Below are 57,671 nucleotides of genomic sequence, written 5' to 3'. Positions count from 1 at the left end.
TGGACGCCTGCGGGGGTCGGCAAATCGGAGGTGGTCACCAAGGTGACATCCGCACCGCGTCGCGCGGCCGCCGCAGCCAGCGCGTGGCCCTGCTTGCCGGACGAGCGATTGCCGAGGAAACGGACTGGGTCGAGCGGTTCACGGGTTCCGCCGGCGGTGACGACGACCCGTCGACCCACAAGATCGCCGGTCTGGGCGCAGGCAGCAAAGGCTGCATCACGAATTTGGACCGGTTCCGGCAACCGCCCGGGACCGGTGTCGGCGCCAGTGAGCCGTCCTGCGGCCGGGTCGATGACCGTGACGCCGCGTTCGCGCAGTGTGGCGACGTTGGCGACCGTGGCGGGGTGAAGCCACATCTCGGTGTGCATCGCGGGAGCGAACACGACCGGACAGCGCGCGGTGAGCAGGGTGTTGGTCAGCAGGTCGTCGGCCAAGCCGTGAGCGGCCTTCGCGAGCAGGTCAGCGGTCGCCGGGGCGACCACGACCAGGTCGGCCTGCTGGCCGAGACGAACGTGGGGAACCTCGTGAACCGAGGTCCATACGTCGGTCTGCACCGGCTTGCCGGACAGCGCCGACCAGGTGGGTGCGCCGACGAAGTTCAGCGCCGAGGCGGTGGGGACGACCGTGACGTCGTGGCCGGCCTCGGTGAACAGGCGCAGCAGCGAGCAGGCCTTATAGGCCGCAATCCCGCCGCCGACGCCTAGGACGATGCGCATCGGCGCAGGTGGCCTCAGGCCTCGACCTTGTCGAGGTTCAGCAGGCCGTCGTTGATCTCACGCAGCGCGATGGAGAGCGGCTTGTCGTTGATCTGCGAGTCGACCAACGGGCCGACGTATTCGAGCAGACCCTCGGACAACTGCGAGTAGTAAGCGTTGATCTGGCGGGCGCGCTTCGCACTCAGCACGACCAGCGCGTACTTGGAATCGGCGACCTGCAACAGGTCGTCGATCGGCGGGTTGGTGATGCCCTCAGGGGCAGCCTTGGTGCCAGACACGAAGATGCTCTCGTTTCGTTTCGCGGGTGTTCTAGTCAGCGGCAGAAGAATGCCGCTCCATCAAGTCTACGAGTTCCTGCGCCGCAACCCCAACATCCTCGTTCACGATGGTCGCGTCGAACTCGGTCTGCGCGGCCAATTCACGACGCGCGGTTTCGAGCCGAACCTCCTGCTCAGCGGCACTTTCGGTGCCGCGACCGACAAGCCGGTGGACCAGTTCGTCCCAGCTTGGCGGGGCCAAAAACACGAAGTAGGCGTCCGGCATCCGCTCGCGGACCTGTCGAGCGCCCTGCAAGTCGATCTCCAGCAGCGGCAACCGGCCGGCCGCAATCGCCTCGAGAACGGGGCCACGCGGGGTGCCATAACTCGCCCGACCGTGCACGACCGCGTATTCGAGCAACTCCCCGGCCGCGGCCATCTGGTCGAACTGCGCTTGGGTGACGAAGTGGTAGTGGACGCCGTCGATCTCCCCCGGACGAGCCGGACGGGTGGTCGCCGACACCGACAGCCAGACCTTCGGATAGTTCTCGCGGATATGGGCCGCGACGGTGCCTTTGCCGACCGCAGTCGGTCCAGCGAGTACGAACAGGTTGGACATCAGTCGGCGAATCGCTCCAGCAGCGCGGCGATCTGGTGAGCTCCCAGACCGCGGACCCGGCGGGTCTCGGCGATGCCGATTTCCTCCATGATCTGGCGGGCGCGAACGCGACCGACGCCCGGCATCGACTCCAGCAGGGCCGACACCTTCATCTTCGCGACGACCTCGTTCTTCTTGCCGGCGTCGATCACCTCACGCAGGGACCCCTGCGAGTTCTTCAACCGATTTTTGATCGCGGCGCGCTCGCGGCGCGCTGCAGCGGCCTTCTCCAGCGCCTCCGCCCGCTGCTGCGGGGTCAACTCGGGAAGTGCCACCTGTCGTCTCCTTGATGCAGCTGCTGTCACGGTCGGCGCGCCGGAGGTCGGCTTGCGCGGTCCCGACCCTAGCCCCTCGCGGCGAGGTCGTGTGCGGGACCCGGCCCGGTCACGAGGGTCAGCCGGCGGTCAGCGCTTTGCGCGCGTTGTCCCGCTCCCGTACGACGGTTGCCCGCAGGGCGGCGACGTCCGGACCGGCCGCGAGCACGGCCCGCGACGACGACGGAAGGACCTGCCCAGCGGCGACGCCGAAACCGCGCGCCACGTCGTCATAGGTCGCGCCCTGCGCTCCGACGCCCGGCGCGAGCAACGGCCCGCGGCAGTCGGCCAACGCCTGCGCGAGGCCGAGATCGGCGATGTCCTTGCCGACGGTCGCGCCGACAACCAGCCCGAAATCGGCGACCACCTGGTCGGCCGGCACCTGCCCGTTCCAGTCCTGCACCGTCTCGATCACTTGCTGCGCGATCGTCCGACCGTCCTCGCCCCTCGCGTGTTGGACCTGCGCGCCCTCGGGGTTGCTGGTCAGCCCGAGAACGAACAGTCCCGCCCCTGCCGCGCGCGCCCGCTGCACTGCCGGCAGCAGGCTGCCTGTGCCGAGGTAGGGACTCACCGTGATGGCGTCGGCGCGGATCGGTGCCGACTCGCCGAGGTGGGTCGCGGCGTAGGCGTCCATGGTCGAACCGACGTCACCCCGCTTGACGTCCAGCAACGTGAGGGTGCCGGCCGCCCGCAGTCCGTCGAGGGTCTCCTCCAGCACCGCGACGCCGGCGGACCCGAACCGCTCGAAGAAGGCGCTCTGCGGCTTGACCATCGCGACCTCTCCCCCGAACGCCTCAACACAGCGCCGGGCGAACTCACGCAGACCCGCCACGTCACGGCTCAGACCCCAGGCGTCGAGCAACGCGTCGTGTGGGTCGATCCCGACGCAGAGCGGGCCGTGTTCTGCCATCGCCGCACTCAACCGTTGTCCGAAGCCCATCCCGATCACCTTTCGTGGGCTAGACCGACAAGGTCCAGCACGCTGTCAATTCCGCGCTCTTGCAAGTGTTCTCGCACCCCGGCCACAATCCGTCCCGCGCTACCCGGGTCGTGCAGCAGGGCGGTGCCCAGTTGGACCGCGGTCGCGCCGACGTCAAACGCCGCGAGGGCGGCACGGGGCGAGTCGATGCCACCGACCGCGATCAGATGCACCGGGGCCATGCGCCCGCTGCGTACGCCGGCCCGTAGGTCCCAGATCGCGCGCAGCGTGATCGGCAGGATCGCCGGACCGCTCAACCCGCCCGACGGCGCGCCGACATCAATCCGACCGCCCGGGGTCATCGGCAGGCCGATCGCCCGTAGCGGACTGCCGACGACGATCGCCGAGGCACCCGACTTCACGCAGCCGCGCGCGATCTCGACGATGTCGGTGACATCGGCGCTGATCTTGGCGAAGATCGGCACGTGGCGCGGGAGCTCCTCGCGCACCCGACCCACGACCTTGGTGGCCTGGAACTCGTCATGGGAGAACGGTCGGCCGGAGTTCTTGTGGTCGGGGCAAGCGAGATTGATCTCGACCCCAACCACCTTGCGCATCAACGAGTTCCGGCGCAGGAGGTTGGCCACCTCGGCGTAATCACCGCCGCTGTTGCCGGCGATCGAAACGACGGTGGGCGGCAGGTCTTCGGCGTCCCAGGGCAGCGCGGTCGGCCTCAACCGGTCGACGCCCAGCGAGGGTCGTTCGGTGGGAGCGAGCAGTCCACTGGGTGACTCGCGAACCACGCCGCGGTGGGCTGCTGCGCGGGTCGTGGTCGTGAAGGAAGGGGTGACGATCGCGCCGAGGTCACCCTCGACCGACAGCCGCACGAGCTCCCGGCCGAACGCGACACACCCCGACGCGCCCATCACCGGCAGGGCAAGCTTCAGCCCACCGACGTCGACGGCAAGGTCAGCGCTCATCGTCGCCCCCACCGGGCCGCGCGCTCTGCTCTGCTCATGCGAGGTCCCGCAGGTAAAGCGGCCAGCGCACCCGGTCGGCGCGCACCACCGCACCCTCGGTGCAGCAACGAATCGTGTGGCGCTCCCCCGACCGGGTCACCACCGGAACCTCACAACTGCCGCACAGCCCTGTGCCACAAGGCATTTCCTCGTCGATGCAGCATTGCACCACGACGCCGAAGGGGCTCGCCGCGGCCGCGACGGCCGCCAGTTCGCGGGCTCTTCCGGCGGCATAGACCACCGAGATCTCGCGCGCCCGCAACTGACGGCGTACGACGGTGGAAAGGCCCTCGATCAGGTCGGCTTCGGCGGTCGGCAGAACTACCGCGACATTGCCGACGACGCGGCGGGCCTCGACCACACCCACGAGGTGTCGGTCATCGACCCCACCCAGAACAAGGTCGACCCGGCAGCCGCGGTCCCGCAACGCCCCGGACAACCAGGTCACCGCCGCTGCCGACGCACCCACGCCGACGACCAGGGCGTCGACTGCCCCGGTCGGCAGTGGAAACGGTCGCCCCAGCGGGCCGATCAGTTCGATCTCGTCGTGCGTGCGCCGCTCGGCCAACCACTGCATGCCGGCGTCACCGTCGGTGTCGACAACGATTTCGACCGTGCCGCCGTACGTTCCGCTCGGCGACGCCGCGGCGATCGGCACGGTACGTCGCCCGAGCAGCGCCGAGGCCGGCCCGCCGACCGCGACGGAGACCAGTTGGCCGACCCGTGCACCGTCGGCGATGTCGGGGGCAACCAGCGTCAACTGCCGGAATGCCCCCGTTCGCCGGGTTGCGATGACCTCAGCTGCTGTGCGGAGCATTCCCGTACAGATTCAGGTCGCGCGCGTGTTCCTGCAACGGCTTCACCTCGAACGGTCCGGCCTGCTGCGCCTCGATCCCTTGCACCGCCGCCGCCAACTGCTGCACGGTGGTGATGATCGGGCGGTCCATGCTGGTGGTGGCCGCCCGGATGGCATAGCCGTCGGCGCGGGCGCCACTGCCCGAGGGGCTGTTGAAGACCAGGTCAACCTCGCCCGCAAGGATCTGATCGACGATCGTCGGCTCATCATCCGGCCCGCGACCGTCGCTGTGCTTTCGCACGACTGTGCTCGCAATCCCGTTGCGGCGCAACACGTCTGCTGTTCCGGCGGTGGCCAGGACGGTGAACCCGAGATCGGCCATCCGCTTGACCGGGAAGATCATTGCGCGCTTGTCACGATTGGCCGCCGAGATGAAGATCGTGCCCTCGGTGGGCAGCCCGCTGGTCGAGCCGAGCTGCGATTTGGCGAACGCCGATCCAAAGGTGGTGTCAATGCCCATCACCTCGCCGGTCGAGCGCATCTCCGGCCCGAGCAGGCTGTCGACCACGTCGCCATCTCGAGTGCGGAAGCGCTTGAACGGCAACACAGCTTCCTTGACCGAGATCGGTGCGTGCGCCGGGAGCGCGGAACCGTCACCATTCGGCGGCAGCATCCCTTCCTCGCGCAACTGCGCGATCGAGGCACCAAGCATCACTCGGGCCGCGGCCTTCGCCAGTGGCACTCCGGTCGCCTTAGCGACGAAGGGCACCGTACGGCTGGCACGCGGGTTCGCCTCCAAGACATACAAGATGTCCTGGGCGAGCGCGAACTGCACGTTCATCAGACCGCGTACGCCGATGCCCTCGGCCAGGCGGCGAGTCGAGACTCGCACCCGCTCCAGTTCCTCGACGCCGAGGGTGACCGGCGGCAGCGCACACGCCGAGTCGCCGGAGTGAATGCCGGCCTCCTCGATGTGTTCCATGATCCCGCCGAGATACATGTCGGTGCCGTCGAAGAGCGCGTCGACGTCGATCTCGATCGCATCGTCCAGGAAGCGGTCGACCAGCACCGGGTGTTCTGGCGACGCAGCGGTCGCGCGGTCGACGTATTCCACCAGCGTGGCGTCGTCGTAGACGATCTCCATGCCGCGCCCACCCAGAACGTACGAGGGCCGGACCAGCACCGGATAACCGATGCCGCGCGCGACCTCGAGGGCTTCGGCGCTGCTGTAAGCCAGGCCGTGCTTGGGCGCGGGCAGGTCGGCCTCAGCCAGCACTCGACCGAACGCACCGCGGTCTTCGGCGAGGTCGATCGCTTCCGGCGAGGTGCCGACGATCGGGACCCCTTCGGCTTTGAGCGCCTTGGCCAGGCCAAGCGGAGTCTGGCCGCCCAACTGCACGATCACACCGGCGATCGGGCCGGCCTGCCTCTCGGCGTGGACGACCTCGAGCACGTCTTCCAGGGTCAGCGGCTCGAAGTAGAGCCGGCTGGAGGTGTCGTAGTCGGTCGACACGGTTTCCGGGTTGCAGTTGACCATCACGGTGTCGAAGCCGGCGTCGCGCAGGGCGAACGAGGCGTGCACGCAGGAGTAGTCGAATTCGACGCCCTGACCGATCCGGTTCGGGCCGGACCCGAGGATGATCACCGCCGGCTTCTCGCGCGGTAGAACTTCGGTCTCAGTGTCGTAGCTGGAGTAGTAGTAGGGCGTGCTGGCGGCGAACTCCGCGGCGCAGGTGTCGACGGTCTTGTAGATCGGCCGGACCCCCAGCGCATGCCGAACACCGCGTACGACCGCTTCCGGGTTTCCGGTCAGCTGGGAAATCTGCGCATCGGAGAAGCCATGCTTCTTCGCCAGACGCAGCAGTTCCGGGCTGAGCCGGTCGGCGTCTTCCACCAGCTGGGCGACCTGGTTGATCAGCTCGATCTGGTCCAGGAACCAAGGGTCGATCTTGGTGGCCTCGTGAACCTCCTCCACCGACAGCCCGGCGCGCAGTGCTTGCTGCACCAACACAATGCGGCCGTCGGTCGGGATCTTCGCCTGCTCCAGCAGGGCACGTCCCGCCTCCGGGGTCGGCGCAATGTCCTTGCGCCAATGGAAGGTCGACTCCTTGCGCTCCATGGAACGCAGCGCCTTCTGCAGCGCCTCGGTGAAGTTGCGACCCAAAGCCATCGCCTCGCCGACCGACTTCATCGTCGTCGTCAACGTCGGGTCGGCCGCCGGGAACTTCTCGAAGGCGAACCGCGGCACCTTGACCACGACGTAGTCAAGGCTCGGCTCGAAGCTGGCCGGGGTCTCGCGGGTGATGTCGTTCGGCACCTCGTCGAGGGTGTAACCGATCGCCATCTTGGCCGCGATCTTCGCGATCGGGAAGCCGGTCGCCTTCGAAGCGAGCGCCGACGAGCGCGAGACGCGCGGGTTCATCTCGATGACGATCATCCGACCATCAGCCGGGTTGATCGCGAACTGGATGTTGCAGCCGCCGGTGTCGACGCCGACCTCGCGGATGACGGCGATTCCGACGTCGCGCATCCGCTGGTATTCGCGGTCGGTGAGGGTCAGGGCGGGGGCGACGGTGATCGAGTCGCCAGTGTGGACACCCATCGGGTCGAAGTTCTCGATCGAGCACACCACCACGACGTTGTCGGCGTGGTCGCGCATGACCTCGAGCTCGTATTCCTTCCACCCTTGGATGGACTCCTCCAGGAGCACCTCGGTGGTCGGGCTGTATTGCAATCCGGCGCCGGCGATGCGGCGCAGGTCGGCCTCGTTGTAGGCGAAACCGGAGCCGAGGCCACCCATCGTGAACGACGGACGGACGACTACCGGATAGCCGAGTTCGGTTGCCGCGGAGAGACATTCGTCCATCGAGTGGCAGATCGTCGACTTGGCCGACTCGGCGCCGCAGCGCTCGACGACGCCCTTGAACCGCTCCCGGTCCTCACCGAGCTCAATTGCCTCGACGTTCGCTCCGATCAGGGGGCAGTCGTACTTTTCCAGCACCCCACGCTCATGCAGCGCGATCGCGGTGTTCAGCGCGGTCTGGCCACCCAAGGTCGCCAGCACCGCATCGGGACGTTCCTTGGCGATGATCGCCTCGACCACCTCGGGGGTGATCGGCTCGACGTAGGTTGCGTCGGCGAATTCCGGGTCCGTCATGATCGTCGCCGGGTTGGAGTTGACCAGGATGACCCGCAGGCCCTCCTCGCGCAGCACCCGACACGCCTGGGTGCCGGAGTAGTCGAACTCGCAGGCCTGACCGATGACGATCGGACCGGATCCGATCACCAGGACGGACTTCAGGTCCGGGTTGCGCGGCATCAGTTGGTCTCCTCGTTGGTTGAGCCGGGCGACGAAGGAGTCTGTGTCGCAACCCCGTCCATCAACGCCACAAATCGGTCGAACAGGTAGCCGGCGTCATGCGGGCCGGCAGCGGCCTCCGGGTGATATTGCACAGAGAAGGCCGGCAGGTCGAGGCATTCCAGCCCCTCGACAACGTCGTCGTTCAGACAGACATGCGACACCCGTACGCGGCCGAACTCGGCGCCCGCAGGCGCCTGAGTCTCCCCGTCCAGGGGTGCGTCAACCGCGAAGCCGTGGTTGTGTGCGGTGATCTCGACCTTGCCTGTTCCGCGGTCCATCACCGGCTGATTGATGCCGCGGTGGCCGTACTTCAGTTTGTACGTTCCAAAGCCGAGGGCTCGCCCGAGCAACTGGTTGCCGAAGCAGATCCCGAAGAACGGGGTTCGGTCGCGCAGCACCTGCTGCAAGACCTCGACCTGCGGAGCCGTGGCCGGGTCGCCGGGGCCGTTGGAGAAGAACACACCGTCGGGCGCGATGGCGCGGATGTCGTCGACCGAACTCGTGGCCGGCATGACGTGGACCTCGATCCCGTGGCGGGCCATCAGCTCAGGAGTCATGGCCTTGATGCCAAGGTCGATCGCGGCCACCGTGAACCGCTTGTCCCCCTGCGCCGGGACCACGTAGGTGGCCTCGGTCGAAACCTGCGAGGCGAGCTCGGCGCCGGCCATGGCGGGTTGATCTGCGACGACCGCGACCAGGTCGGATCGCGCGGCGTCGGCGCCGGAGAATATGCCGACACGCATCGCGCCGCGCTCACGAAGATGGCGGGTCAGGGCCCGGGTGTCGATCCCGCAAATGCCGACCACCTGCTGGTCGCGCAGGTCGTCCTCCAAACTGCGCTGGCTGCGCCAGTTCGACGGGCGCAGCGCCGGGTCGCGCACCACATAGCCACTGACCCAGATGCGATCGGACTCGCGGTCCTCATCGTTCATGCCGGTGTTCCCGACGTGCGGAGCAGTCATCACGACCACCTGGCGGTGGTAGCTGGGGTCGGTCAGGGTCTCCTGGTAGCCGGTCATCCCGGTGGAGAACACCGCCTCGCCGAAGGTGCTGCCGATCGCGCCGTAGGCCTCGCCATGCATCGTGGTGCCGTCTTCCAGCACCAACACCGCCGGCTCACGGGTCGCAAGCAGTGGATTAACCGAGTTCACAGTTGAACCTTTCCGTCGAGCACGCTGGCCCGACCACGCAGGAAGGTGGCGACGACGGCCCCGCGGAGCGTACGGCCGTGCCAGGGGTTGTTCCGCGACAGCGACTGCGACGCAGCGCCATCAACCGTGACCCGGGCGGCCGGGTCGAAGAGGGTCAGGTTGGCTGGGGCGCCCGCGGCGAGTGCCTGCCCTTGCCCGGTGAGGCCCGCAACGCGAGCCGGAGCGATGGACATGCGGTCGGCAACCCCGGCCCAGTCCAACAGGCCGGGTTCGACCATCACGGTGTGGACGACCTGCAGGGCCTGCTCCAGTCCGAGCATCCCGAAGGCCGCCTCGGCGAACGCGTGTTCCTTGTCGTGGCGGGCGTGGGGCGCGTGGTCCGTGGCGACCGCGTCGATGGTGCCGTCAGCGAGGGCCGCGCGCAGCGCTTCGACGTGAGCGTCCGGCCGCAGCGGCGGGTTCACCTTGAAGGTCGGGTCATAGCCAGCCAGCAGATCCGTCGTCAGCAGCAGGTGATGCGGCGTGACCTCTGCCGTCACTCGTACGCCGTCGGCCTTTGCTTGACGGATCAGCGCGACGGATCCGGCGGTGGAGACGTGGGCGACGTGAACCCGGGAGCCGGTGTGGCGGGCCAGCGCGATGTCGCGGGCCACGATGACTTCCTCGGCCACGGTCGGCCACCCGGGCAGTCCGAGCCGACCGGACAATTCACCCTCATGGCAACACGCCTGGCCGTCGGCCAGTCGCGGGTCCTGGGAGTGCTGGGAGATCACGCCGTCGAAGCTGCGGACGTATTCCAGTGCACGGCGCATCAGGCGGGCGTCGTGAACACACTTGCCGTCATCGGAGAACACCCGAACCCTGGCTCGGCTGCGCGCCATCAACCCGAGTTCGGCCAATTCCTCCCCGCCGAGACCCTTGGTGACCGCCCCCACCGGCTGCACGTCGACCAGTCCGGCTCGCTCGCCGAGTTCCAGAATGTGCAGCGCTGCTTCGGCGGTGTCGGTGACCGGGTTGGTGTTCGCCATCGCCAGCACCGCGGTGAACCCGCCCGCCGCGGCCGCCGCTGAGCCGGTGGCAACCGTCTCGGCGTCTTCGCGGCCGGGCTCACGCAGGTGGGTGTGCAGGTCGACCAGTCCGGGCAACGCGACCAGTCCATCGCCGTCGACAACGGTCGCCCCGGCGGCGTCGAGACCGGCACCGATCTGGTCGATCACCCCGTCGCGCAGCAGCAGGTCGGTCGGGCCGTCGCCGACCAGATCGGCACCCTTGATCAGCACCGATTCAGTCATTGCTGCCTCCCAGCAGGTGGTAGAGAACACTCATCCGGACCGCGACACCGGCGGAGACCTGGTCGAGAATCGCCGAGCGAGCCTCGTCGGCCGCGTCGGCGGTGATTTCCAGGCCGCGGTTCATCGGCCCGGGGTGGCAGATCACGGCATGGGCCGGAAGCAGCTTCAGCCGGTCGCGGGTCAGGCCGTAGTGCACCGTGTATTCGCGTGCCGTCGGGAAGAAGCCGCCGCTCATCCGCTCCTTCTGGACTCGCAGCATCATCGCCGCGTCGACCTGCGGCAGAACCTCGTCCAGGTCGTACGACGTCGCGAAACCTTCGGCTGCGGCCCAGTCGCCGATGCCGCTGGGCATCAAGGTCGGCGGGGCGACGAGCGTCACCGAGGCGCCGAGGGTCTTCAGCAGGATCAGGTTGCTGCGCACGACGCGGGAGTGGGTCAGGTCCCCGACGATTGCGACATGTTTGCCGGCGAGATCACCCAACCGCTGGGTCATCGTGTAAGCGTCGAGCAGAGCCTGGGTCGGGTGTTCATGGGTGCCGTCACCGGCGTTGATCACCCCGGCGTCGATCCATTGTGTGGTCTGCGCCGGCGCGCCGCTGGCGTGGTGGCGGATCACCATCGCGTCGACGCCCATCGCGCCAACAGTCATCACCGTGTCACGCAGCGACTCGCCTTTGCTGACCGAGGAACCCTTGGCAGAGATGTTGATCACGTCGGCGGACAGCCACTTGCCGGCGATCTCGAAGGACGAGCGGGTGCGGGTGGAGTCCTCGAAGAACAGGTTGACAACCGTACGGCCGCGCAAGGCGGGCAGCTTCTTCACCTCGCGGTGCTGCACGTCGTGCATCTGCGCCGCGGTCTCCAGCAGTTGCAATGCGTCGTCGCGGGTCAGGTCGGCAGCCGAAAGCAGATGTTTCACGCGCCCTCCTTCGTCGGGCCTTCGATGCGAACCTCTTCGCTGCCGTCACTCTCGGTGAGGCGCACGAAGACTCGCTCGGAGCTTGAGGTGGGCAGATTCTTGCCGACGTGGTCAGCCCGAATTGGCAGTTCGCGGTGGCCACGGTCGACCAGCACCGCGAGCCGTACGGCGCGCGGGCGGCCGAGATCCCCTAGTGCGTCCAGAGCGGCCCGCACCGTACGGCCGGAGAAGAGCACATCGTCGACCAGCACTACGACCTTGTCATCGATCCCGCAGTCGGGGATCGAGGTGGGCGCCGCCGTACGAACCGGGTGGCGGCGCAGGTCGTCGCGATACATCGTCACGTCGAGGGTGCCGGTCGGGATCGCAGAGTGCTCGATGACCTCGAGCGTTTCGGACAAGCGACGGGCCAACACCGCGCCGCGCGCCGGGATGCCCAACACGACCAGGTCGTCGACGCCCTTGTTGCGCTCGACGATCTCGTGGGCGATCCGCCGGATCGCGCGACGAATATCGCTGTCGTTGAGAACTACTCGACCCGGGGTGGGGCCTGGTGGCCCAGCTGCCTCCGAGGAGGAAAAGTCAGGACGTGCCATGACGTCAGGACCTCCTTCGCCGCCTCACAGGACGGAATCGTTAAAGGATGTCGAACGCCGCTGATGCTACCGCCGCAGACCGAACAGCGCACATCGGCGTCACTGAGTGGACCGCGGCGCGAACTGCTCAGCCGAAGGTGTCGGCGTAGTCGGCCTTCCAGTTGGCCACCTCGCCCGACAGACTCACCCCGAACGCCTTCTTGAAGGCGTCGTCGATACCGGTGGTCAGGGCCGACCGATAAAAGGTGCGGACCTCCGCGCGGGTGTATTTCATCTCCAGGAACTGCAGAAAGTCGGAGGCAAGGAAGTAGGCGTCGGCGACCTTGTCGGGGTCCGACGAATCGAACTCCTTGTCGGCCGGCAGGTGAGCCGAGCTCGGTGGCTCGCTGCGCCAGTCCTGGTCGGTCAGGTCCATCGCGCCGAGCTCGGCGAAACCTTCGACCACCCAGGTCGTGACGTCCGGACGGGGATCGGTGTAGGCGTGCATCAGTTCGTGGATCACGACGTAGTCGCGGTAGTCGGTCTCGACGTCGCTGCCCCACAGATCCGGCGCCAAAACGACGTACGTCCGCTCGAACCGGGTGCTGGGCACCGTCACCCCGTCGCTGCCCTCGACGTCCGGGACGTCGGACAGCGTCCAAGCGGCGAACTGGGAAACATCCTTGCTGACCAGGATGACCTGCCGGCCTTTCGGCCGACTGCCGCAGAACGCTTGGATCGAGGCGTCGCGCTGCGCAGCAACTTTCAAGACCTCGCGCAGATGGGCGGAGTCGACATCGCCAGCCACCACGAAGTGTGAGTCCGCAACGACCGTGAAGCCCGAGCCGGCGGAGTTGACGATGTCATCCAGCCCGGCGTCAGAAAAATCCTGCTTCCAGGCTGCGCTTGACGAGGATTCAGTGGCCGCCGCCGCGGGGCGCGCCGCACCGGTCACGCTGGTGCGGCTAGCGCCCGAGGTCGCCGAGGTCACCGTGACGGTTGGAGCGCAGCCACTGAGCGCCAGAACCAACACGGTCGCGGTGGTCGCCGACCCCGGCCCGAACTTCTTCACTCCCGCCCGAAATCTCAGACCAGCGTGTCTTTGACCTCGGCGAGCCGGTTCAGCAGACCGTTGACGAATCGCGGGGACTCGTCGGTCGACAGCTCCGTCGCCAGGGCCACGCCCTCAGCAATAGCCACCCGGTCGGGCACCTCGTCGTTGAACAGCAACTCGTAGGTCGACAAGCGCAGCAAGTTGCGATCGACGGCCGGCATGCGGTCCAACGGCCAGTCCTTGCTGTACGTCGTGAGCGCCTCGTTGATCGCGGCCCAGTGACCGACGACCCCGCGTACGAGGACGCCGGTGTAGTCGGGCAACGGAGCCGGGGTCACTGGGGCGGCCACCCGCTCATCGAGCAGGGTGACGGCGTTGACGCCACGCTGTTCGGCTTCGAACAGCAGGTCGAGGGCGCGCTTACGCGCCTTGGTGCGAGCGCCCACTGATCAGTTGACCCGACCCAGGTAGGAGCCGTCACGGGTGTCGACCTTCACCTTGGTCCCGATCTCCAGGAACAACGGCACCGCGATCTCGGCGCCGGTCTCCAGGGTCGCGGGCTTGGTGCCACCGCTGGAGCGGTCGCCCTGCAGGCCGGGTTCAGTGTGGGTGATCTCCAGGACGACCGAGGCCGGGAGCTCGACGTAGAGGACATTGCCTTCGTGTTGCGCCACGATGGCTTCCTGGTTCTCCAGCAGGTAGTCGGCCACGGAGCCAACAGTCTCGGAGGCGATGTTGATCTGGTCGTAGGTCTTCGTGTCCATGAACACGAAGTCGTTGCCGTCCTTGTAGAGGTACTGCATGTCCGAACGGTCGACGCTGGCCGTCTCGACCTTCACACCGGCGTTGAACGTCTTGTCGACGACCTTGCCGGAGAGGACGTTCTTCAGCTTCGTACGGACGAAGGCCGGCCCCTTGCCGGGCTTGACGTGCTGGAACTCGACCACGGACCACAGCTGGCCTTCGAGGTTGAGCACGGTGCCGTTCTTCAGTTCGTTCGTGCTTGCCACGCGTTTCCTCGTATCTCTTCAGGGCGCGACGGCGCCCCGCATTGTCGTTCGGGAGCAGCAGGAGTCTACCGATCGCGGCGCAAACGTCTGAAATCGGCGCGCAAGCCTGGTTCAGAGGCAGACTGTGCGCCATGAAGGCAAAGGCACTCGCCCTCCTCCCACTTCTCGGCGCGGCCGGTGTGGCAGCTCGCGATCTCACGCAAAAGGACCACTCCCTTTTGCGCAACTTCCCACTTCTCGGGCATGCGCGCTACCTGCTCGAGACCATGGGTCCCGAGCTGCGCCAATACATCGTTGCCTCCAACGACGAGGAACGTCCGTTCAGCCGGCATCAACGCGCGTGGATTTACGCCTCCGCGAAGGGCGAAAACAACTACGTCGGGTTCGGCACCGACAACAACGTTGAGGACGACGAGGGCTATCCGGTCATCAAGCAGCGGACCTTCAGCTTGATGCCGCCGCCTGCTGACCCCCACCACGGCGACACCGTTCGACTGCCCGGTGCGAAGATCCTGGGTGGCCCGCGCGGCCGCGCGAAGGCGTTCCGCCCGGAGTCGGTGGTCAACGTGTCCGCGATGAGTTTCGGGTCGCTGTCGTCGCAGGCGATCATGTCCCTGAATCAGGGCGTACGGCTGGCGGGCGCGATGCACAACACCGGCGAGGGTGGGTTGTCGCCGTATCACCGGCAGGGTGGTGACCTGATCTGGCAGATCGGCACCGGCTACTTCGGCTGCCGTGACGAACGCGGCGTGTTCGACCTCGGGCGGCTCAAAGAAACCGCGGCGAGCGCGCCCGTACGAGCGCTGGAAATCAAGATCTCCCAGGGCGCTAAGCCCGGATTGGGAGGGGTGCTGCCGGCCGCGAAGGTGACCGCGGAGATTTCGGAGATTCGCGGCATCCCACAAGGCCAGGACTGCGTGAGCCCATCGCGGCACACCCAGTTCCATGACGTCGACAGCCTCCTTGACTGGGTTGAGTTGTTGGCCACCGAGACCGGGCTGCCGGTCGGGATCAAATCGGCCGTGGGTGACCTGAAGTTCTGGGAGGTGCTCGCCGACGCGATGGTTGATGGTCAGCGAGGCGTCGACTTCATCACCGTCGACGGCGGCGAGGGCGGAACCGGCGCCGCTCCCCTGGTGTTCACCGACGGTGTCGCGTTGCCGTTCTACATCGGGTTCAGCCGGGTCTATCGAGTGTTCGCGGTGCGCGGCCTGACCGACCGGGTCACCTTCATCGGTTCGGGGAAGCTGGGTCTGCCCCGCAACGCCGTCACGGCGTTCGCGCTCGGCGCCGACCTAGTGAACGTTGCCCGGGAGGCCATGCTGGCGATCGGCTGCATTCAGAGCCAGCGGTGCCACACCGACAAATGCCCGACCGGTGTCGCCACCCAGAACAAGTGGCTCTCCCACGGGCTCGACCCCGAGCTGAAGTCGGTGCGATTGGCGAACTACCTGCAGGCGATGCGGCGCGACCTGGTCAAGGTCAGCGAGGCCGTCGGGGTGGTCCATCCCTCCCTGATCGACACCGACGACGTCGAGTTGTTGCTCGGGCAGCGCCTCGGCACTCCCCTGCGCGACGTCTACCGCTACCAGCCCGGCTGGGGCGTTCTCGGCGAACCGTGGCGCAGCCAGATCACCGAGATCATGTGTGGCGAAGCGCCTCGCGACGACCCGCAGCCAACGCGGTGATTCTTGGGCTGGTCGGTTGAGCCGGAGCGTCAGCGAAGGCCCGGGTCGAAGCCAGGCGCCGACACCGCCGCGTACGCCTGCTCCAACCACTCCTGCTGCGGCGCTTCCAGCCGCGTCGGGGCGCCGATGTCCGTCAGCGCCACGAACCGAAGCCTCGCCCCGCGAGTCTTCTTGTCGCGGCCCATCGCCGTCAGCAGGGCATCCCAGCGACCGGTGTCGTACGAGGTCGGCAGGCCAAGCGAGGTCAACACGCTGCGGTGCCGCTCGACCAGTTCAGGGCTGAGCAGCCCTGCGCGACAAGCAAGTTCGGCAACGAACACCATGCCGACAGCGACCGCATCGCCGTGGCGCCAGCGGTATTGCTCCACCTGTTCGATCGCGTGGGCGAAGGTGTGGCCATAGTTCAGGATCTCGCGTAGTGATGATTCGCGCAGGTCCTCGGTGACCACCTCAGCCTTCACCCGGATCGCTCGCTCGACCAGCTCCGGCAACACCTCACCGTCTACATCCAGCGCCGCCACCGGGTCACGTTCGACCAGTTCGAGGATCTGCGGATCCACAATGAAGCCACACTTCACCACCTCCGCCGCGCCGGCCACCAGGTCGCGGCGCGGGAGCGTACGCAGCAGGTCGAGGTCGCAGACCACCACCGCCGGTTCATGGAACGCACCGACCAGGTTCTTGCCCTCGGCGGTGTTGATTCCGGTCTTCCCACCGACCGCGGCATCGACCATCCCGAGCAGCGTTGTCGGAACCTGCACGACCGGCACGCCGCGCAGCCAAGACGCCGCGACGAACCCACCGAGGTCGGTGGTGGCGCCGCCGCCCAGGGCGACCACCACGTCCGTACGGGTGAAGCCCTGCTGGCCGAGCACCGACCAAAGCCGCAAGAGCGTGTCGGCGGTCTTCGCCGATTCGGCGTCAGGTAACTGCTCGACCACCACCTGTCGGCCATCAGCGCGCAGGCTCTCCGCCAGCGCTTCCGCACGGTCGGCCAAGGCCGGCGCGTGGACCAATAACACCCGCATCGCTGTCGACGGCACCCAGCTCGGGACCTCGCCGATCAGCCCGCGACCGATGTGGACCTCGTAACGATCGCCGACCGCAATGGTGGTCATGACTGCCCGAGCCAGGCGTCGATCTGTGCGGCGATGTCGGCCGGAGCGCGCTTGCCGGTGTCGACCCGCAGCGTCGCGAGGCGTTCGTACGTCGGGCGCCGCTCCCCCATCATCCGGGTCCAGCTCGCGCGCGGGTTCACTGCGAGCAGGGGCCGGGAGGCGTCGAAGCCGACCCGACCAGCGGCGTCGGCAATGGTGACGTCGAGGAAGACCACCCGGTGATCGGCGAGCAGGTCTTGAATGGCCGGTTGCATCGGCCCACCACCGCCCAGGGCCACCACAACGCCGGGTTGCTGCAGCGCATCCCGGGTCGCAGCGACCTCAAGAAGGCGGAAGGCGGGTTCACCGTCTTCGATGAAGATGTCCGAGATCTCCCGACCGTCTCGGGCAACGATCAATGCGTCGGTGTCGATGAAGTCGACCCCGCGCGCCGCAGCCAGCAGACCGCCGACCGTCGTCTTGCCGGCTCCCGGCGGACCAATCAGGACCGCGATCGGCGCAGAGTTCACCACGACCGCATCGTCTCCGGAATCGCGGCCAAGTAAGCCTTGTGGTTGCGGGCAGTCTCGGCCACGCTGTCACCGCCGAACTTCTCCACGCAGGCTTCGGCCAGCACCAGCGCGACCATCGCTTGCGCGACGACCCCGGCGGCAGGCACCGCGCAGACGTCGGAGCGCTGATGGATCGCGGTCGCGGCCTCCCCGGTGGCGACATCGATCGTGCGCAGGGCACGGGGCACCGTCGAGATCGGCTTCATCGCCGCTCGTACGCGCAGCGGTTCGCCAGTCGACATGCCGCCTTCGGTGCCACCGGCCCGGTTGCTGTCGCGCCGGATCACCCCGTCGGTGCGGTCGATCTCGTCATGCGCCGCCGAGCCGCGCCGGCCGGCAGTCACGAATCCGTCACCCACCTCGACACCCTTGATCGCCTGAATGCCCATCAACGCGCCGGCGAGACGGGCATCGAGCCGGCGATCCCAGTGCACGTGTGAACCCAGACCCGGCGGGAGGCCATAGGCGAGCACCTCGACGACGCCACCGAGGGTGTCGCCGTCGCGCTTGGCGGCATCGACCTGCGCCACCATCGCAGCGGACGCTGCCGGTTCCAGCGAGCGGACGGGGTCGGCGTCGAGCGCCACCACGTCGGCCGGCGTCGGCAAGACCGCATCGTCGCTGGTCGTCGCGGCGCCGATGGACACTGTGTGGGAGACCAATTCGATGCCATAGGCCTGCTTCAGGAAGGCTTCGGCCACGGCGCCGAGCGCCACGCGAGCAGCGGTCTCGCGCGCGGACGCCCGTTCCAGAATCGGTCGAGCCTCGTCGAAGCCGTATTTCTGCATGCCGACCAGATCGGCGTGACCGGGTCGCGGCCGAGTCAGAGGTCGGTTCCGAGCCAACTCCTGCGGCGCACCGATGTCGTCGGCGGCCTCCAACGCGTCCGGATCAACCGGGTCAGTGCCCATGACGGCCTGCCACTTCGGCCATTCGGTGTTGGCAACAGTGATCGCGACCGGCGATCCCATCGTGACGCCGTGTCGGACACCACCGACGAACTCGACCTGATCGCGCTCGAACTTCATCCGCGCGCCGCGGCCATAGCCGAGGCGGCGCCGGGCCAACGCGTCGGCCAGGTCGTTCGAACCGATCTCGACCCCGGCGGGAAGTCCCTCCAGGATTGCGGTCAATGAGGGTCCGTGGGATTCACCCGCGGTCAGCCAACGAAGCATGGGTTCGATCCTTCCATGTCGCCGCGCTCGGTCCGCGGCGCGTCCTGTCCGCGGACGGTCAGCGGTCGGCTGACGCCGAGCGTCCTGCCTCCTGCATCGCGCCCAGCGGTGCCGGATGACCGGTCATCAGCTCGATCTGTCGGGCCGCCTGGTGGATCAGCATCTCGATACCGGGAACGACCTGCGCACCGGTCTGACCCGCGGCGAGCGCGAACACGGTCGGCCAACCGGCGTAGACGACGTCGAGCCAGACCGCGCCCGGCACCGGCCGAGCCCACCCAGCCAAGACCTCGGTGGAGAAGCCGTCGGCCGCGCCTGGTGGCAGGGTCGAGATCACCACCGGTTTCAGGTGTTCGTGAGCATCATCGAGCGGGATGACCCGCACCCCCAACCCGTGGGAGCGAGCCTGCGCTAACGCAGATTGCCGCGGCTGGGATCGTACGGCCATTGTCACTGAGCGGCAGCCAAGCTGGGCCAGGGCCGCCAACGTCGAGCGCGCCGTTGCGCCCGAGCCGAGCAGCAGCGCGTCCGCGACTGGCGTCGTCGAGCCCACTCCGGCATCGGTGAGCGCAGACACGACGCCATGGACATCGGTGTTGTGGCCGAGCCAGCCGCTGGGACCGCGCACCAGAGTGTTCACCGCGCCAGTCTCCAGACCGGTCGCCGAACATTCCCGCGCGACGAGCAGCGCCTCTTCCTTCAACGGCATCGTCAATGAGAGGCCACGCCAACTGTCGTCCAGCGACTCCACGAAATCGCGCAACACCGGCGCGTCGACCTCGTAGCGTCCGTAGGTCCAGTCCGTCAGACCGAGCGCGTCGTAGGCCGCGCGATGCAAGGCCGGTGACAACGAATGCTCGATCGGGAGACCGAGAACCGCTGCCCGGTTCAACACTTGCCCGGGTTCGCTTGGCACCACTGCCGGAACTCGGCGACGTTGCGCTGGTGTTGGCCGTAGTCCGCGGTGAACTTGGTCTCACCGGTGCTCTGGTTGACCGTGACGAAGTAGAGCCAGTCGCCGGCCGCGGGCTTCGCCGCCGCCTTCAGCGCTTCCAGACCTGGGTTGTTGATCGGACCCGGAGGCAAGCCAGCATGCTTGTACGTGTTGTAGGGACTGCTGCTGTTGCGGTCCTGGTCGGTGGTCGTCACGGTGCCGCGCTTGTGCAACAGGTAGTGAATGGTCGAGTCCATCTGCAGCGGCATCTTCTTGGTCTCCCGGTTCAGAACGACCCGCGCCACCTTCGGACCATCGGCGCCAAGGCGCGACTCGCCTTGCACGATCGAGGCAACGATCACCGTGTCGCGCAGCTGGTCGCCGGTGACACCAAGGGCGTTCATCTGGCGGGTGCCGTTCTTCACCATGGCGCGCAACTGATCCACCGCAGAGGTGCCAGGATCGAAGTCATAGGTCGACGGGAACAGGAAGCCCTCAATCTTGCCGCCAGCAGCCGGTGGCAGATCAAGCTGCGACGGCTTGATCTTGGTGTAGTCAGCCAGCGGGGTGTTGGTGCGCTTGGACAGCAGCGCGTAAATCTCGGTCGCCCACAAACCCTCAGGAATGGTGACGCGGGTGCTGAGTCGCGCGCTCGGGGTCAACAGCAGTTCGACTGCTGCCTGCGAACTCATCCGCTTCTTCATCCGGTATTTGCCCGGCTGCACCTTCGCGAACTCCGGTGTGGCACCAGCCACCGCGCCGAACGTCGAGGCCGACTTGACCACGCCAGCCTGGGTCAGCGTGCGACCGATGGAGTAGCCGGAGTCACCCTGCTTCACGATGATGTCGACCGAGCCATCGCCCTGGCCCGCGTAGTCGCCACCACCGTTGGAGCCGCCGCCGAAACTAGGCAGGAAGCTCGACCCGATTGATTTGGCGGCCAGGCCACCGGCGCCCACGAAGACAACGACCGCAAGGAACATCACCAGGCAGGAGCGACGTCGCCGCTTGACCTGATCGTGATTGAACTTGGGTGGTGGCGTGGCTGAAACGCGGTCCCGACGGGCCTCCGCGCGCGAGGTCACGGAATCCTTCTTCTTGCGGTCGGGCAATTTGCCGACCGGCTCACCGCCGTCGCCGTCTCCACCGAAAATGGAGTCCGACAGGCCCGAGTCGTTCATTCAGCTCGCCCTTCCGAGTTGGTCGTCCGTCCTCGATGCCGCGGCTTGCGTCCCCCCACCGATTCACCCGGTGGCATCCCGGTTGTGCGTTCCCTGTCAAGCGCAACCTGGAGAATCATGGCAGCAGCCTGGCTGTCGATCACGTTCTTCCGCCGACGTGTCGAGATCCCGGCCTCTCCTAGGGCGCGGTGTGCATCGACGGTGGTCAGTCGTTCGTCGACCATTCGCACCCCGGTCTCCGGCATCCGGGCCACCAGAGCCCGGGCCCAGGAGCGGGCCGTATCTGCCGCCGCCCGCTCCTGACCATCCAGACTTCGGGGCAGCCCGACGATGACCTCGAGGGCCGCGCGTTCCTGCACCAAGGCGACAACTGCGGCGACATCACTACCGCCTCCGGCATCGCGCGGCAGGGTGGTCTCGGGGGTCGCCAGGACTCCGTCCGGGTCGCTGATCGCAACCCCGACCCGGACGGATCCGACATCAATCCCGATACGCACCCCGCGTCGCATACGACTCAGTCGCCTACCGTCTGCCGTACGGCGGCTTCGACGGCCTTCAGCGCATCCTCGACTTTGGTCACGTCGGTGCCGCCGCCTTGGGCGACATCCGGCTTGCCGCCGCCACCGCCACCGAGAACCCCGGCCGCGGTCTTGACCAGCGCACCGGCCTGAACACCACGGTCACGAGCACCGGCGTTGGTGGCCACGACGATGACCGGACGGCCCGCAGCGGAGCCGGTCACGGCGACCGCAGCCGGCGCGTCGCCGACCTGATCGCGCAGCGACAGCACCAAGGAACGCACCTGGTCAGCCGGCAGCTCACCGGCGTGATGGGTCAACACCTTCACACCGCCGATCACACTCGCCTGCTGCAGCAGGGAGGCCGCGCCCGCTTGAGCCTGGACCAACTGGAGTCGTTGGATCTCGCGCTCGGCTTCCTTCACCCGGCCGAGGAGGTCCTCGACTCGGCCCGGCAGCTCGGCCGCGGGCACGTTGACCAGCCCGGACAGCTGCGCCACCAGGGCACGCTCCTTGGCGAGGTAGCGCAATGCTTCGATGCCGACGAAGGCTTCCACGCGGCGTACGCCCGATCCGACACTGGACTCACCGGTCAGGGTGAGGGCGCCGACTTGCGAGGAGTGGGCCACGTGGGTGCCACCACACAGTTCGCGCGACCACGGTCCGCCGATCTCGACGACCCGGACCTGTTCGTCGTAGGTCTCACCGAACAGGGCGAGGGCGCCCCATTCGCGGGCCTGCGGCAGGGTCATGTATTGGGCCGACACCGGCAGGTCCTGGCGCACCGCGAGGTTGGCCACTTCCTCGATTTCGCTGCGGGTCTCGGGCGACAGCGCGGAGTTCCACGCGAAGTCGAGCCGCAGGTAGCCGGGCTTGTTGTACGAGCCCGACTGCAGCGCCGACGAACCGAGCACCTGCCGCAGGGCGGCGTGGATCACGTGGGTGCCCGAGTGTGCCTGACACGCAGACAGCCGCCAGTCGGCATCGACCTTGGTCTCGACCGCATCGCCGACCGCGAGGCCGCTTTCGGTGGCCTCGACGGTGTGGGCGACAAGACCCTTCACCGGGCGCTGTACGTCGCGGACGACGACCTCCCCCGACGGCCCGACGATCACGCCGGAGTCGGCAACCTGGCCACCGGACTCGGCATAGAACGTGGTGCGGTCCAGGATGACCTGACCGGTCTGACCCGGCTGCAACTCCTGCACCCGTACGCCGTCAACGACGATGCCGCGCACGGCCGCTTCGGTGTTCAGGCCCTGGTAAGCGAGCCAGTCGGTGGCGCCCAGATCGCGCAGCTCGCGCCACACGTGTGTGTCGGCGTGGCCGCTCTTCTTCGACTTCGCATCGGCCTTCGCCCGGTCACGCTGCTCCTGCATGAGGCGACGGAAACCAGGTTCGTCGACCTGGACTCCATGCTCGGCCGCCATTTCCAGGGTCAGGTCGATCGGGAAGCCGTAGGTATCGTGCAGCGCGAACGCCTGCTCGCCGGCCAACTGCGGCGCGCCGCCACCGGTCGAGGCCGCGGTCTGCTTGGCCTTGGTGACCGCGGTGTCGAGAATGATCGTGCCCTGGCCGAGGGTGCGCGCGAACGCGTCCTCCTCGCCATAAGCGATCTGACTGATCCGCGCGAAGTCGGTAGCCAGCTCCGGATAGCTCGCCTTCATCCGCTCCATCGAAACCGGAAGCAGCTCGGGCAGCGCAGGGTCGGCATAGCCGAGCAACCGCATCGCGCGCACAGCACGGCGCAGCATCCGGCGCAATACATAACCGCGACCCTCGTTGCCGGGGGTGACTCCGTCACCGATCAGCATCAACGAGGAACGTACGTGGTCAGCAACGACGCGCAGGTGGACGTCGTCAGGATGGGACTGGCCCGCTGCGTGACCCGACTTGGCGCCGTAGTCCTTGCCGGTCATCTCGGCCGCCTTGGCCAACACCGGGAAAACCTCGTCGATCTCGTAGAGGTTGTCCTTGCCCTGCAGCAGCGTCGCCATGCGCTCCAAGCCCATGCCCGTGTCGATGTTCTTTGCCGGCAGCGGACCCGCGATGTCGAAATCGGTCTTGCTGCGCACAGCGCTCAGGTCGTCCTGCATGAAGACCAGATTCCAGAACTCCATGAAGCGGTCCTCGTCGACCGCCGGGCCACCGTCGGCGCCGTATTCCGCGCCACGGTCGTAGAACAACTCCGAGCAGGGCCCGCCGGGGCCGGGAACGCCCATATGCCAGTAGTTGTCGGCCTTGTCGCGGCGGGTCAGCCGGTCCGGCGACACACCGATGATGCGGGTCCAGATGTCCCACGCTTCGTCGTCGTCTTCGTAGACGGTCGGCCAGATCCGGTCGGCGTCGAGGCCATAGCCACCCTGCGCCTGCGGCGTGGTCACCAGGCCCCAGGCGAGTTCGATCGCCTGCTGCTTGAAGTAGTCGCCGAAGCTGAAGTTGCCGTTCATCTGGAAGAAGGTGCCGTGGCGGGAGGTCTTGCCGACCTCTTCGATGTCGCCGGTGCGCACGCACTTCTGAACGCTCGTCGCCCGCGGCCACGGCGGGCTCTGCTGACCGAGCATGTAGGGCTTCATCGGCACCATGCCAGCGTTGACGAACAGCAGGTTCGGGTCGTCGTAGATCAAGGGGGCGCTGGGAACGACGGCGTGGCCGTTTTGCTCGAAGTAGGTCAGCCAGCGGCGCCGGATCTCGGCGGTATCCATGCGAATTCCTTTGGGGTTACAAAACATTCGGGAGCGGACACACGCCCATCGGCGTTGCCGGCGGTGGGCATGACGAGGCGGGGCCGATTCGGCCCTAGGTAGCTCGCGCTTCCCGGGAACCGGTCGACCCCGCCTGTGCGGCCATCGGCCACGGTGAGATTCCGGTCATCATCGGGCCAGCCTATCGGCCGGGGATGACAACCGTCGCCGCAGTTCTTCAGCCGACCGGTGTCTCCGCGGTCAACGAGGTCTTCGGCTCAGGGAAATGGCAGGCGATCCCGTGACCGAACAGGTTGCCCCCGCCTTCGAGCGGCGGCTCCTGAGTCGCGCAGATCTCCTTGGCCTTCCAGCAGCGGGTACGGAACCGGCAGCCGCTCGGCGGGTCGATCGGGCTGGGAACGTCACCGTTCAACCGGATCCGCTCCTCCGGAACGTGCCCGCGTACGACATCCAGGTCGGGAGCCGCAGACAGCAACGCCTGGGTGTACGGGTGTTCCGGCCGACCGTAGATCTCCTCGCGGTCGCCCAGTTCCATCACCTTGCCGAGGTACATCACGGCGACGCGGTCACAGAAGTGGCGCACCACCCCAAGGTCGTGGGCGATGAACACGAACGCGATGTTCAGTTCGGCGCGCAGCTTGCTCATCAGGTTCATGACCTGCGCCTGGATCGAGACGTCGAGCGCGGAGACCGGCTCGTCGGCCACAATGACCTTCGGCTCCACCGCCAGCGCGCGAGCAATGCCGATGCGCTGCCGCTGCCCACCCGAGAACTCGTTCGGGTAGCGGTTGATGTGCTCCGGGTTCAGACCGACCAGTTCGAGCAGTTCCTCGACGCGAGCCTTCGTCTTGTTCTTCGGCACCATGTCGTGCAACTGCAGCGCGGTGCCGATGATCTGCTCGACCGTGAAGCGCGGGTTCAAAGAACCGTACGGGTCCTGGAAGATCAGCTGGATGTCGCGCCGAAGCGGACGCAACTGCCGCTCCTTCATGTGCGAGATGTCCTGCCCCTGGAACTCGATGGTTCCCGAGGTCGGCTCGATCAGCCGGGTGATCAGACGACCGGTGGTGGTCTTGCCACAGCCGGACTCCCCCACTAGGCCGAGGGTCTCCCCCGCGGCCAGATCGAACGAGACGCCGTCGACCGCGCGCACCTGCAGGGTCGTCGGGAAGATACCGGAGTATTCCTTCACCGGGTAGTGCTTCACAAGGTCTCTGACGACCAGCAACGGCTCCCGACCCGCGGTCGCTTTGCGATCGTGCAGCACGGGGTCGGCCTGTGCGGCCTTACTGAGGGACGCGTCGTCGTAGGGCTTTTCGTTGCTGCTGCTCTTGTCGAGGTCAGCCATCTCGGTCACACTCCCAGCCGCGGAGCGATTTCGTCCGCGAAGATTTCGGCGGGCTCGGCCAGGTGGCAACGGCTACGGCGGCCCGGTTCACCCGGCACCGGCTCGAACTCCGGCAACACAGTCGTGCACTTGTTCCCCGGCACCCGGGAGGCGTAGTCGCACCGCGGGTTGAAGGAACAGCCCGGAGGCAGGTTGAGCAGGCTCGGCGGGTTGCCGCGCACCGGCTGCAGCGGTTCCTTCGGGTCGGACGTCAGCGACGGCACCGAGCTCAACAAGCCCCAGGTGTAGGGGTGCCGCGGAGTAGCGAGCACCTCCTTGGTGGTGCCGAACTCCACGCCGCGACCGCCGTACATGACCAGCACGTCGTCGGAGACCTCGGCCACGACCGCGAGGTCGTGGGTGATCATGATGATCGCCGAGCCGAACTCCTTCTGCAGGTCGTTCATCAGATCGAGGATCTGCGCCTGCACCGTCACGTCGAGCGCGGTGGTCGGCTCATCGGCGATCAGCAGCTTCGGGTCGTTGATCAAGCCGAGCGCGATCATGGCGCGCTGGCGCATACCGCCGGAGAACTCGTGCGGATACTGCTTGGCCCGACGATCCGGGTTCGGGATGCCGACACGTTCGAGCATCTCGACCGCACGCTTGTGCGCGACGCGCTTGCTCACCTTGTGGTGGGCCAGGTAGGCCTCGGAGAGCTGCGGCCCGATCTTCTTGAACGGGTGGAAGCTGCTCTGCGGATCCTGGAAAATCATCGCGGCTGTCTCGCTGCGCACCTTGCGGAAGGTGGACAGCGACGCGCCAACCAGTTCCTGTCCGTCGAGCATGATCGATCCGGAGATTCGCGTGCGGCGAGTGTCGTGCAAACCCATGACGGCCATGCTCGACACGCTCTTGCCCGAGCCCGACTCCCCGACGATAGCCAGGGTGCGACCTTGTTCCACCGTGTAGGACAAGCCCGACACCGCTTTGACCAGTCCGTCGGCGGTCGGGAACTGCACCGAGAGGTCTTCGACCTTCAGTACGACCTCGCCGCTGCGCTGCCGGTCACCGCGACCGCGCATCGCCCCGGTCGGGACCGCGGTCGAGCCGGAGGCGGGTTCAGCCGTGTTGTTCAGATTGAGGTTGTCGGTCATGACAGCTTCACGCGGGGGTCCACAATTCCGTAGAGCAGGTCGACGAGGAGGTTGGCGAGGACGATAAGTATCGAACCGACGATAACCACACCCGAGATAGTGGGAAGGTCACCGGTCTGCGACGAACGGAAGCCGAGCAGGCCCATCCCGGGCAGTCCGAAGATGGTCTCGGTGAAGATCGCGCCAGTCAGCTCGATGGCGACACCCATCCCGACAAGGGTCAGGAAGGGCGCGATGGCAGCGCGCAGCGCGTGCTTGATGGTGATATCGAACTCGGAGATGCCCTTGCTGCGGGCGGTTCGGACGTAGTCCTGGTTTTGGGTGTCGATCATCGACGCGCGCACATAGCGGATGTACCCGGTCGAGACATAAGCGCCATAGAACAGCCACACACCCAACAGCCCGGTGAACCATGCCCACGGGTTGTCGATGATCGAGGTGTAGGTGCTGACTGGGATGAGCCCCCAGAACTTCATGACGTACAAGAAGAAGATCGTCGCGAGCACGTAGTAGGGCACCGCGGAAGCGCCCTGCGAGCCACCGACGATGATTTTATCGAGCCATTGCCCGCGGAATCTCGCGCACAACACCCCGATCCCGATCCCGAGGATGCTGTAGACGACCATGCCACCCGCGACGATCGAGACGGTCACCGGGAACGCCTGCAACACCTCGTCGGTCACCGGCCGGTTCTGCACGTACGACCATCCCAGGCACGGTGCGGAGCAGTCCTGCGCGCCGTCATCGGTCTTGGAGTCGGTGCCGACCACAATGCCCTTGAGGTAACGCTCGAACTGCTGTGTCTTGGGCTTGTCCAGCCCCAGATTGTGTTCGATCTGAACGATGCGGTCGGGGGTGCAGTTGCGACCACACAACGCTCCGGCCGGGTCGTTCGGGCCCAAGTAGAACAGCGCGAAGGTGGCGATGATCGCCGCCAGGATCACGCTGAGTCCCAAGGCCAAACGGCGCAAGATGTAGATCAGCACGTACGTAGGCTCCTCGTTCGATCGGTCACGTCGTCAGACGCGGCCGCGGTGATGCACACGGTGGGTGGGGGCACCGGCAGCAAGCTGCCGGCACCCCCACCCGTTGGGTAGCTTCGGTGATCAGCCGACCCAGAGCGACGGCAGGTCAGGCATGCCGGCGTTGGGGTCGATGAGCACGTTGTGCACCTTGGTGCCGAAGATCGTGGCGCCCTTGGAGTAGGACGTCGGGATCGCCGGGAGCATCGTGGTCAGGATCTTCTTGTCCAGCGCGGTCCACTTCGGGCCCTGCTGCTCAATCGGGAGGGCCGCGATGTCGGACATCTCCTTGTCGAGGCCGGTGTCCTTCAGGTTACCGACACCACCGTTGATCGGGTTGGTGCTGCTGAACAGCGGCGGGTAGATCGAGTCACCGGCCGGCCAGTCGTAGCACCAACCGCTGACGCCCTGGTAGAGGTTGACGTTGTGGGTCGTCTCACGGCGCTTCTTGCGCAGCTCGGTGCCACTGACACCAATCGCCTTCACCTTGAAGCCAGCAGCCTGAAGCAGCGGACCACGCACAGCCTCGACCTTCTTGGCGGTCGCGTCGTCGTTGCGGTAGTAGTACGACAACTCGAAGTTCGACTTACCGGCAGCCGCAAGCATCTGCTTGGCCTTGGCCGGGTCGCCGTTGCCGGTGCCCGGGAACATCGGGTCGGTGTACTTGGTGAAGCCCGGGACCTGCGGCGCACCCAGGGTGGTTGCCGGGGTGTAGTCGAACTTGGTCGAGCCACCGGCGATCCGGATCTGGTTGTACGGGTAGGCCACGGCGATCGCCTTGCGCACCTCGAGCGGGATCACCTGGGTGTCCATCGTGACGTACGAGACACACGGCGACGGACCGTTGGCGACCTGGTTCTTCTTGGCGCCGAGTGCATCGCTCAGGATCGACGCGTCGACACCGTCGTAGGACAGGGTCGTCTGGTCGGTGCCGTTGTCGGCCATGATCGACTTGGCAGTGGTCGGAATGTCCTTGCCGAAGTTGAACTGGAACGTGTCGGGGTACTGGTGACGCGCCGGGTCGCTCGCGGCGTCCCAGTTGGTGTTCTTGACCAGCGTCAGCGAGGCGCCCTTGGTGTACTGCTTGATCTTGTAGGGACCGTTCGAGACCCAGTGCAGCTGGTAGTTGGTCTTGTCGTCCTTGGCCTTCGGGATTGCACCAAACATGGTGAACGCCGCGAAGTAGGGGAAGGACTGCATCTTCTTCGCAAGGTGGAAGGTCACGACGCCGGTCGCGTCGTCACTCTCGACACCCTCGAACTTCTCGCCCGACTTCCAGGGACCCTTGTACTTGTCGCCACCCTTGATGTACTCAAGCTGGTAGGTCGGACCGCCCGGCAACTCTTCCTGGGCGAACGAACGCTCGAACGAGTAGGCGATGTCGGAGGCCTTGATGGCGGTTCCGTCTTCGTACTTCAGACCCTTCTTCAGGGTGAACTTCCAGGTCAGGCCGTCCTTCGACTGCTCACCCAGGTCGGTGGCCATGTCGGGCACCAGCACCGACTTGCCGTCGAGCACCCGGTAGGTGGTCAGGGTGCGGGTCGTCAGGCGCATGATCGCCGCGGTGTCCTGGTAGTACTGCGACGACGGGTCGGTCGACTCCGGAATCGAGTTGACGTTCAGGGTGATGGTGCCACCCTTCTTGGCGCCGGACACGTCGGCAGCCGGACCCTTGGCGTCGGGCTGGAAGGCCGCGCTCGCCGGAACCTTTTCGTACTGGTCGCCGAGGCCCTGGGAGGTGTTACCCGCCCCGCCAGTGCCACTGGTCGACGAACTGCTCTTGCTTCCGCCACCACAGGCGGCGAGGGACAGGGATCCTGCCGCCGCGAGGGCGACAACCTTGGTCCAGCGCATTGTTTCTCCTTCTTGATCCCTACGAGCCTGTTGGTCGTAGCGGTGTTGGGGGCGACCGGCGCGTATGCCGGTCACGATGTTTTTTATCGGCGGGTCTGCGGGTTGAAGGCATCGGAGACGGCGTCTCCGAGCAGGCTCAGCGCAAGCACCAGCAGGGCGATGCTCAGCACCGGCACCCACAACCAGATGGGGTAGGTGTCGAAGTACGACGTGGAAGCAGAGATGGTTTGGCCCCAGGAAACGATCGGGTCCTGCAACCCGATACCCAGCAGGGACAGACCGGCTTCAGTCGCGATGTAGCCCGGGATCAGAACGGTCAGGTTCACGATGATCGGGCCCAGCAGATTGGGCAGCATCTCCTTGAAGACGATGCGGTTGGTCGGCGCACCCAACGCACGGGCAGCCTGCACGAATTCACGTTCGCGCAGCGAAAGCACCTCACCTCGAATCAACCGGGCAAGACCCGGCCACCCGAAGGTGACCAACAAGACGATCACCGCGATGAACTGGATCGTCGCTTGCTTGCCGGGCTCCACGTAGCCGCTGACATCCGGGTTGCCGAACCGGGCGACGGTGATCGGTACGACCGCAAACGCCATCAGGATGAACGGCAGGGACAACAGGAAGTCGATGATCCAGGACACCGTTCGGTCGATCCACCCACCCAGGAAACCGCTCAGCAGGCCCATCGTCACGCCCACGATCAAAGTGGCGATAGCACCCACGATGCCAACGATGAGGCTGGGGCGAGCGCCGTGGACCCAGCGGTAGAAGAGATCGCGCCCCGTCTGCGGTTCGATGCCCAACGGGTGGGCTCCGCTGACGGTGAAGTTCGGAAACGTCGTGTCCGGGTTCAGCAGGTCCTGGTGGGGCGCCGAGTCGACACCGACGATGTTGGTGATGACGTCCTGGAAGATGCCCATGAGGACGAAGAGCACGATGATGGACGCGCAGACGATGGCGACCTTGTCCTTCTTCAACCGTTCCCAGGCGATCCTGGTGGGCGACTTGCTCGCGCCGCTCTTCCCGCTCCGACCGGGCGCAGGCATCTCCTGCAAGGGGTCGGGAGTCGCTTCTGCGACCGTCTGCGGGTTGACGCTCATGGATCCTCCGTGGTGGCGGTTTCGTCCGTTGCCTGATCGACACCTGTTGGTGTCGCGATGCGGTGCGGACACGCCACTCGAGTTCCTGTGGAGGCTCTACGAATGATTCCCCGGCGTCCGCGCCGTGAGACAACTTGCCACAGGATTTTTGAAGTTCAACCCGGCGGGGGCCGACGGTCACACAATTGTTACCAAGTGTCCGCACGGCTCTTTCACGGGTTACGGATGGTGGCCCGCAGGGTTTCCCAGCGCTGTCCGAGGGAAGATTCCCACCCGCGGTCACTCGGGTGGTAGTAGTCCGCCACGCCCAGTAGGTCATCGGGCAGGAATTGTTGTGGCCCAACGCCGTACGGCTCATCGTGGGTGTAGCGGTAGCCCGCGCCGTGACCGAGCGCGGCAGCCCCTGCATAGCCCGTTCCGCGCAGGTGGCTCGGCACTGCCCCACCGCGCCCCGCACGGACGTCGGCAATCGCCGCGTTGACCGCGGCATAGCTTGCATTCGACTTGGGCGCAAGACAATTGTGGACGACTGCCTGGCCCAGGATCAGTCGCGCTTCGGGCATTCCGATCTGGGCGACGGCGTGCATCGCGGCCACCGCGGTCTGCAGCGCGGTGGGGTCGGCCATCCCGATCTCCTCCGAGGCGGAGATGACGATCCGGCGCGCGATGAACCGCGGGTCCTCCCCCGCTTCAAGCATCCGGGCGAGGTAATGCAGGGCCGCGTCGACGTCGCTGCCGCGCATCGACTTGATGAACGCCGAGGCCACGTCGTAGTGCTGGTCGCCACCCTTGTCGTAGCGCACAACCGCGGCGTCCATCGCCTGAGCCGCGTCTTCGACGGTGATGGTCACCGGCAGTGTGCTGCCGGCGCGGTCTTGGGCGACACCGGCCGCCGCCTCGAGCGCGGTCAGTGACCGGCGAGCGTCACCGCCGGCCATTCGTACGAGGTGATCGAGGGCTTCCTCGTCGAGCTCGAAATCGTTGCCGAGGCCGCGCTCGTCTTCCACTGCGCTTCGGACGAGGTCGCGGACATCGTCGTCGGTCAGCGATTTCAGCGTGATCATCACCGAGCGGGACAACAACGGGGCGATCACTGAGAACGAAGGGTTCTCGGTCGTGGCGGCCACCAGGATGATCGTGCGGTTCTCGACCCCAGGCAACAGGGCGTCCTGCTGCGCCTTGGTGAAGCGATGGATTTCGTCGAGGAAAAGCACCGTGTCGCGGCCATAGAGCGATCGTTCCCGGACCGATTGTTCAAGCACCAGGCGCACATCCTTGACCCCGGCGCTGATCGCCGACAGTTCGACGAACCGGCGCTCCGTGGCGCCGGCGACCAGGTGGGCCAGCGTGGTCTTGCCGGTTCCAGGCGGACCCCACAGGATCGCCGAGACGGGCCCGGCAGCTCCGGCGGCGCCTTCGACCAACCGGCGCAACGGACTGCCGACTTTCAACACGTCCTGTTGGCCGCGCACCTCATCGAGGGTGCGCGGGCGCATCCGGACGGCGAGCGGGGGCAGGCTGCCGCCCACGGCGCCGATCGCAGCGGGGGTGGAGAACAGATCGTCGGACACAACTGCCACGCTATCGGCCGTGACCGACGACCTCCGCACCCTGCATGGCCGCGACGAGTTGCTCGCCACGACCGACAACGATCCCTACATCCGGTGGGAGTGTTCGGCCGACCTGCTCGAGGTGGCGTGGCAATTCGGCGACGCGGTGGGCTTTCGTCGACGCAGTCCATTCCGGCGGATGACCCAGCTGAACCTCGTCGGCCCGGGCGCCGACATTGCCGCGCTGGTCGACGCACTGCTTGCCAACGGCTGGCCGGAGGTCAGTGGTGTATCGGTCGACCAAGAACACCTTTCGCTGATGGAGGACCGGCTCCCCCTTGGTCAGGGTGGCGATTGGGACTGGATGTGGACGACCACCGCACCGGCGCTGCCGGCCGGCATCGAGGTGGTTGAACTGAACGACACCAGCGATGCGCCGGAACTGTTGCGGCTCAACGAGATCGGCAACCCGACTGCGGAGTCTGAGCCGGGAAAGGGCGTCACCGAGCGGTGGCTCGGGGTGCGCACCGCGGGGCGGATCCTCGCGGCAGGTGCGCTGCACCGTACGGGCGCCGGAGCGCCGCACCTGACCGGCATCGTGACGCACCCCAGGGCGCGCGGGCAGGGCTTGGGCGCGGCGGTGACGGCTGCCCTGACGGCGGCAGCGATCGCCAGCGACGGGGTCTGCACGCTCGGGATGTACAGCGGCAACGACGTCGCCCGCCGGCTTTACCACCGCCTTGGCTACCGCACCGCCCACGCCTGGGCCTCCCGCCCCCTACGTCCGTAGTAATGCTTTTTGGTCGCAATAGCGACCACTTCCCCTGGTCCTGATGAAATGTCCTCATGACCGACTACGACCACGCGCTCGAACTCACCGCGGCCGACAGTGGATTCACCGCGCAACTCAGCGATGACTGGGCGATCGGCGAGGCGATTAACGGCGGCCTACTCATGTCGCTGTCCGCGGCGGCCACCGCGCAACTGACCCCGCAGCACCCCCACCCGTTGACGTACAGCGGGGTCTTCCTCTCCCCCGGCGCCGCCGGGCCGGCGACCGTCACGCCGACCGTCCTGCGGCAGGGCCGGCGGATGAGCACGGCGCAGGTCAGCGTTCACCAAGGCGATGCCGAACGCGTACGAGCGCTGCTGACCCTGGGCGATCTCGCCCACCACGCTGCCCCGGTACGGCGGACGGAACCGATGGCGCAGATCGCTCCGGTCGAGCAATGCGTGTCGGCGCAGGACGCGCCGCCGAGCGAACTCACCAAGGCTGACCTGCTCAAACGCTTCGACATGCGGCTCGACCCCGCGACGGTCGGATGGGCGCTCGGGAAACCCTCCGGTGCGGGTGAGATTCGCGGGTGGATTCGCTTCGCCGACGGACGCGAGCCCGATGCGATCTCGCTGCTGACGTTTCTTGACGCGTTTCCGCCGGTCGCGTTCGACCTCGGCTCGGTCGGTTGGGTCCCGACGATCGAGTTCACCGGTTATGTGCGCGCCGAGCCGGCGCCGGGCTGGTTGGCGCTGCGAATCAGCACCTCGACCGTGACCGGTGAGTTGCTCGAGGAGGACGCGCAGTTGTGGGACTCAACCGGCCGGTTAGTTGCGCAATCTCGCCAACTCGCGTCGGCGCGTTTCGCCGACTGACACGGCTGCTGAAGAAAACTGGTCGCTATAACGACCAGATTCCTTTACTACGGGTGTAGGTGGGGGGCTAGCTCGCGGCGCAACTCAGCAGCGCCACTGCGCGGGTCGTGGTGAATGGTGTTCAGGCCCAACGCAATTGCGGTGTCGACGTTGCGCGGGTTGTCGTCGACGAAGAGCGTCTGCTCCGGCTCGAGACCGAGGTCGTCGAGCACCGCAGTGAAGTAGTCCCCGTCCGGCTTCATCGCGCGCACCTCGCAGGAGTAGTAGGCGCCGTCGACGCGCCGGTCATAACCCAGTTTGCGGCCCATCAGCTCCCGTCGCAGGTCGTGCTGGTTGGTCGCCAACACGCACTTCAGCCCGGTGGCTCGCACGTCATCGACCACCTGCCAGGCCGCCTCGTCGGGTTCGAACATTGCCCATAGCCCGAGGACGTCGTCGAGGTCAAAGGTCGGGTATCGCTGCGCCAGCAACTCCCCGATGACCACCCGCAGCGGCTGCTGACCACGCAGCGCGGGCACCTCAGCCATGTAGAGGTCGTACATGAAGTCGGTTCCGCCGAACTGCGCCGTCGCGTCTTCCCAATCCGGGCTCGGGTGTTGGAGCACGCCGTCGCAGTCCCACAAAATCGCCTCAATCACGGCCGCGACATTACGGCAACGGCGTCAGCCAGCCAGCAGGCGCCGCAGCTTCCACAGCGTGACGTCCAGGCTCGACCGGCCATTTGCGGCTCTCCACGCCACGCCCTCGACCCCGGCGCGCAGACCCCACCACCGTGCGCGTTCCAGCAGACCCGATTCCGGCGACGGGAGGTCGGCGACTATCCGCTCGGCCACCTGCGGACCGAGGTCGAACATCAACAAGGCGAGATCACGCGCGGGGTCACCGGCAACGGCGTCACTCCAGTCGATGATGCCGCTCACCCGACCGTCAGCGCCAATAATCACGTGTTCGTCACCGAGGTCGTTGTGACTGAAAGACATTCGCTCATCTGCCGCAAGAATTGGTTCGGCCAGGAAGGCTTCGATCTGGCCTCGGTCGGTCACCGGAAGCAGGTGAGCCACCGCTTCGTAGGATCGCTTTGTCTCGACCAACCATTGCCTGGCGGTCGTTGTTGGGCCCGCGACAACGGTGAGAACCTCTGCGACCGGAACCGACCACAACCCAGCTAGGAACTGCGCCATCGTCGCCGCGAACTCGGCAAGGTCAGCGGGCGGCCGAAGGTCTGCGCCGGCGCCTGGAACCAGAGTGCCGAACAGCACCCCCTGTTCGATGTCTGCCGCAAGATTCCGTGAGGTGCCCAGACTCGAATGCTGCGACACGAAGTCCAGCAACGCGATGTCCTGCGTCGCCGTTCGCGAGCGCAGCAACGGGTCGGCGATCTTCGAGATGCGCACCACGAAACTCTCGCCGACGGCGTACGCGATGTTGTCGAAACCCTCACCCAGCTCAACCAGCGGCTGGTCGGCGTACGACGGGGCAATGTCTGCCAGCACCGCGCGCGGGTCGATGTCTCGGCGCGGCAGCATCCGGCCACCCTGCCAGGCGCCAGCGGCGGTTGCCACCGGTTAACCCACAAACCACCAGTGGATGCAGCTCCACGTCGGTGTCGACGTGGAACTGCATCCACTCAGGTCAGGCTTGGCTCACGCCTGCTCGACGGCGTCCTTCGCGGCAGCCGGCTTCGCGTCGACGCCCGCCTCCTTGCGCTGCTGCGTCGTGATCGGCGCCGGGGCAGCGGTCAGCGGGTCGTAGCCGCCACCGGACTTCGGGAACGCGATCACCTCACGGATCGAGTCGAATCCACCCAGCAAAGAGCAGATGCGGTCCCAGCCGAAGGCAATTCCGCCGTGCGGCGGGGCGCCGAAGGAGAACGCCTCGAGCAGGAAACCGAACTTCTCCTGCGCTTCCTCCTGCGACAAGCCCATGATCTTGAACACCCGCTCCTGGATGTCGCGCCGGTGAATACGGATCGAGCCGCCGCCAATTTCGTTGCCGTTGCAGACCATGTCGTAGGCGTAGGCGAGCGCCTCACCGGGCTCGGTGTCGAAGGTGTCCAGGAACTCCTTCTTCGGCATGGTGAACGCGTGGTGAACCGCGGTCCATTTGCCCGAACCCACGGCGACGTCACCGGAGGCGACGGCGTCAGCGGCCGGCTCGAACAGCGGAGCGTCCAGGACCCACAGGAACGACCAGGCCGACTCGTCAATCAGCTCGCAACGCTTGCCGATCTCCAACCGGGCCGCGCCAAGCAACGCACGCGACGACTTCACGTCACCGGCAGCGAAGAAGATGCAGTCGCCCGGTTGCGCGCCGACGTGCGCCGGCAGCGCCGCCTTCTCGGCGTCGGTCAGGTTCTTGGCCACCGGTCCGGTGAGCTCTCCCTCGGCGGTGAACAGGACGTACGCGAGACCCTTGGCGCCGCGCTGCTTGGCCCATTCCTGCCAGGCGTCGAGTTGGCGACGCGGCTGGGAGGCACCACCGGGCATGACAACCGCACCGACGTACGGCGCCTGGAACACCCGGAAGGTGGTGTCCTTGAACAGGTCGGTGCACTCGGTGAGTTCGTTGCCGAACCGCAGGTCCGGCTTGTCCGAGCCGTAGCGAGCCATCGCGTCGGCATAGGTCATCCGCGGGAACGGGGTCAGCAGCTCGACGCCGATGACCTGCCACAGCGCCTTGGCGATCGACTCACCGAGCTCGATGATGTCGTCCTGCTCGACGAAGCTCATCTCGATGTCGAGCTGGGTGAACTCCGGCTGCCGGTCGGCGCGGAAGTCCTCGTCGCGATAGCAGCGGGCGAGCTGGAAGTAACGCTCCATGCCGCCGACCATCAGCAGCTGCTTGAACAGCTGCGGGCTCTGCGGCAGGGCGTACCAACTGCCCGGCGCCAGGCGGGCCGGCACCAGGAAGTCGCGCGCGCCCTCAGGGGTCGAACGGGTCAGCGTCGGGGTTTCGATCTCGACGAAGTCACGCTCGGCCAACACCGAGCGGGCCGCGGCGTTCACCTTGCTGCGCAGACGCAGCGCGCCGCCTTGAGCGGGGCGTCGCAGGTCGAGGTAGCGATACTTCAGTCGAGTTTCCTCACCGACGGTGATCCGCTCGTCGATCTGGAACGGCAATGCGGCGGACTCGCTCAGCACCTCGATCTCGTCGGCGACGACATCGATCTCACCGGTGGGCAGGTCCCGGTTGACGTCCTTGGAGTCGCGCGGGGTGACGGTGCCGGTGACCTTGATGCAATATTCGTTGCGCAGGTCGTGGGCGGTGCCGGTCAACACCTCGTCACGAGCCACCACCTGTACGAAGCCGCTGGCGTCGCGCAGGTCCAGGAAGGCCACACCGCCGTGGTCGCGGCGGCGGCCCACCCAGCCGGTGAGGGTGACGGTGGAGCCGGCGTCGCTGGATCGCAGGGTGCCGGCTTGATGGGTTCGAAGCATCGTCGTGCCTTTCGGGTCGGGTCCACGAAAGGTAACCGCGGATCTGCGGTTCCTTCGCGGAACGGCAGCCCGGGAGGTGTGGGCGGGGGCTAAGTCGCGGTGCCACCACACCTTCGCCGGAAGATCTCCGGCCTCGCTCGTCGATACGCCGTACGCGCGGTGCGCAGCCGAGCCGAGGCTCCGACGGATCGTCACTCCATCACTGCGAACGTCGCCAATGTTAGAGCACAGCGTCGAGGTAGAGCCAACGCCCACCGCGCCGCGCAAAGCTGCTGCGTTCGTGCAGTTGCCCACCTTCGTAGGTCGCGGTGAACTCGACGATGCCCGCGTCGTCGTCGGGGCCACCGGCTTCTGTCTCCTGGACGGTGAGTCCGGTCCAGACGGTGTCGTGGTCGAGGGTGACCTCGGTCGGGCGCGTACGGGGGTGCCAGGTGCGCCACAGATGCTCCCGGTTGCCATAGAAGTACGCGGTGTAGCGCGAGCGCATCAGTTCCTCCGCCGTCTGCGCCAAGCGTTCGGTCGTCAGCAGCGGGCCGCAACAGGCGTCGTACGGCAGCAGGGAGTCACACGGGCAGAGGGGGCACTGAACGTCGGTCACTCCCCCAGTCTCGCTCAGACGCTGGCGAGGTGGGCAGGACCGTCGCGCACCCGCCGCCGGAGAAACACCCGTCCGGGCGAACGGGGACCGCGCCAACGTCCGACGGGACCGCCTCCTACCATGGACCCGTGTCCAAGGTTCTGAACTCCCTGCCCGTCGGCGAACGCGTCGGCATCGCCTTCTCCGGAGGTCTCGACACCTCCTGTGCTGTCGCTTGGATGCGCGCCGGAGGCGCCGTCCCGTGCACCTACACCGCCGACCTCGGCCAGTACGACGAGGACGACATCGACTCGGTGCCCGGCAGAGCCACTCAGTACGGCGCCGAGTTGGCCCGGCTGGTCGACTGCAAGCCGCTGCTGGTCCAGGAGGGTCTGGCCGCGATCGCTTGTGGCGCCTTCCACATCCGCTCTGGCGGCCGAACCTACTTCAACACCACGCCGTTGGGTCGCGCCGTGACCGGCACGATGCTCGTCCGCGCCATGGCCGAGGACGGCGTCTCGATCTGGGGCGACGGATCGACGTACAAGGGCAATGACATTGAGCGGTTCTACCGCTACGGGTTGCTGGCCAACCCCGGCCTGCGCATCTACAAGCCGTGGCTCGATGCCGATTTCGTGAGCCAGCTGGGTGGCCGCCAGGAGATGTCCGAGTGGCTGGTCGAACACGGCTTTCCCTATCGCGACAGCGCGGAGAAGGCCTACTCCACCGACGCCAATATCCTCGGCGCCACTCACGAGGCCAAGACGCTTGAGCACCTCGACACTTCCTTGGAGATCGTCGAACCGATCATGGGCGTGGCGTTCTGGGACGACACGGTTGCGATCGAGACCGAAGACGTCGTCATCAGGTTCGAACGCGGTATGCCGGTTGCGATCAACGGCGACGAGTTCGCCGGCGACCAGGTTGCGCTGTTCCACCAGGCGAACGTGATCGGTGGCCGCCACGGCCTGGGCATGAGCGACCAGATCGAGAACCGGATCATCGAGGCGAAGTCCCGCGGCATCTACGAGGCGCCGGGCATGGCCCTGTTGCACGCTGCGTACGAACGCCTACTGAACGCCGTCCACAACGAGGACACTGTCGCTGCGTATCACAACGACGGTCGCCGGCTGGGTCGGTTGTTGTACGAAGGTCGCTGGTTCGACCCGCAGTCGCTGATGCTCCGCGAGGGCCTGCTGCGCTGGGTTGCCTCGGCCGTTACCGGCGAGGTCACCTTGCGACTGCGGCGCGGCGAGGACTACTCGATCGTCAACACCACCGGCGAGGGCTTCAGCTACCACCCGGACAAGCTGTCGATGGAACGCACCGAGGATGCCGCGTTCGGTCCGGTCGACCGCATCGGCCAGCTGACTATGCGGAACCTGGACATCGCCGACACGCGCTCCAAGTTGGAGCTCTATGCCCAGCAGGGAACGCTGCCGCAGCGCGAACACGACCTCGTCGGTGAACTCGAGCCGGGCGGTGCGCGACAGATCTCCTCGAACCCGACGGCCTCCGGATCCGACGAGGAATCCTTGGACCGCGCGGCGTTCGACCTCGGAACCGACTGACGAGGGCCGCCGCCGATCGCGGCAGCTGGACGACGCACGCTGATCAGTCTGCGACCGAGCAATCGGTGTATGACCGCACGCACCGTGGTGTGAGGAGATAACAACCGAGCAGTCGGCCCGGGAACGACGCCGCCAGGTAGGTCTGCCAGCGCAGATCCTCCGGCGTCAATTCCGGACCGCCGGGCCGGGCGTAGCCGGCAATCACAGAGCAGCCGTCCTCTTCGACCAGGTCGCCGAGCTGCCGCAACATGAGAGTGGGGTCGGGAGCCGGAAACGGCACGTCCTCGATGACCATCGGCTGCGTCAGGTAATCGTCCTCGTCGAGGATCATCAATCCGATCGAGCGACGCATTCGGCTCTTCACGGAGACGAACTCGTTGAGCAGGTCGGCATATTGGTGGGGAGAGATCTGGCCCTCGAGCCAGGCGGTCGAGTCAGCTGTCGAAGTCATCCCGGGAGTCTGAGCCATCCCACAGGCTGGTGGCGGAATTCCACAGCCAGCAGTTAGGACTGCAGTTCACTTCCCGCGTCGATCGACGTGCCCGGAAATCCGGGGAACCCAACTCCCGGACCTGACGAATTGCAGTCCGGGGTGCGGTCAAAGCAACGTTGCCAGCCGGTCGAAAGCGGTGTGCAGATCCTCGGTCGACCCACAGAACGACAGCCGCATGAAGCGGTGCCCGTCGATCGGGTCGAAGTCGATGCCCGGCGCCAACGCCACACCCGTACGGTCCAGCACCTGCAGGCACCACTGCTGCGAGTCATCGGTGAGGTGACCGATGTCGCAGTACGCGTAGAAAGCTCCATCGGGTGGCGCGAAGGAGGTCACGCCGAGCTCCGGCAGCCGGTCGAGCACCACCTGGCGGTTGCGCGCATAACGCTCGACGTGGCCGGTCAGTTCTGCGGTGGCTTCGTCGGTGAAGGCGGCGACGGCGCCGACCTGCGACACCGCCGGCGCGCAGATGGCGAGGTTTCCCTGCAGCAGTTCGACCCGGCGTACGAGGTATTCGGGCACCAGGTTCCAGCCGAGCCGCCAACCGGTCATCGAGTGGAACTTGCTCACCGAGCCGAGCACCACCGCTTCGCGCGAAGTCTTCCAAGCGCTGGTGGTCGGGCGGCCGAAGGCGATGCCATGGTAGATCTCGTCGGAGAGCAACAACACCTCGTTGGCTTCACACCAGCGGGCGATCGCGGCGAGCTCGAGGGGGTCGATGATGGTTCCGGTCGGATTCGCCGGGCTGGCGATGATCAGCCCGTCGGGCTTGGTCGGCAACGCCTCAAGCTGCGCCACCGAGGGTTGAAACCGCTGCTGCACACCACATTCCAGGTCGAGCACTGTCAAGCCCAGTGCCCGGATCGTGTTGCGGTAGGCGGGATATCCGGGCCGGGTCATCGCGATCGTTGCCCCAGCGTCGAAGGCCGCCATCAACAGGGTGCTGAAGCCGCCCGAGCTACCGGAGCTGATCACCACCTGTTCCGGGTCTACCGATACACCGTACGAACGGTCGTAGTGACCTGCGATCGTCGATCGCAGCTCACTGATGCCCTTCGCCTCCGTGTAACCAAGAGTCTGCGATTCCAGCGCCTCGCGCACCCGACGGCGTACGGGTGCCGGCGCGGGTGTCGACGGCTGGCCGACGCAGAGCAGAATCGCGTCGCCGTGAGTCTGTTGCCGCCGCGTCGCTGCGGCCAGCAGTTCCATCACATGGAAGGGCGGCACGCTCCCCCGCTGCGACAGCCGGGCCATCAGCGGTAGGCGGGGTGGGTCGTCCAGGGCGCGTCGGCCGGTCGCAGACTTGCGAAGTCATCAGCGACCGCGCGCGCGGCGGCCAAGACCCCACTGATGGTGGTCGCGTTGTGCAGCCGTCCATCGAACGCCGCCTCGATGGCTTTGTTCAGCGGCACCCACACGGTTGGCATGTCGACCTCTTCACCCTCGCGAATGAAGTCGTCCAGGGTGCGCTCGTGAACATCGCGGGCCAGGAACACCCGGATGTTTTCCGAGCTGCCGCCCGGTGAGAGGAACAAGTCGAGCAACACCCCCCAGCGGTCCGCACCGAGATCCGCCTCCTCAGCCAGCTCTCGCTGCGCAGCCGCCAGCGGGTCCTCTCCGGCGATGTCGAGCAGGCCGGCCGGGACCTCCCAGTCATAGGTGCCCACGGGATGCCTGTACTGCTGAATGAGCAGTACTTCGGGACCGTCGGATCCCTCCCGCAGGGCTACCACGGCGACGGCTCCGGTGTGCTGCACGAAATCCCGGGTGACCACCCCGGCTGCACCGAGGTCGACATCCTGGGTCACGACGTCCCAGACGTGGCCGGCAAACGCAGTCACGCTGCGTACGACGGGCTGCGGGTCGAAGCGATCCGCGAGGCTCATGCGGACGGCTCGGCGTCGCGCTCCACCTCAACGAGGCGCGCGGCGCGCTGCTGGTCGATAGCGGCTCCGATCAGCCCGGCGAACAGCGGGTGGGCGCGGTGCGGACGGGACTTGAACTCCGGGTGAGCCTGCGTCGCGACGTAGTAGGGGTGGACGTCCTTCGGCAGCTCCACGAACTCCACGAGGCCCCACTCGGGGTGGGTTCCGCTGATCACCAGACCGGCCTCGGTCAGCTGCGGCAGGTAGTCATTGTTGACCTCGTAGCGGTGCCGGTGACGCTCCACCGCAGTTGTGGCGCGATAGGCTCCCGCAACGACCGATCCCTCGACCAGGGTCGCGGTCTGAGCGCCCAGGCGCATCGTTCCGCCCAGGTCTCCGGCGCCCTCGACGAAGCTCTTCTGCTCCTCCATCGTGGCGATGACCGGTGCCGTGGTGTCCGGGTCGAACTCCGAGGACGAAGCGTTCTCGATGCCGGCAACGTTGCGGGCGTATTCGATGACCATGCACTGCAGGCCCAGGCAAATGCCCAGCGTCGGCACCTCGTGTTCGCGGGCCCACTTGAGCGCGCCAAGTTTGCCCTCAATGCCTCGTACGCCGAATCCACCCGGGATGAGCACCGCGTCGACGCCGCCGAGGGACTTGCTAGCACCGGCGTCGGTGGCACAGGTGTCGCTGGCGACCCAACGGATCGTGACCTTCGCGTCGTGGTGGAAACCACCGGCACGCAGGGCTTCAGTCACCGAGAGGTAGGCGTCGGGCAGATCGATGTATTTGCCAACGAGGGCGACCTCGACCTGGTGTTCGGGGTTGTGAACACGGCGCAGCAGGTTGTCCCAGCTGTCCCAGTCGACGTCCTTGAACCGCAGGTCGAGCCGGCGCACAACATAGGCGTCGAGCCGCTCGCCGTGCAGGACCTTCGGAATGTCATAGATGCTCGGCGCGTCAACGCAGGCCGCCACGGCTTCCAGGTCGACATCGCAGGATTGCGCGATCTTCTTCTTGATCGACTCCGGCAGTTCCCGGTCGGCGCGCAGCACCAGCGAGTCGGGCTGGATGCCGACCTGGCGCAGGGCCGCAACGGAGTGCTGGGTCGGCTTGGTCTTGAGCTCGCCGCTCGGAGCGAGGTAGGGCACGAGCGACACGTGCAGGAAGAACACGTTGTCGCGGCCGAGGTCCTGGCGCACCTGCCGCGCGGCTTCGAGGAACGGCAGCGACTCGATGTCGCCGACGGTGCCGCCGATCTCGGTGATGATCAGGTCGACGTCGGGGCCGGCCTGGGCCCGCATCTGGGACTTGATCTCGTTGGTGATGTGCGGGATCACCTGCACCGTGTCACCGAGGTATTCGCCGCGGCGTTCCTTGGCGATGACCTCGCTGTAGACCCCTCCGGTGGTCACATTCGCGCTACCGGCGAGGTTGCGATCCAGGAAGCGTTCGTAGTGACCAATGTCGAGGTCGGTCTCGGCCCCGTCGTCGGTCACGAACACCTCGCCGTGCTGGAACGGGTTCATCGTTCCCGGGTCGACGTTGATGTAAGGGTCGAGCTTCTGCATGGTGACCCGCAAGCCACGCGCTCCCAGAAGATGTCCGAGGCTAGAGGCCGTCAGGCCCTTGCCGAGCGAGGAGGCAACGCCTCCGGTTACAAAGATGTGCTTCGTCGTCTCCGCCACGGGCTGCCAGCCTACGCGATCGAGTTTGGCAGCAGGGACCGGTAGGTCGATTCGACCTGTTTGAGCGCATCCGAAGCCGTCGGCAACGCGTCGGCGCGGGCCGATGCCCGCTGCTTCAACGCCGTACGATCTGCCTCGTCGCCCAGCAGTCGGGAGATCGCGCTCCGCAGGGCCGCTGAATCGCCAAATGGCACGAGGCAAGCGCCGTCGCCGACCACGTCTGCTGTTCCGCCGACGTCCGTTGCCACGATCGCGGCGCCCGCCTGGAGCGCCTCCTGCAGCCAGACGGGCTGCCCCTCCCACGATGCCGTCGAGACGACCAGATCGGCGGCGCGCAGCAGATCGGGAACATCGGTGCGGTGACCGAGCAGGGTGACCGGCGCCCCCTGGCGCTCGATCCGGGACTGCAGATCGGCACGCTCCGGTCCATCGCCGGCCACGACCCAACGGCTCTCCGGATGGTCCGTCGCCAGTTCCGCTGCCACGTCGACAGCCAGATCGATTCGCTTCTGCTCGGCCAACCGGCCTACGACCAAGATGAGCTGGTCACCACCGAATTCGCTTCGTACGTCTGCGGGTTCGCGCACCGGAGCCGACAGCGTCCCGGCTGGAACGAGCGCCAACTGCGGGTTCGAGCAGCCCAGCTCACGAGCGCGATTCACCAGGTCGCTGGAGACCGCCAACACCGCGTCGGCCTGGCCGGCAACGACCCGCTGCAAGGTGTCGAAGGCGACCCGGCTGAAACCGGACGAACTGGGTGAGGCGTTATGCAAGGTCACCACGACCGGTGTCTTCTTGGTCGCCAAGCAGGCGAGTGCGCCGGCCCGCACGCCGTGCGCGTGGACCACGTCGGCCAGCTTGGTCAGGCGTCGCAGGTCGCGCATGCTGCGCGCATCACGGGTGGGTGAAGGCCGTTCGCTGATCTCGATCCGCTCGACGCGCGCGCCATGCGCAGCGAAGTCGAAACGTTCGCCGACAACGGTCGGACACGCCACTGTGACCCCGTGACCGCGCTCGACCAGACCCGCAGCCAGATTCAGAACGTGTTGCCCGGCGCCGCCAGCGACGGTTCCGACAACCAACAGCACGCGTACGGTCATTGCGATCCCTTTCCAGCGCCGACGGTTCGCAGCGAGGCGAACAATCGGCGATCCAGCAGGGCGGCCACCATCACGAACACGATCACGACGAGCAACCCTACGGCCACCGCGCCAAAGACCGAACCACTCAGGCCGGAGGGCGTACGACGGGCCGCCAGCGATCCGGCGGCCGCGGCGACGATCGCGGCGACGACAACGGTGACCAGCGAGCGGACGCGACCGGTGAACACCGTTGTGCCCCAGTCTCGCCGAACCAACAACAGCAGCAGGATGGCGGCCAGCAGCAGACCAGCCGACGAAGCGACGCCGAGCGCCACCAGGGTGCGCCCGGAATCACCCGAGACTCCCCGCAACATCGTGAAGGGCAGGGCGGCCGCCACCAGCCAACCCGCCGCGGTCGCCAGGCCGGCCTGCAGCGCGTGACCGCGCACGAACAGGGCGCGTCCGAGCAAGGCGATCAGGCTGAACCCCAGCAAGCCGGGGGCGTACGCGCGCACCGCGTCGCCGAGGGCGGACATGGCGGCAGGGCGAGCATCGAGCGCGACGAAGAACGACTGCAGCGGCCGCGCGGTCGCGAACAGCACCGCGGCGCCAAGCGCGCCTGCCGCTGCCACCAGCGGCAGCACTCGGCCGAGCACCTTCTCCCCCGCCGCGTCCGCAAGCCGCGGGAAAGCGGAGGTGGCCAGCGGAACGGCCGCGACGGCGTACGGCAGCAGATAGACGGCCTGCACGTAGTTGTAGACGTTCACCGCTCCGGTTTGCCCGCGGTCGTTCGCCAGGCGGATCGTCACCAGCACGGCCAGTTGTTGGGCGACCAGTTGAACCACCCCAGCGGTGGCGAGGGCTCGGGCGCGACCGGCCATTCCCGGTGGCAAATGCAGGGTCGGCCGGAGCCGAATGCCCGCCCGGCGGACCGGCCACAGCAGCGGCAGGCTCAGCGCAACGACTCCCGCCGTGGTGCCGCCGGCCAACACCCACTGCTGCGCCCAATCCCGTTCTGCGAGCTGGTGATAGGCAACATAAGACGCAATAACGACCAGGCTCGACAGCAGTGGCGCAAGGGCTGCGGCCAAGAACCGTCGATGGGCCTGCAGCACTCCAGCGAGCACGATCCCAACGCCGTAGAGCAACATTTGTGGCGCAAAGACCACCAACATGCTCGCGGCTGTGCTGGTGGCGCCGGCGCACGATTGGCCGGCCGAACCCGTCATCGCGGAGGCGATGGGCCGGGCGAGCACTCCGAGCAGGACCGCCAGCGGAAGCAGCATAGCCAGGGCCCAGGTCAGCAGTGCGGAGGCAGCGCGGTCGGCCAGGTCGCGGCGACCGTCGGCGAGCGCACCAGCGACCAGCGGCACCACGACCGCGGCTAAAGCGCCACCGGCCGCAACCTCGAAAAGGACGTTGGGAAGCTGATTCGCCGTCGCGTAGGCCTGACCGACGCACGTTCCGCCGACCTCCCGGGAAAAAACCAGCCACCGCCCGAAGCCGACCACGCGGGAAGCGAGGGTGACGCCGGCAATCAGGCCGGCAGCCGCAAGCAGTCCACCGCCGCGCCCGGTCAAGATCGTCGGCCCCATTCGTCCAGCGTCCGCAGCAGCGGTCGGGAAGCAATGAAGGCGCTGAAGCTGACCCGCTCGGACGCGAGGGTGAGGCAGGTGACCGTGGCCGCCGCGACGAGTCGGCCGCGTGGTCCGGTAGCCCGCACCAAGGCGACTCCGAGCACAGCCCCCAGTGGATTCGCCCCGGTATCGCCCATCATCGAACGCCCGGCCAGGTCGTTCGCGGACAACGCTGCGACGCTGCCGATCACGGCCCCGGCCAGCTGCGGCTGTGTCGGGGCCAGGGGCAACGCACACAACGTGGCCACCTTCAGCGCCCGCCCGGGGCGCAGATCGAACAGGTTGATCAGATTGGCCGAACCAGCGATGACCACCGTGGCCGCGGCAGTGGACACCGGGCGAACAACTCCTCGGTCAGTTGCGAGCGCCGCCGTCAAAGCGATGGCACCGAGGCCGAGGACCTTCAGGGATCCAGTGGTGACTTCGCCGCCGGCAAGCGCCCGCAGGTGTCCGCCAAGGCCGCGGCGGTCGCCCGATCCTCGTACGTCGTCCAGGAGCCCCAGCGCCCCACTGCCGATCGCGGTGAGGGCGGCAACGGGCACACCGTGAGCCCCGGTGGCCAGCCCGACGATTGCCGCAGGACCTTCGGCGAGCGTGACCGGATCGCCACGGAAGTTGTTGCGTTGCAACGACTTAGCCCCACCGCGACAGACAATCTGGTACGTCGCGGCAGCAGCCACGCTGGCAACGAGGGCGGAGCGGGCCAGGCTCACGGGCCGCCGACCACACGGGGCAGAACCGCGCTCGCGTCGCGACCCAGTCCGTACTGGCCGGACTTGTTGGCGACCTCGTCGCGGAGGGCAAGGCCGAGCGCGAGCTGGCCCAGCGGTGATGAGCCGTCGTCAACGGTGCTCATCGCCGCGACGGTGTCGGGGGTGTCCCGCAACTGCCCGATCAGCGCATCCGGGCTCGAGCCGTCAGTGGTGTTGGCCTGGCCCTGCGACACGCCTACGACCGCGTTGACTGTCGACCCGACACCCGAGATCACCGAGCCCCAATTCTTGACCGAGCTCGCCTTAGCCGACATTCCGTTCCACACCACGACGATGCCCGATGCCGCCTTCGACGTCTTCGAATCCACCTTCAGAGCGCCCTCCTGAGCGAGCTGGTCGAGCACCGCGTGGGATACCGGATCGTCGCGGGTCAGCGCTCTGGCCAAGACAGCGCCCGGGAGTCGGTCGGTGGGAACCTCGGTGGCCGACAGGCCGAGCTTGCCGGCGTCTGACCGCCAGGTCGACTCCGACGGACCGCCCGATTGCACCAACGACTCGTCCAAGGTCGTGGTCGACACGACGGTTGCACCGCCCGTACGAAGGGTGGAACCGACGGACTTCAGCAGGTCGCCGTCCGTTCCGGGCAGAGCCAGGATCGCCACCGTCTGGTTGCGCAGCGTGCCGGAGAGCACCGTCGGGGTCAGCTCGGTGACCGCGTCGTCGTGTTTGCGGGCGACGGCGCCGGACTGGTTCAACTGGCTCTGCAAGCTCGACTTCTCACTGCGCAGCTGCACCACCTGGCCGTTCAACTGGTCAGCGACGGTGCCGCGCAGCGAGAACCCACCGATGACGATGCCGGTGGCCAAGGCAAGGAACACGGCCACCAAAGAGACGACGTGGTAGCGGAAATCAATCATTGACGATGCCCTCGATCCAGTTCCACGCTGTGTCCCAGCGCGCACCGAGCAGTTGGAAGAGCGCCTGGCCGGCGGGCGTCGACAGCATCGCGACGACCAGGGCCACGACGCCAGCGATCACGAGGCCGACCAGAGCCGGCCAGCCAATGCTGTTGCGGTAAAGCTGACTCACGCCCTTGGCATCGACCAGCTTGCTGCCGACTCGCAGCCGGGTGAGGAAGGTGCTGGCCATTCCCGATCGTCCTTTGTCGAGGAACTCAACCAGGGTCGCATGGGTGCCGACCGCGACGATCAGATCCGCGCCTGCGTCGTCAGCGACCAGCATCGCGATGTCCTCACTGGTCCCGGTTGCCGGGAAGACGATGGCGTCGGTGATCCCGAGCTCTTCGACGCGAGACAGACCCGGCGCCCGACCGTCCCGGTATGCGTGGACCACAAGTTCTGCGCCGCTGCGCAAGGCCCGGTCGCTCACGGAGTCCATGTCGCCGACGATCATGTCGGGGCGATGGCCGGCCTCAAGCAGCGCGTCGGCCCCGCCGTCGACGCCGATCAGCACCGGCCGGAAGTCGCGGATGAAAGAGCGCAGCGTGGCGATGTCCTCGCGGTAGTGGTAGCCGCGCACCACGATCAACACCGGACGCCCGTCGATCTTCGTGCGGATGTCGGGGACGCCGATGCCGTTCAGCAGCAGGTCCTTCTCCTGTTGGAGGTAGTCCATGGTGTTCTCAGCGAACGCCGCGATCTGCTCAGACAGCCCGGCGCGCGCGACCTCGAGTGATTCCTCCACGAGCTCCGGGGTCAGCGCAACTCCGGTGGCCACCACCGTGTCGCCGATCCGCAGGTCGCTCTCGAGGACCTGGCCACGACTGCCTTCCTCGACCGTCATCACCGTCTCACCGACGTTGTCCAGCAACGGAATACCGGCCGCGATGATGATTCCCGGGCCGACGTTCGGGTAGCGGCCGCTAGTCGAGGGTGCCGCGTTCACGACCGCATGCGGGCGGCAGGCGACGAGTGCTTCGGCGCTCACCCGGTCGAGGTCACGGTGGTTGATGACGGCGATGTCGCCCGGGCGCAACCGCTTGGTGAGGTCCTTCGTGCGCCGGTCGACGCGAATAGTCCCGTCGACCTGTTCGGAGGGCGTGGTGCCACGCCGGAATGCCATGCGCACGTCGATCATCGTGTCAGGGTCAGGGGCGATTGTTCGAATCCGACGCGACCCGTTCGAGGAGTTCGTCAGCATGGGCCAAGGCCGCCGCGCCGTCCGGTGTTCCACCGAGCATTCGGGCCAGCTCCGTACGCCGGTCGGCGCCGGTGACCACCCGTACTCCGCTGACGGTCACCTGACCGTCGTCCTGTTTGGCGACGACGAGGTGATTGTCGGCGTAGGCGGCCACCTGAGCCAAGTGGGTCACGACGATCACCTGTGCGTCGGACGCGAGTCGCTTGAGCCGCGCACCGATGTCGAGCGCGGCGCTGCCACCGACACCCGCGTCGACCTCGTCGAACACAAAAGTCGGCATATCCCCGGAGGCAGTGACGACCTCGATCGCCAGCATCACTCGGGACAACTCACCGCCCGAGGCAGCCTTGGCCACGTTCTGCGCGGCGCTGCCCTTGTTGGCGGCCAGTCGAATCTCGACATCGTCGACGCCGTATGACCCGAAGTCGCCCGGTCGATCCTCGACCTGCACCTCCAGTCGGGCCGAACCCATGGCCAGATGCCCCAGTTCACGGGTGACTGCCTTGCCGAGAGCGGTGGCGGCTTTGCGCCGGGCGGCGGTCAGGGTTGTCGCGGCGACAGTCAGTTTCGCCTGCACCCGCTGTTCCTGATCACGCAACTGCCCGATGCGTTCGTCGCTGTGTTCCAGGGTGGTCACCTCGGCCGCCGCGTTGCGCGACCAGTCGATGACTTCGTCCAGAGAACTGCCGTATTTGCGCAGCAAACCGGTCAACTGGGCGCGCCGCTCGTTGACCGCATCGGCCCGCGCAGGATCGGCGTCGAGATCGTCCACATAGCCCTGGAGGTCTGCGGCAACATCGGTCAGTTGCACGATCACCTCGTCGAGACGCACCCGCAATTCGGCCAATGCCGGGTCGTGTTCACTGGCGCGGCCCAGCGAATGGGAGGCCGAACCCAGGACGGTGAGAGCGCTTCCCGCGTCACCGTCGCTGACGCCGGAGACGGCGCTGTGAGCGCCGCCGGCCGCCGACATCAACGCGTCCAAATGTTCCAACCGCTCGGCTTCGGCCGCGAGGTCGGCGTCTTCTCCCGGCTGCGGGTCGACAGCTTCAATCTCGTTGAGCCCAGCGGTCAGCAGGTCGAGCCGGAGGGCGCGATCACGCGCCTTGGTGGTGAGTTCCTCGAGTTCGGTGCGCACATCACGCCACTGCTGGTGCAGGTCCTGATAACCGGACAACGCTGTGCGCAGTGGTGTTCCACCGAAATCGTCGAGCACCTGTCGATGCTGGTCGGGCCGCTGCAGTCGCCATTGGTCGGCCTGACCATGCACGGCCACGACAAGTTCGCCGATGTCGGTGAGAACCCCGATCGGCGCGTTGCGCCCACCGACCCACGCCCGGGAGCGCCCAGCGGGCGACACCGACCGGGCCAGCAGCAACGCGTCGTCCAGATCAGCGCCGGCCTCAACCGCACGATGAAGGGCCGCGTGGTCCTGCGGCAGATCGAGAACGCCCTCGACCAGAGCCGCCTCGGCGCCCGAACGCACCATCGACGCGGCGGCTCGGCGGCCGAGCAACAGGCCCAGCCCGTGGACAACCATCGTCTTGCCTGCGCCGGTCTCCCCGGTGACGACGTTCAGCCCCGGAGCAAGCTCGAGGGTCGCATCGTCGATGATGCCGAGGTCGCGAATTCGTATCTCCTGCAACACCGCCGCGTCACCGATCTTCGCGGGCGCCGCGCCAACCGTGCACCGACAAGTCGAACTTGGCCACGAGTCGATCGGTGAAGGGAGCGTCGGCAATGCGAGCCAATCGCACCGGAACAGGACTACGTCGTACGCCGATCCGCGCCCCGCGCGGTAGGTCGAAGTTGCGCCTGCCATCGCACCAAACCACTGCGCGACCGGCGGACTCCGCGATCAACTCGACGGCGATCCGCACCTCGTGGCCAAGCACCAGCGGTCGAGCGAACAACGCGTGGGCCGAGATCGGGCAGAGCAACAGCGCTTCAACACCCGGCCAGATCACCGGGCCACCAGCGGAAAAAGCGTAGGCGGTCGAGCCGGTGGGCGTGGCCATGACCACGCCGTCGCCGCTCCAGGTAGACAGCGGGCGACCGTCGATCTCGACGACCAACTCGATCATCCGCTCGCGCGCGATCTTCTCGACCGACGCCTCGTTCAGCGCCCAGGACTGCCAGACGATCTCGCCGTCAACGTGGACATCCACCTCGAGCGTCTCGCGCTCCTCAACACTCCACGAAGCGTCGACGATCCGACGCGCGATGTGGTGAATGTTGTCCGGTTCGGCTTCGGCGAGGAACCCGACGTGGCCGAGGTTGACGCCCAGCAGTGGAGTGCCTGATTCGCGCACCAGTTCGGCCGCGCGCAGAATCGTTCCGTCGCCGCCGAGCACCACCGCCAGTTCACAGCCGGTGCCGTCGGCATCCGGTTCTGCGCTGACGTTGGCGCGGCCCAGCAGACCGAACGCCCCGAGTTCGTCGGCCGCCCCGACAACCTGCAGGCCATGCTCGTTCAATTCGTCGACAAGTGTCGCCGCCACTTCCGCAGCGCGCGGGCGTCCGGGGTGACCAATGAGCAACACACGTCGGGTCATGGGTCCTCCTGCTCGATGTTCTGCTCGGTCTGGCTCTCGGCGTCGTGAGCGGTGCCGTCCGCTTTGTCACGCTCGATGGCGGCTACGAATGCCTCGATCCGTGCCGGGTCCATCTTGCCGACCGACTCATGGCGGGCCCACAGCAGGTACTCCTGGTTGCCATTTGAACCGGCGACTGTGCTGGGTGCGAGGCCGTGGACGGTGAGTCCGACCGCGATCACCTCAGCCAACACCTCGCGTACGGCGCGGGCGCGTTCGCGCGATGAACGCACGACGCCGCCGTGGCCAAGTCGTTCACGCCCGACCTCGAACTGCGGCTTCACCAAAACGACGAGATCGCCGCCCGGCGCCAACAAAGCCGCCATCCGGCGCAGCACCAACCGCAATGAAATGAAGCTGAGGTCGGCGACGACCAGCGCGGCGGGGCCACCGATCGTTGTTGGGTCGAGGTCGCGCAAGTTGTAGCCACTCCAGTCGCGCACCGCTGGATCGTCGCGGACGACCGGAGCGAGTTGATCGTGGCCGACGTCGACCGCTTCGACCTGCACTGCTCCCCTACTGCGCAATACCTGAGTGAAACCGCCGGTGCTTGCGCCAAGGTCAATGGCCCGCTTTCCAGCGGGGTCAATGGCTGCGAACTCGGCGAGTGCACCCAGGAGTTTGTACGCCGCCCGCCCCACCCACGGGTCCACCTCACCGATGACCTCGACCCGGGCGTGGGCGGTCACGCGCACGGACGGCTTTGCTGCCGTCGATCCGTCGACCGTGACGCGGGACAGTGCGATCAACTCGGCGGCGACCGCACGACTTCGAGCCAGGCCGAGCTCGACCAAACGCTGATCGAGCCGGGCCGAACCCTCAGCGGCCAAGAGTCGACAACTGCCCGCGCAGCGTGTCGTGAGCGTTGGACAAGGCTTCGATGCGTGCCTGCATCTGCTCGGGTGTTGTCGACACAGCATCAAGCGTCGGCAGATCCCGCACCGCTGCCAGCGCGCTGCTCAGCTCTGCCTCGCTGCGCTGGTCGGCGGTCTGCGCCGGACCGGGCCGAGGGCCCGGTGTCGGACCGGGGTTCGGAGCCGGAACCGGACCGGGTCGGGGGGTGGGAACCGGACCCGGAGTGGTTACCGGACCCGGGGTTGGCCCCGGGGTCGGAACCGGACGACCGCCGGGGACCGAACTGGCCTGGTCACTCATCCGCACCACCGGTTGTCGGCACAGTCTCCACCTGCGTGTTCGTTGTGGCCGAGTCGGCCGTCGTCGACGGAGCTGAGGACGGTTGCGGCGCAGCGGTGTTCGATGAAGCGGTCGATGGGTCGGCGACCTTGGTCGAAGGCTGAGCAGCGGCCTTCTTGGCGGCCGTTTTCGTGGCGACAGCCTTCGTGGCCGGAGCCTTCTTGGCAGCCGTCTTTGTGGGCGAGGCCTTGGTTGCGGCAGCCTTTGCCGTAGTCGACTTCGTCGCGGATGCCTTCTTCGCAGCCGTCTTCGTGGGCGCGGCAGCCGCCTTCGCAGCCGTCTTCGTGGGCGCGGCAGCCGCCTTCGAAGGAGTCGATGAACTCGCGACGTTCGTCGCTGACGTCTTCTTTGTCGCCGATGCCCGCGCAACCGTGGCCTTCTTCGGCGTCGACGCAGTGGCCTTCTTGGCCGGGGTGGCCTTCTTGGCCGCAGTCCTCGTCGCTGTCGGGCTGGCGGATGCCTTGGTCGCCGCAGCAGCCTTGGTGGCCACCGATTTCCGCGCCGGCGTTGCTTTCTTTGCCGCCGTGGGCGTTGTCGCAGCGGCCTTTGTCGTTGCCGTCGACTTGGCTGCCTTGCTCGGCGTCCGTTTCACTGCGGATCGCTGAACGGGGGCCTTCTTCACCGCCGGTGCGGCAGGGGCCACGGGGGTGGCTACGGACCGTGGGGTCACGGAGCCCGAACTGGACCCGCCGCCCACACCGGGCAGTGCACCGACGGCCTGCTTCGCACTCGAGACAGCAAGACCGGCCAGGGCTGTCGGCGAGGCACCGCCGAGAAGCTGGCGCAGTGAAAAGACCTCGGCCTTAAGGCGGTCGAGTTCATCGCTCACTGCGGTGAGTTCTTTGCGACCAGGCAAGTCCGAAACACCCAGCTTGTCGAATTCGGCACGCACGGTGTCGCGCAGCAATTGCCGGTTGGCTGCGGCAGCAGCAAGGAGTTCGTCCGCAACGGCGCTCACCTGACCGGCTGCTGCGCCGGCTCGATTCGCTTGCTTGTCCAGACCTGTGACGTTGACCAGGCTGGATGCCGCTTCCATCGCTTTGGCTCGCGTCAGTTCACCAGCTCCAGTGAGAACCTGCAACGCCGCGCGAATGCTGTCCAGAGCCATCACTTCTCCTTGCTCGAGGGGTGTTCGCTCAGACTAGTGCGCATCGCCAGCCCAGGAACGAGCTGCGGCCTGATCGACCACTCCTGCATCGAGGGCGTCCCACAGTATGCGCAGCGTGACTCGCAACCGCTCGATCGGATCCGCTGATCCCTCGATCACCAACGAGGGCGCCCCCTCACCGAACACAAGTCGACCGGTGACGGTTTCCGTGGCGTAACTGATCGACCGGGGATCACCCTGTTGCTGTGGTTCGTCGTAGGGCAGCGCGAGAGCTCGCAAGTCGGCGGCGACATAACGCGGGCGCAGCCCCGGAGCAGCCATCACCAGGTCGGTTGGGCCGTGCACACCGGTCAAGACATGCAAGCAGTCCATCGCCGCCGCGGTCGCTCCGGCGACATCGGTCTCGAGCCGATCGCCAATGCCGAGAGTTTTAGCGGGCGTGGTACGCAGCTGACGGGCCGCCATGACGTACATCAAGGCACCCGGTTTGCCGACCACCTCGGGGTCGATGTCGACCGCCGCACGCACTGCTGCCACAAGCGACCCGTTCCCCGGGGCGGTGCCACGAGCAGTGGGCAGGGTGAGGTCGGTGTTGGTGGCGACCCACCGCGCGCCGCCTTGGATCGCGTACGCGGCCTGCGCCAGATCGTCGGCCGTGACCGCCGGACCGTAGCCCTGAAGAACTGCCGCAACCTGCTCATCGCCGGCCTCGGTGACCGCGCGGAAGCCTCGTTCTTTCAAGGCGAGCGCAACCCCAGCGCCGCCGATCGCCAGGACCACAGCCCCGGCGTCGATCGTCTCCGCCAGCGCTGTCGCACCCGCTTGCGAACTATTGATCACTGCGTCGTCGGCGAGGTCAACACCGAGCTCGCGCAGGTGTGTTGCAACTTCGGCCGGCGGCCGAGATGCGTTGTTCGTCGCGTACGCGATGCCAACCCCACTGCGCGCAGCCGCGTTCAGCGCATCAACCGCATGTGGCACAGCTTCCGGACCGCGATACACGACCCCATCAAGATCGCAGACCAGGGCGTCGTAGCGGGCGAGGAGGGAATCCATGCCCGCCATTCTCACCCGGCGCGACGCTTGGGCGAGCACCGCCTCAGGCTGTGCACCTCGAGATCCATGCGACTCGTGACGCCGCCGGCCCCGCGTCGCACACTCCGGCGCATCGCACCCTCGACCTCCACCACGTCACCGTCCGTCAACGAGAGGCCGGTCCGGCGGGCAGCCGCGGTAAAGCAGGTGAGATCGAACAGGTCATTGTGAGGACTGCGGGTTGAGCGGCGATCCTTATCGGGCCGTGGCACCGCAACACGCAGCGCGAGGATCTCATCGCCGCTCGGCAACCGGCGAAGCTCCGGTATCCCGCGCACCTCACCGATGAGATGAACCTCGTTGCACGGCGCGATGTTGCTGGGCGATGTCTTGGACTGACTGTCATTCGTCGTTGTTGCCATCCGCGGCTCCTGTCTCGGGAATGTGTCCACGATGGGCTGCGCATGACAGACCGAGGTCCGATTCTCCACGCGTTGTGGACAATCGGACCTCAGTTCAGGGCCTGTGGAAAGCCCGATCAGTCGGTGGGTTCGGAGTCGTCCTCAGCGGTAGCGCGGTCGGGCGACCCGCCAGCAGAATCATCCGCGCGTTGGTCCTGCGACTGGTCAGACTCTTCGTCATCATCGAATTCGTCGTCAACAACGTCGTCGCCGTCGGACTCGTCATCCGAATCGGTGTCATCGTCGAACTCGTCAGCCGAATCCGCGTCATCATCATCAAATTCGTCATCCGAATCCGCGTCATCATCGCCGAACTCGTCGTCTGCCATCAGATCAACCAGATCGACGCCGTCCAGTTCGGCGAGGCGGTCATCCGCGTCCGTCTCCCCGTCATGGTCGGCGAGAGCCGCCTTGCTGAACCAATCGCGGGCACCATCGGCGTCGCCGGCGCCCAAGAGTGCGTCGGCGTAGGCGTAGAGCAGCCGCGCGGCCCACGGCTGGCTCGTCGCGCGCTCAAGCGCCGGGATGCGCAGCCCGATAACCGCGGCGTCCGGCTGACCCATGTCACGCCGTACACCGGACACGACAATGGCCAACTCGATGGCGTCATTCGTCGCGAGCTTTTTGGCCTCCGGTGAATACGCCAGGTCGAGAGCGCGGTCGAACCGGCCGAGCCCACGCTCGCAGTCGACCATGTAGGGCAGCAGGTGTTCCGAACCGGAAAGACGCCGCGCGGTCTTGAACTCCCGCAGTGCGTCGGTGAACTCACCGCGGCGGTAGCGAACGAGGCCGAGTGCCTCGCGAACTGCCGGAACACGGCCGGCCCGCCGGGCAGCGTGCTCGGCGTGCTCGAGAGCACGATCCGGATCGTCTTCGAGGAACAGGGCCGAAGCGACGACGTGTCGAGCGACACCGTCCGCGTTCTCCTTAGTCAGCGTCCGCAGCTGCTGCCAGACCGCACGATCGAGTTCCTTGCCGGTGATCTCATCGGGCAGAACCGGTTCTTTGGTGCGCGTCGCGCCAGCCGGCTCGTTGCCGGTGCGGTCCCAGCTGCGCGGACCCCGACGTTGCGTGGAGTCACTGTCGCGGCGAGGCTCGTCGCGGCGGTCATCCCGGCGATCTGTACGGCGGTCGTCACGACGGCCATCACGACCTTGGTAGCCGCCGCCCTGGGGACGGTCGGAACCACGACGGTCATCACGACCCTGGTAACCGCCCTCGCGGCGGGGGCCATCACGACGGTCATCACGACCCTGGTAACCGCCCTCGCGGCGGGGGCCATCACGACGGTCATCACGACCCTGGTAACCGCCCTCGCGGCGGGGTCCTTCACGACGATCGTCACGACCCTGGTAACCGCCGCGTCGGTCGTCACGACCCTGGTAACCGCCCTCGCGGCGGGGTCCATCACGACGATCGTCACGACCCTGGTAACCACCGCGTCGGTCGTCACGACCTTGGTAGCCGCCACCCTGAGGACGGTCGGAACCACGACGGTCATCACGACCCTGGTAACCGCCCTCGCGGCGGGGACCATCACGACGATCATCACGACCCTGGTAACCACCGCGTCGGTCGTCACGACCTTGGTAGCCGCCACCCTGAGGACGGTCGGAACCACGACGATCGTCACGACCCTGGTAACCACCGCGTCGGTCGTCACGACCTTGGTGGCCGCCACCCTGAGGGCGGTCGGAACCACGACGGTCATCGCGGCCTTGGTAGCTGCCGCCCTGGGGACGGTCGGAACCACGACGATCGTCACGACCCTGGTAACCGCCGCGTCGGTCGTCACGACCTTGGTAGCCGCCACCCTGAGGACGGTCGGAACCACGACGGTCATCGCGGCCTTGGTAACCACCGTCACGGCGGGGACCATCACGACGGTCATCACGACCTTGGTAGCCACCGCCCTGGGGACGGCCAGAACCACGACGGTCATCACGACCCTGGTAACCACCCTCACGGCGGGGACCATCGGAGCGGGATCCGTCGCGGTCACTGCGACCTGCATCGCGGTCGTCACGGCGACGGAAGCCATCGTCACGACGGTCATCCGATCGGCGGGCCTGTCCGCGGTCGTAGCCACGGTTGTTGTCTCGACCCGAGTCTCTACGTCCGTCACCGGAACGTCGGTCGTCGCGCCGGTCACCGCCGCGATCTGATCGGCCGGGAACAGAATCGCCGCGCCGACCCGCATCACTCCCGCTGCCAGAACGGGACCAGCGATCTGAACGCTTCGAACGGTCTGGGTCCTGCGGGTTCTCAGAGTCAGCCACGACAAGCTCCTAACGATGGCTCGACGCATCGTCGGTCGAGCAAGCACTTTTCAGTATAAATGCAGAACGGGGTCATCCTGAGATGACCCCGTTCTGGGAATGTGTGTTCGGCGGTGTCCTACTCTCCCACACCGTAACCAGTGCAGTACCATCGGCGCTGAAGGGCTTAGCTTCCGGGTTCGGAATGTAACCGGGCGTTT

At 66.9% G+C, this 57,671-nt stretch carries 54 protein-coding genes and 1 rRNA gene (1 of these 55 running past the window's edge); 6 read left to right on the top strand and 49 right to left on the bottom strand.

All coding sequences use genetic code 11. From position 1 onward, the window contains the following. From coaBC to efp, 15 genes are all read right to left on the bottom strand, one after another. Window positions 1–716 carry the 5' portion of a bifunctional phosphopantothenoylcysteine decarboxylase/phosphopantothenate--cysteine ligase CoaBC gene (coaBC, locus tag ACYU98_RS15135; protein WP_460469058.1) on the bottom strand. 481 nt of this gene lie to the left of the window's left edge, so only the first 716 of its 1,197 coding nucleotides appear in the window; it begins with the start codon at window positions 714–716; its stop codon lies beyond the left edge, outside the window. A gap of 14 nt (window positions 717–730) precedes the next feature. After that, entirely contained in the window at window positions 731–994 is a 264-nt protein-coding gene (rpoZ, locus tag ACYU98_RS15130; protein ID WP_460469057.1) for a DNA-directed RNA polymerase subunit omega, read from the bottom strand. A gap of 31 nt (window positions 995–1,025) precedes the next feature. Beyond that, on the bottom strand, window positions 1,026–1,592 hold the full coding sequence (gmk, locus tag ACYU98_RS15125) for a guanylate kinase (protein ID WP_460469056.1): 567 nt from the start codon (window positions 1,590–1,592) through the stop codon (window positions 1,026–1,028). After that, window positions 1,592–1,906 carry an integration host factor, actinobacterial type gene (gene mihF, locus ACYU98_RS15120; RefSeq protein WP_460469055.1) on the bottom strand — a complete coding sequence of 105 codons (315 nt, stop codon included), beginning with the start codon at window positions 1,904–1,906 and terminating at the stop codon, window positions 1,592–1,594. The genes gmk and mihF overlap by 1 nt, the downstream gene beginning before the upstream one ends. Before the next feature lie 118 nt (window positions 1,907–2,024). Further along, window positions 2,025–2,885 carry an orotidine-5'-phosphate decarboxylase gene (pyrF, locus tag ACYU98_RS15115; protein WP_460469054.1) on the bottom strand — a complete coding sequence of 287 codons (861 nt, stop codon included), beginning with the start codon at window positions 2,883–2,885 and terminating at the stop codon, window positions 2,025–2,027. Between the two features lie 5 nt (window positions 2,886–2,890). After that, window positions 2,891–3,844, bottom strand: coding sequence for a beta/alpha barrel domain-containing protein (locus ACYU98_RS15110; RefSeq protein ID WP_460469053.1), 954 nt, complete (start codon window positions 3,842–3,844; stop codon window positions 2,891–2,893). Between the two features lie 34 nt (window positions 3,845–3,878). Next, window positions 3,879–4,700 carry an iron-sulfur cluster-binding protein gene (locus ACYU98_RS15105; protein WP_460469052.1) on the bottom strand — a complete coding sequence of 274 codons (822 nt, stop codon included), beginning with the start codon at window positions 4,698–4,700 and terminating at the stop codon, window positions 3,879–3,881. Beyond that, on the bottom strand, window positions 4,681–7,998 hold the full coding sequence (gene carB / locus ACYU98_RS15100; protein WP_460469051.1) for a carbamoyl-phosphate synthase large subunit: 3,318 nt from the start codon (window positions 7,996–7,998) through the stop codon (window positions 4,681–4,683). Before carB ends, ACYU98_RS15105 begins: the two co-directional genes overlap by 20 nt. Then, complete coding sequence (gene carA / locus ACYU98_RS15095; protein WP_460469050.1) at window positions 7,998–9,191, bottom strand: glutamine-hydrolyzing carbamoyl-phosphate synthase small subunit; 1,194 nt, start codon at window positions 9,189–9,191, stop codon at window positions 7,998–8,000. Before carA ends, carB begins: the two co-directional genes overlap by 1 nt. After that, window positions 9,188–10,483 (bottom strand): dihydroorotase, encoded by a 1,296-nt coding sequence (locus ACYU98_RS15090; RefSeq protein WP_460469049.1) that lies wholly within the window; start codon window positions 10,481–10,483, stop codon window positions 9,188–9,190. The genes carA and ACYU98_RS15090 overlap by 4 nt, the downstream gene beginning before the upstream one ends. Next, entirely contained in the window at window positions 10,476–11,402 is a 927-nt protein-coding gene (locus ACYU98_RS15085; RefSeq protein WP_460469048.1) for an aspartate carbamoyltransferase catalytic subunit, read from the bottom strand. Before ACYU98_RS15085 ends, ACYU98_RS15090 begins: the two co-directional genes overlap by 8 nt. Further along, entirely contained in the window at window positions 11,399–11,998 is a 600-nt protein-coding gene (gene pyrR, locus ACYU98_RS15080) for a bifunctional pyr operon transcriptional regulator/uracil phosphoribosyltransferase PyrR (RefSeq protein ID WP_460469047.1), read from the bottom strand. The genes ACYU98_RS15085 and pyrR overlap by 4 nt, the downstream gene beginning before the upstream one ends. Window positions 11,999–12,125: 127 nt before the next feature. Further along, window positions 12,126–13,049: a hypothetical protein gene (locus ACYU98_RS15075; RefSeq protein ID WP_460469046.1), complete on the bottom strand. Its 924-nt coding sequence runs from the start codon at window positions 13,047–13,049 to the stop codon at window positions 12,126–12,128. Window positions 13,050–13,063: 14 nt separating this feature from the next. Next, window positions 13,064–13,477 carry a transcription antitermination factor NusB gene (nusB, locus tag ACYU98_RS15070; RefSeq protein ID WP_460469045.1) on the bottom strand — a complete coding sequence of 138 codons (414 nt, stop codon included), beginning with the start codon at window positions 13,475–13,477 and terminating at the stop codon, window positions 13,064–13,066. 3 nt (window positions 13,478–13,480) lie between these two features. Further along, a complete protein-coding gene (gene efp / locus ACYU98_RS15065) occupies window positions 13,481–14,041 on the bottom strand; it encodes an elongation factor P (protein ID WP_460469044.1) in 561 nt (186 codons plus the stop codon). A 131-nt stretch (window positions 14,042–14,172) separates the two neighbouring features. Between efp and ACYU98_RS15060 the strand changes: the two genes are divergently transcribed. After that, window positions 14,173–15,729, top strand: coding sequence for an FMN-binding glutamate synthase family protein (locus tag ACYU98_RS15060; protein WP_460469043.1), 1,557 nt, complete (start codon window positions 14,173–14,175; stop codon window positions 15,727–15,729). A 29-nt stretch (window positions 15,730–15,758) separates the two neighbouring features. Here the strand turns inward: ACYU98_RS15060 and aroB are convergent, their stop codons facing one another. The 13 genes from aroB to ACYU98_RS14995 form a co-directional block, all read right to left on the bottom strand. After that, window positions 15,759–16,847, bottom strand: coding sequence for a 3-dehydroquinate synthase (aroB, locus tag ACYU98_RS15055; RefSeq protein WP_460469042.1), 1,089 nt, complete (start codon window positions 16,845–16,847; stop codon window positions 15,759–15,761). Next, window positions 16,844–17,359: a shikimate kinase gene (locus ACYU98_RS15050; RefSeq protein ID WP_460469041.1), complete on the bottom strand. Its 516-nt coding sequence runs from the start codon at window positions 17,357–17,359 to the stop codon at window positions 16,844–16,846. Before ACYU98_RS15050 ends, aroB begins: the two co-directional genes overlap by 4 nt. Beyond that, complete coding sequence (gene aroC, locus ACYU98_RS15045; protein WP_460469040.1) at window positions 17,353–18,573, bottom strand: chorismate synthase; 1,221 nt, start codon at window positions 18,571–18,573, stop codon at window positions 17,353–17,355. Before aroC ends, ACYU98_RS15050 begins: the two co-directional genes overlap by 7 nt. Window positions 18,574–18,631: 58 nt before the next feature. Then, window positions 18,632–19,468: a shikimate dehydrogenase gene (locus tag ACYU98_RS15040; protein ID WP_460469039.1), complete on the bottom strand. Its 837-nt coding sequence runs from the start codon at window positions 19,466–19,468 to the stop codon at window positions 18,632–18,634. After that, window positions 19,462–20,688: an endolytic transglycosylase MltG gene (mltG, locus tag ACYU98_RS15035; RefSeq protein ID WP_460469038.1), complete on the bottom strand. Its 1,227-nt coding sequence runs from the start codon at window positions 20,686–20,688 to the stop codon at window positions 19,462–19,464. The genes ACYU98_RS15040 and mltG overlap by 7 nt, the downstream gene beginning before the upstream one ends. Then, entirely contained in the window at window positions 20,685–21,185 is a 501-nt protein-coding gene (ruvX, locus tag ACYU98_RS15030; protein ID WP_460469037.1) for a Holliday junction resolvase RuvX, read from the bottom strand. Before ruvX ends, mltG begins: the two co-directional genes overlap by 4 nt. A 17-nt stretch (window positions 21,186–21,202) precedes the next feature. Beyond that, window positions 21,203–23,911, bottom strand: coding sequence for an alanine--tRNA ligase (gene alaS / locus ACYU98_RS15025; protein ID WP_460469036.1), 2,709 nt, complete (start codon window positions 23,909–23,911; stop codon window positions 21,203–21,205). Window positions 23,912–24,128: 217 nt separating this feature from the next. Further along, on the bottom strand, window positions 24,129–25,259 hold the full coding sequence (locus ACYU98_RS15020; protein WP_460469035.1) for an ABC transporter ATP-binding protein: 1,131 nt from the start codon (window positions 25,257–25,259) through the stop codon (window positions 24,129–24,131). Between the two features lie 5 nt (window positions 25,260–25,264). Then, window positions 25,265–26,395 carry an ABC transporter ATP-binding protein gene (locus ACYU98_RS15015; protein ID WP_460469034.1) on the bottom strand — a complete coding sequence of 377 codons (1,131 nt, stop codon included), beginning with the start codon at window positions 26,393–26,395 and terminating at the stop codon, window positions 25,265–25,267. Beyond that, the gene (locus tag ACYU98_RS15010) at window positions 26,392–27,381 is read right to left on the bottom strand and encodes an ABC transporter permease (RefSeq protein ID WP_460469033.1); all 990 of its coding nucleotides are present in this window, start codon (window positions 27,379–27,381) and stop codon (window positions 26,392–26,394) included. Before ACYU98_RS15010 ends, ACYU98_RS15015 begins: the two co-directional genes overlap by 4 nt. Window positions 27,382–27,501: 120 nt before the next feature. Further along, window positions 27,502–29,271, bottom strand: a complete 1,770-nt coding sequence (locus ACYU98_RS15005) for an ABC transporter substrate-binding protein (RefSeq protein WP_460469032.1) — start codon at window positions 29,269–29,271, stop codon at window positions 27,502–27,504. Between the two features lie 83 nt (window positions 29,272–29,354). Further along, complete coding sequence (locus ACYU98_RS15000; protein ID WP_460469031.1) at window positions 29,355–30,374, bottom strand: ABC transporter permease; 1,020 nt, start codon at window positions 30,372–30,374, stop codon at window positions 29,355–29,357. A gap of 212 nt (window positions 30,375–30,586) precedes the next feature. Further along, complete coding sequence (locus tag ACYU98_RS14995) at window positions 30,587–31,945, bottom strand: replication-associated recombination protein A (protein WP_460469030.1); 1,359 nt, start codon at window positions 31,943–31,945, stop codon at window positions 30,587–30,589. 19 nt (window positions 31,946–31,964) lie between these two features. Between ACYU98_RS14995 and ACYU98_RS14990 the strand changes: the two genes are divergently transcribed. Continuing rightward, on the top strand, window positions 31,965–32,714 hold the full coding sequence (locus ACYU98_RS14990) for a GNAT family N-acetyltransferase (RefSeq protein WP_460469029.1): 750 nt from the start codon (window positions 31,965–31,967) through the stop codon (window positions 32,712–32,714). A 56-nt stretch (window positions 32,715–32,770) separates the two neighbouring features. Then, window positions 32,771–33,574, top strand: a complete 804-nt coding sequence (locus tag ACYU98_RS14985) for a thioesterase family protein (RefSeq protein WP_460469028.1) — start codon at window positions 32,771–32,773, stop codon at window positions 33,572–33,574. Window positions 33,575–33,621: 47 nt separating this feature from the next. Here the strand turns inward: ACYU98_RS14985 and ACYU98_RS14980 are convergent, their stop codons facing one another. The 4 genes from ACYU98_RS14980 to ACYU98_RS14965 all read right to left on the bottom strand — a co-directional run bounded on the left by ACYU98_RS14980 (window position 33,622) and on the right by ACYU98_RS14965 (window position 37,609). Continuing rightward, the gene (locus ACYU98_RS14980; RefSeq protein WP_460469027.1) at window positions 33,622–34,212 is read right to left on the bottom strand and encodes an HAD-IA family hydrolase; all 591 of its coding nucleotides are present in this window, start codon (window positions 34,210–34,212) and stop codon (window positions 33,622–33,624) included. 24 nt (window positions 34,213–34,236) lie between these two features. Further along, the gene (locus ACYU98_RS14975) at window positions 34,237–35,136 is read right to left on the bottom strand and encodes a phosphotransferase family protein (RefSeq protein ID WP_460469026.1); all 900 of its coding nucleotides are present in this window, start codon (window positions 35,134–35,136) and stop codon (window positions 34,237–34,239) included. An 81-nt stretch (window positions 35,137–35,217) separates the two neighbouring features. Beyond that, on the bottom strand, window positions 35,218–37,011 hold the full coding sequence (gene aspS / locus ACYU98_RS14970; RefSeq protein WP_460469025.1) for an aspartate--tRNA ligase: 1,794 nt from the start codon (window positions 37,009–37,011) through the stop codon (window positions 35,218–35,220). A gap of 220 nt (window positions 37,012–37,231) precedes the next feature. Beyond that, window positions 37,232–37,609 carry a YchJ family protein gene (locus ACYU98_RS14965; RefSeq protein ID WP_460469024.1) on the bottom strand — a complete coding sequence of 126 codons (378 nt, stop codon included), beginning with the start codon at window positions 37,607–37,609 and terminating at the stop codon, window positions 37,232–37,234. A 128-nt stretch (window positions 37,610–37,737) separates the two neighbouring features. Between ACYU98_RS14965 and argG the strand changes: the two genes are divergently transcribed. Continuing rightward, window positions 37,738–39,159, top strand: coding sequence for an argininosuccinate synthase (argG, locus tag ACYU98_RS14960; RefSeq protein WP_460469023.1), 1,422 nt, complete (start codon window positions 37,738–37,740; stop codon window positions 39,157–39,159). Between the two features lie 43 nt (window positions 39,160–39,202). Here the strand turns inward: argG and ACYU98_RS14955 are convergent, their stop codons facing one another. The 13 genes from ACYU98_RS14955 to ACYU98_RS14895 all read right to left on the bottom strand — a co-directional run bounded on the left by ACYU98_RS14955 (window position 39,203) and on the right by ACYU98_RS14895 (window position 52,549). Beyond that, window positions 39,203–39,610, bottom strand: coding sequence for a hypothetical protein (locus tag ACYU98_RS14955; protein WP_460469022.1), 408 nt, complete (start codon window positions 39,608–39,610; stop codon window positions 39,203–39,205). A 147-nt stretch (window positions 39,611–39,757) separates the two neighbouring features. Beyond that, window positions 39,758–40,879 carry an aminotransferase class I/II-fold pyridoxal phosphate-dependent enzyme gene (locus ACYU98_RS14950; protein ID WP_460469021.1) on the bottom strand — a complete coding sequence of 374 codons (1,122 nt, stop codon included), beginning with the start codon at window positions 40,877–40,879 and terminating at the stop codon, window positions 39,758–39,760. Between the two features lie 26 nt (window positions 40,880–40,905). Continuing rightward, window positions 40,906–41,538 carry an NUDIX domain-containing protein gene (locus ACYU98_RS14945; RefSeq protein WP_460469020.1) on the bottom strand — a complete coding sequence of 211 codons (633 nt, stop codon included), beginning with the start codon at window positions 41,536–41,538 and terminating at the stop codon, window positions 40,906–40,908. Continuing rightward, window positions 41,535–43,208: a CTP synthase gene (locus tag ACYU98_RS14940; RefSeq protein WP_460469019.1), complete on the bottom strand. Its 1,674-nt coding sequence runs from the start codon at window positions 43,206–43,208 to the stop codon at window positions 41,535–41,537. The genes ACYU98_RS14945 and ACYU98_RS14940 overlap by 4 nt, the downstream gene beginning before the upstream one ends. Before the next feature lie 11 nt (window positions 43,209–43,219). Continuing rightward, window positions 43,220–44,308 (bottom strand): glycosyltransferase, encoded by a 1,089-nt coding sequence (locus ACYU98_RS14935; RefSeq protein WP_460469018.1) that lies wholly within the window; start codon window positions 44,306–44,308, stop codon window positions 43,220–43,222. Further along, entirely contained in the window at window positions 44,305–45,885 is a 1,581-nt protein-coding gene (gene murJ, locus ACYU98_RS14930; protein ID WP_460469017.1) for a murein biosynthesis integral membrane protein MurJ, read from the bottom strand. Before murJ ends, ACYU98_RS14935 begins: the two co-directional genes overlap by 4 nt. Continuing rightward, the gene (locus ACYU98_RS14925) at window positions 45,867–46,640 is read right to left on the bottom strand and encodes a hypothetical protein (RefSeq protein WP_460469016.1); all 774 of its coding nucleotides are present in this window, start codon (window positions 46,638–46,640) and stop codon (window positions 45,867–45,869) included. Before ACYU98_RS14925 ends, murJ begins: the two co-directional genes overlap by 19 nt. Then, entirely contained in the window at window positions 46,637–47,557 is a 921-nt protein-coding gene (locus ACYU98_RS14920) for a copper transporter (RefSeq protein WP_460469015.1), read from the bottom strand. Before ACYU98_RS14920 ends, ACYU98_RS14925 begins: the two co-directional genes overlap by 4 nt. Beyond that, the gene (gene steA, locus ACYU98_RS14915) at window positions 47,550–48,737 is read right to left on the bottom strand and encodes a putative cytokinetic ring protein SteA (protein ID WP_460469014.1); all 1,188 of its coding nucleotides are present in this window, start codon (window positions 48,735–48,737) and stop codon (window positions 47,550–47,552) included. Before steA ends, ACYU98_RS14920 begins: the two co-directional genes overlap by 8 nt. Before the next feature lie 10 nt (window positions 48,738–48,747). Beyond that, window positions 48,748–50,448, bottom strand: coding sequence for a DNA repair protein RecN (recN, locus tag ACYU98_RS14910; protein WP_460469013.1), 1,701 nt, complete (start codon window positions 50,446–50,448; stop codon window positions 48,748–48,750). 7 nt (window positions 50,449–50,455) lie between these two features. After that, the gene (locus tag ACYU98_RS14905; protein ID WP_460469012.1) at window positions 50,456–51,355 is read right to left on the bottom strand and encodes an NAD kinase; all 900 of its coding nucleotides are present in this window, start codon (window positions 51,353–51,355) and stop codon (window positions 50,456–50,458) included. Next, complete coding sequence (locus tag ACYU98_RS14900) at window positions 51,352–52,224, bottom strand: TlyA family RNA methyltransferase (RefSeq protein WP_460469011.1); 873 nt, start codon at window positions 52,222–52,224, stop codon at window positions 51,352–51,354. Before ACYU98_RS14900 ends, ACYU98_RS14905 begins: the two co-directional genes overlap by 4 nt. After that, window positions 52,214–52,549: a hypothetical protein gene (locus tag ACYU98_RS14895; RefSeq protein ID WP_460469010.1), complete on the bottom strand. Its 336-nt coding sequence runs from the start codon at window positions 52,547–52,549 to the stop codon at window positions 52,214–52,216. Before ACYU98_RS14895 ends, ACYU98_RS14900 begins: the two co-directional genes overlap by 11 nt. 155 nt (window positions 52,550–52,704) lie before the next feature. Between ACYU98_RS14895 and ACYU98_RS14890 the strand changes: the two genes are divergently transcribed. Continuing rightward, window positions 52,705–53,193 (top strand): hypothetical protein, encoded by a 489-nt coding sequence (locus ACYU98_RS14890; protein ID WP_460469009.1) that lies wholly within the window; start codon window positions 52,705–52,707, stop codon window positions 53,191–53,193. A gap of 536 nt (window positions 53,194–53,729) precedes the next feature. Here the strand turns inward: ACYU98_RS14890 and ACYU98_RS14885 are convergent. The 3 genes from ACYU98_RS14885 to ACYU98_RS14875 form a co-directional block, all read right to left on the bottom strand. Next, window positions 53,730–54,752: an HAD-IIA family hydrolase gene (locus tag ACYU98_RS14885; RefSeq protein ID WP_460469008.1), complete on the bottom strand. Its 1,023-nt coding sequence runs from the start codon at window positions 54,750–54,752 to the stop codon at window positions 53,730–53,732. Between the two features lie 11 nt (window positions 54,753–54,763). Beyond that, window positions 54,764–55,153, bottom strand: a complete 390-nt coding sequence (locus ACYU98_RS14880; RefSeq protein WP_460469007.1) for a single-stranded DNA-binding protein — start codon at window positions 55,151–55,153, stop codon at window positions 54,764–54,766. 116 nt (window positions 55,154–55,269) lie between these two features. Further along, on the bottom strand, window positions 55,270–55,887 hold the full coding sequence (locus ACYU98_RS14875; RefSeq protein ID WP_460469006.1) for a hypothetical protein: 618 nt from the start codon (window positions 55,885–55,887) through the stop codon (window positions 55,270–55,272). A gap of 12 nt (window positions 55,888–55,899) precedes the next feature. On the opposite strand from ACYU98_RS14875, the gene ACYU98_RS14870 reads away from it, so the two are divergent. Next, the gene (locus tag ACYU98_RS14870; RefSeq protein WP_460469005.1) at window positions 55,900–57,357 is read left to right on the top strand and encodes a hypothetical protein; all 1,458 of its coding nucleotides are present in this window, start codon (window positions 55,900–55,902) and stop codon (window positions 57,355–57,357) included. 219 nt (window positions 57,358–57,576) lie between these two features. Here ACYU98_RS14870 and rrf read toward each other — a convergent pair. Then, window positions 57,577–57,671 (bottom strand): 5S ribosomal RNA (gene rrf, locus ACYU98_RS14865); the annotation flags it as partial.

This window comes from Calidifontibacter terrae, assembly GCF_054778835.1.
Note: the sequence above shows the minus strand (reverse complement) of the source record. Positions and strands in the feature narration are given on the sequence as shown.

Coding starts and splice junctions, on each gene's coding strand:
- gmk (WP_460469056.1), bottom strand. CDS start 1,592: ATGTCCAACCTGTTCGTACTCGCTGGACCGACTGCGGTCGGCAAAGGC.
- pyrF (WP_460469054.1), bottom strand. CDS start 2,885: ATGGGCTTCGGACAACGGTTGAGTGCGGCGATGGCAGAACACGGCCCG.
- ACYU98_RS15110 (WP_460469053.1), bottom strand. CDS start 3,844: ATGAGCGCTGACCTTGCCGTCGACGTCGGTGGGCTGAAGCTTGCCCTG.
- ACYU98_RS15105 (WP_460469052.1), bottom strand. CDS start 4,700: ATGCTCCGCACAGCAGCTGAGGTCATCGCAACCCGGCGAACGGGGGCA.
- carB (WP_460469051.1), bottom strand. CDS start 7,998: ATGCCGCGCAACCCGGACCTGAAGTCCGTCCTGGTGATCGGATCCGGT.
- ACYU98_RS15090 (WP_460469049.1), bottom strand. CDS start 10,483: ATGACTGAATCGGTGCTGATCAAGGGTGCCGATCTGGTCGGCGACGGC.
- pyrR (WP_460469047.1), bottom strand. CDS start 11,998: ATGGCACGTCCTGACTTTTCCTCCTCGGAGGCAGCTGGGCCACCAGGC.
- ACYU98_RS15060 (WP_460469043.1), top strand. CDS start 14,173: ATGAAGGCAAAGGCACTCGCCCTCCTCCCACTTCTCGGCGCGGCCGGT.
- aroB (WP_460469042.1), bottom strand. CDS start 16,847: ATGACCACCATTGCGGTCGGCGATCGTTACGAGGTCCACATCGGTCGC.
- aroC (WP_460469040.1), bottom strand. CDS start 18,573: ATGCTTCGTTGGCTGACCGCGGGTGAATCCCACGGACCCTCATTGACC.
- mltG (WP_460469038.1), bottom strand. CDS start 20,688: ATGAACGACTCGGGCCTGTCGGACTCCATTTTCGGTGGAGACGGCGAC.
- alaS (WP_460469036.1), bottom strand. CDS start 23,911: ATGGATACCGCCGAGATCCGGCGCCGCTGGCTGACCTACTTCGAGCAA.
- ACYU98_RS15020 (WP_460469035.1), bottom strand. CDS start 25,259: ATGGCTGACCTCGACAAGAGCAGCAGCAACGAAAAGCCCTACGACGAC.
- ACYU98_RS15015 (WP_460469034.1), bottom strand. CDS start 26,395: ATGACCGACAACCTCAATCTGAACAACACGGCTGAACCCGCCTCCGGC.
- ACYU98_RS15005 (WP_460469032.1), bottom strand. CDS start 29,271: ATGCGCTGGACCAAGGTTGTCGCCCTCGCGGCGGCAGGATCCCTGTCC.
- ACYU98_RS15000 (WP_460469031.1), bottom strand. CDS start 30,374: ATGAGCGTCAACCCGCAGACGGTCGCAGAAGCGACTCCCGACCCCTTG.
- ACYU98_RS14985 (WP_460469028.1), top strand. CDS start 32,771: ATGACCGACTACGACCACGCGCTCGAACTCACCGCGGCCGACAGTGGA.
- aspS (WP_460469025.1), bottom strand. CDS start 37,011: ATGCTTCGAACCCATCAAGCCGGCACCCTGCGATCCAGCGACGCCGGC.
- ACYU98_RS14955 (WP_460469022.1), bottom strand. CDS start 39,610: ATGACTTCGACAGCTGACTCGACCGCCTGGCTCGAGGGCCAGATCTCT.
- ACYU98_RS14945 (WP_460469020.1), bottom strand. CDS start 41,538: ATGAGCCTCGCGGATCGCTTCGACCCGCAGCCCGTCGTACGCAGCGTG.
- ACYU98_RS14935 (WP_460469018.1), bottom strand. CDS start 44,308: ATGACCGTACGCGTGCTGTTGGTTGTCGGAACCGTCGCTGGCGGCGCC.
- murJ (WP_460469017.1), bottom strand. CDS start 45,885: ATGGGGCCGACGATCTTGACCGGGCGCGGCGGTGGACTGCTTGCGGCT.
- ACYU98_RS14920 (WP_460469015.1), bottom strand. CDS start 47,557: ATGATTGATTTCCGCTACCACGTCGTCTCTTTGGTGGCCGTGTTCCTT.
- steA (WP_460469014.1), bottom strand. CDS start 48,737: ATGATCGACGTGCGCATGGCATTCCGGCGTGGCACCACGCCCTCCGAA.
- ACYU98_RS14905 (WP_460469012.1), bottom strand. CDS start 51,355: ATGACCCGACGTGTGTTGCTCATTGGTCACCCCGGACGCCCGCGCGCT.
- ACYU98_RS14895 (WP_460469010.1), bottom strand. CDS start 52,549: ATGAGTGACCAGGCCAGTTCGGTCCCCGGCGGTCGTCCGGTTCCGACC.
- ACYU98_RS14885 (WP_460469008.1), bottom strand. CDS start 54,752: ATGGATTCCCTCCTCGCCCGCTACGACGCCCTGGTCTGCGATCTTGAT.
- ACYU98_RS14880 (WP_460469007.1), bottom strand. CDS start 55,153: ATGGCAACAACGACGAATGACAGTCAGTCCAAGACATCGCCCAGCAAC.
- ACYU98_RS14875 (WP_460469006.1), bottom strand. CDS start 55,887: ATGGTCGACTGCGAGCGTGGGCTCGGCCGGTTCGACCGCGCTCTCGAC.